Source organism: Pseudoalteromonas sp. SG45-1 (assembly GCF_014164135.1).
Lineage (GTDB): Bacteria > Pseudomonadota > Gammaproteobacteria > Enterobacterales > Alteromonadaceae > Pseudoalteromonas > Pseudoalteromonas distincta.
This window is the reverse complement of the sequence record NZ_JACJEP010000001.1, coordinates 142,758-200,428: the sequence shown is the minus strand read 5'-3', so window position 1 is coordinate 200,428 and position 57,671 is coordinate 142,758. Positions and strand designations below refer to the sequence as shown.

General features: G+C 39.5%; 48 protein-coding genes (1 of these 48 only partly in view). 19 read left to right on the top strand and 29 right to left on the bottom strand.

Annotation, left to right across the window (positions count from 1 at the left end; genetic code table 11):
• From H5117_RS00880 to H5117_RS00860, 5 genes are all read left to right on the top strand, one after another.
• Nucleotides 1-567, top strand: the 3' portion of a protein-coding gene (locus H5117_RS00880) for a TonB-dependent receptor (protein ID WP_182735970.1). 2,022 nt of this gene lie to the left of the window's left edge; only the last 567 of its 2,589 coding nucleotides appear in the window; the start codon falls outside the window, past its left edge; it ends in the stop codon at nucleotides 565-567.
• Between the two features lie 63 nt (nucleotides 568-630).
• A complete protein-coding gene (locus H5117_RS00875; protein ID WP_024598256.1) occupies nucleotides 631-1,623 on the top strand; it encodes a carbohydrate kinase in 993 nt (330 codons plus the stop codon).
• A gap of 445 nt (nucleotides 1,624-2,068) precedes the next feature.
• Nucleotides 2,069-3,598, top strand: a complete 1,530-nt coding sequence (locus tag H5117_RS00870; protein ID WP_182724970.1) for a cryptochrome/deoxyribodipyrimidine photo-lyase family protein — start codon at nucleotides 2,069-2,071, stop codon at nucleotides 3,596-3,598.
• A gap of 2 nt (nucleotides 3,599-3,600) precedes the next feature.
• A complete protein-coding gene (locus tag H5117_RS00865) occupies nucleotides 3,601-3,741 on the top strand; it encodes a DUF2256 domain-containing protein (protein WP_002958154.1) in 141 nt (46 codons plus the stop codon).
• Between the two features lie 124 nt (nucleotides 3,742-3,865).
• The gene (locus tag H5117_RS00860) at nucleotides 3,866-4,303 is read left to right on the top strand and encodes an OsmC family protein (RefSeq protein WP_024593544.1); all 438 of its coding nucleotides are present in this window, start codon (nucleotides 3,866-3,868) and stop codon (nucleotides 4,301-4,303) included.
• Nucleotides 4,304-4,379: 76 nt separating this feature from the next.
• On the opposite strand, the gene H5117_RS00855 is transcribed toward H5117_RS00860, so the two are convergent.
• Nucleotides 4,380-4,562, bottom strand: a complete 183-nt coding sequence (locus tag H5117_RS00855) for a 2TM domain-containing protein (RefSeq protein WP_002958152.1) — start codon at nucleotides 4,560-4,562, stop codon at nucleotides 4,380-4,382.
• A 217-nt stretch (nucleotides 4,563-4,779) separates the two neighbouring features.
• Between H5117_RS00855 and H5117_RS00850 the strand changes: the two genes are divergently transcribed.
• Complete coding sequence (locus H5117_RS00850) at nucleotides 4,780-5,547, top strand: EAL domain-containing protein (protein ID WP_182712562.1); 768 nt, start codon at nucleotides 4,780-4,782, stop codon at nucleotides 5,545-5,547.
• 114 nt (nucleotides 5,548-5,661) lie between these two features.
• Nucleotides 5,662-6,447: a putative porin gene (locus tag H5117_RS00845; protein ID WP_182735969.1), complete on the top strand. Its 786-nt coding sequence runs from the start codon at nucleotides 5,662-5,664 to the stop codon at nucleotides 6,445-6,447.
• A gap of 69 nt (nucleotides 6,448-6,516) precedes the next feature.
• On the opposite strand, the gene H5117_RS00840 is transcribed toward H5117_RS00845, so the two are convergent.
• Complete coding sequence (locus H5117_RS00840; RefSeq protein WP_182735968.1) at nucleotides 6,517-8,004, bottom strand: dipeptidase; 1,488 nt, start codon at nucleotides 8,002-8,004, stop codon at nucleotides 6,517-6,519.
• Nucleotides 8,005-8,340: 336 nt separating this feature from the next.
• Between H5117_RS00840 and H5117_RS00835 the strand changes: the two genes are divergently transcribed.
• On the top strand, nucleotides 8,341-8,532 hold the full coding sequence (locus tag H5117_RS00835) for a DUF2986 domain-containing protein (RefSeq protein WP_182695033.1): 192 nt from the start codon (nucleotides 8,341-8,343) through the stop codon (nucleotides 8,530-8,532).
• 2 nt (nucleotides 8,533-8,534) lie between these two features.
• Here H5117_RS00835 and H5117_RS00830 read toward each other — a convergent pair whose 3' ends face one another.
• The 3 genes from H5117_RS00830 to H5117_RS00820 all read right to left on the bottom strand — a co-directional run bounded on the left by H5117_RS00830 (nucleotide 8,535) and on the right by H5117_RS00820 (nucleotide 13,306).
• The gene (locus H5117_RS00830; protein WP_182735967.1) at nucleotides 8,535-9,497 is read right to left on the bottom strand and encodes a TDT family transporter; all 963 of its coding nucleotides are present in this window, start codon (nucleotides 9,495-9,497) and stop codon (nucleotides 8,535-8,537) included.
• A 211-nt stretch (nucleotides 9,498-9,708) separates the two neighbouring features.
• Nucleotides 9,709-11,874 carry a TonB-dependent receptor gene (locus H5117_RS00825; protein ID WP_182735966.1) on the bottom strand — a complete coding sequence of 722 codons (2,166 nt, stop codon included), beginning with the start codon at nucleotides 11,872-11,874 and terminating at the stop codon, nucleotides 9,709-9,711.
• Nucleotides 11,875-12,007: 133 nt separating this feature from the next.
• On the bottom strand, nucleotides 12,008-13,306 hold the full coding sequence (locus tag H5117_RS00820) for a PAS domain-containing methyl-accepting chemotaxis protein (protein WP_182196878.1): 1,299 nt from the start codon (nucleotides 13,304-13,306) through the stop codon (nucleotides 12,008-12,010).
• A 360-nt stretch (nucleotides 13,307-13,666) separates the two neighbouring features.
• Here H5117_RS00820 and H5117_RS00815 point away from each other — a divergent pair, with 360 nt between their 5' ends.
• Nucleotides 13,667-14,872, top strand: a complete 1,206-nt coding sequence (locus H5117_RS00815) for an MFS transporter (RefSeq protein WP_024598262.1) — start codon at nucleotides 13,667-13,669, stop codon at nucleotides 14,870-14,872.
• A 75-nt stretch (nucleotides 14,873-14,947) separates the two neighbouring features.
• Here the strand turns inward: H5117_RS00815 and H5117_RS00810 are convergent, their stop codons facing one another.
• From H5117_RS00810 to H5117_RS00795, 4 genes are all read right to left on the bottom strand, one after another.
• Entirely contained in the window at nucleotides 14,948-15,994 is a 1,047-nt protein-coding gene (locus tag H5117_RS00810) for an NAD(P)-dependent alcohol dehydrogenase (RefSeq protein WP_002958143.1), read from the bottom strand.
• Nucleotides 15,995-16,136: 142 nt separating this feature from the next.
• Nucleotides 16,137-16,850 (bottom strand): DUF1499 domain-containing protein, encoded by a 714-nt coding sequence (locus tag H5117_RS00805; protein WP_076925126.1) that lies wholly within the window; start codon nucleotides 16,848-16,850, stop codon nucleotides 16,137-16,139.
• A 107-nt stretch (nucleotides 16,851-16,957) separates the two neighbouring features.
• A complete protein-coding gene (locus H5117_RS00800; protein WP_182720681.1) occupies nucleotides 16,958-18,298 on the bottom strand; it encodes a DUF1501 domain-containing protein in 1,341 nt (446 codons plus the stop codon).
• 9 nt (nucleotides 18,299-18,307) lie between these two features.
• Nucleotides 18,308-20,215, bottom strand: coding sequence for a DUF1800 family protein (locus H5117_RS00795; RefSeq protein WP_182735965.1), 1,908 nt, complete (start codon nucleotides 20,213-20,215; stop codon nucleotides 18,308-18,310).
• 170 nt (nucleotides 20,216-20,385) lie between these two features.
• On the opposite strand from H5117_RS00795, the gene H5117_RS00790 reads away from it, so the two are divergent.
• The gene (locus H5117_RS00790) at nucleotides 20,386-20,601 is read left to right on the top strand and encodes a hypothetical protein (RefSeq protein WP_002958138.1); all 216 of its coding nucleotides are present in this window, start codon (nucleotides 20,386-20,388) and stop codon (nucleotides 20,599-20,601) included.
• A gap of 207 nt (nucleotides 20,602-20,808) precedes the next feature.
• On the opposite strand, the gene H5117_RS00785 is transcribed toward H5117_RS00790, so the two are convergent.
• The 3 genes from H5117_RS00785 to hrpB all read right to left on the bottom strand — a co-directional run bounded on the left by H5117_RS00785 (nucleotide 20,809) and on the right by hrpB (nucleotide 24,151).
• Nucleotides 20,809-21,153 carry a hypothetical protein gene (locus H5117_RS00785; protein WP_182735964.1) on the bottom strand — a complete coding sequence of 115 codons (345 nt, stop codon included), beginning with the start codon at nucleotides 21,151-21,153 and terminating at the stop codon, nucleotides 20,809-20,811.
• A 15-nt stretch (nucleotides 21,154-21,168) separates the two neighbouring features.
• Nucleotides 21,169-21,633, bottom strand: coding sequence for a nuclear transport factor 2 family protein (locus tag H5117_RS00780; protein ID WP_076925132.1), 465 nt, complete (start codon nucleotides 21,631-21,633; stop codon nucleotides 21,169-21,171).
• Nucleotides 21,634-21,724: 91 nt separating this feature from the next.
• A complete protein-coding gene (gene hrpB / locus H5117_RS00775) occupies nucleotides 21,725-24,151 on the bottom strand; it encodes an ATP-dependent helicase HrpB (protein WP_182735963.1) in 2,427 nt (808 codons plus the stop codon).
• A gap of 285 nt (nucleotides 24,152-24,436) precedes the next feature.
• Between hrpB and H5117_RS00770 the strand changes: the two genes are divergently transcribed.
• Nucleotides 24,437-24,634, top strand: coding sequence for a CsbD family protein (locus H5117_RS00770; RefSeq protein WP_002958133.1), 198 nt, complete (start codon nucleotides 24,437-24,439; stop codon nucleotides 24,632-24,634).
• A 63-nt stretch (nucleotides 24,635-24,697) separates the two neighbouring features.
• On the opposite strand, the gene H5117_RS00765 is transcribed toward H5117_RS00770, so the two are convergent.
• The 9 genes from H5117_RS00765 to H5117_RS00725 form a co-directional block, all read right to left on the bottom strand.
• Nucleotides 24,698-26,959 carry a xanthine dehydrogenase family protein molybdopterin-binding subunit gene (locus tag H5117_RS00765; RefSeq protein ID WP_182735962.1) on the bottom strand — a complete coding sequence of 754 codons (2,262 nt, stop codon included), beginning with the start codon at nucleotides 26,957-26,959 and terminating at the stop codon, nucleotides 24,698-24,700.
• Nucleotides 26,956-27,453, bottom strand: a complete 498-nt coding sequence (locus tag H5117_RS00760) for a (2Fe-2S)-binding protein (RefSeq protein ID WP_182735961.1) — start codon at nucleotides 27,451-27,453, stop codon at nucleotides 26,956-26,958. The genes H5117_RS00765 and H5117_RS00760 overlap by 4 nt, the downstream gene beginning before the upstream one ends.
• 413 nt (nucleotides 27,454-27,866) lie before the next feature.
• Entirely contained in the window at nucleotides 27,867-30,965 is a 3,099-nt protein-coding gene (locus H5117_RS00755) for an Ig-like domain-containing protein (RefSeq protein ID WP_182735960.1), read from the bottom strand.
• Nucleotides 30,966-31,174: 209 nt separating this feature from the next.
• A complete protein-coding gene (locus tag H5117_RS00750; protein ID WP_182735959.1) occupies nucleotides 31,175-31,930 on the bottom strand; it encodes a hypothetical protein in 756 nt (251 codons plus the stop codon).
• A 76-nt stretch (nucleotides 31,931-32,006) separates the two neighbouring features.
• Nucleotides 32,007-33,365 carry a Fic family protein gene (locus tag H5117_RS00745; protein WP_182735958.1) on the bottom strand — a complete coding sequence of 453 codons (1,359 nt, stop codon included), beginning with the start codon at nucleotides 33,363-33,365 and terminating at the stop codon, nucleotides 32,007-32,009.
• 150 nt (nucleotides 33,366-33,515) lie between these two features.
• Complete coding sequence (gene metH / locus H5117_RS00740) at nucleotides 33,516-36,146, bottom strand: methionine synthase (protein ID WP_182735957.1); 2,631 nt, start codon at nucleotides 36,144-36,146, stop codon at nucleotides 33,516-33,518.
• A gap of 9 nt (nucleotides 36,147-36,155) precedes the next feature.
• Nucleotides 36,156-37,229: a homocysteine S-methyltransferase family protein gene (locus H5117_RS00735; RefSeq protein ID WP_024605362.1), complete on the bottom strand. Its 1,074-nt coding sequence runs from the start codon at nucleotides 37,227-37,229 to the stop codon at nucleotides 36,156-36,158.
• Nucleotides 37,219-38,166, bottom strand: a complete 948-nt coding sequence (metA, locus tag H5117_RS00730; RefSeq protein WP_002958117.1) for a homoserine O-succinyltransferase — start codon at nucleotides 38,164-38,166, stop codon at nucleotides 37,219-37,221. Before metA ends, H5117_RS00735 begins: the two co-directional genes overlap by 11 nt.
• Nucleotides 38,167-38,376: 210 nt before the next feature.
• A complete protein-coding gene (locus H5117_RS00725) occupies nucleotides 38,377-39,024 on the bottom strand; it encodes an outer membrane beta-barrel protein (protein WP_182735956.1) in 648 nt (215 codons plus the stop codon).
• A gap of 333 nt (nucleotides 39,025-39,357) precedes the next feature.
• On the opposite strand from H5117_RS00725, the gene ettA reads away from it, so the two are divergent.
• The 4 genes from ettA to H5117_RS00705 all read left to right on the top strand — a co-directional run bounded on the left by ettA (nucleotide 39,358) and on the right by H5117_RS00705 (nucleotide 43,079).
• Nucleotides 39,358-41,031 (top strand): energy-dependent translational throttle protein EttA, encoded by a 1,674-nt coding sequence (ettA, locus tag H5117_RS00720; RefSeq protein WP_024605363.1) that lies wholly within the window; start codon nucleotides 39,358-39,360, stop codon nucleotides 41,029-41,031.
• A gap of 154 nt (nucleotides 41,032-41,185) precedes the next feature.
• The gene (locus H5117_RS00715) at nucleotides 41,186-41,551 is read left to right on the top strand and encodes a PilZ domain-containing protein (protein WP_002958114.1); all 366 of its coding nucleotides are present in this window, start codon (nucleotides 41,186-41,188) and stop codon (nucleotides 41,549-41,551) included.
• Between the two features lie 53 nt (nucleotides 41,552-41,604).
• The gene (locus H5117_RS00710) at nucleotides 41,605-42,513 is read left to right on the top strand and encodes a histone deacetylase (RefSeq protein ID WP_182673769.1); all 909 of its coding nucleotides are present in this window, start codon (nucleotides 41,605-41,607) and stop codon (nucleotides 42,511-42,513) included.
• Nucleotides 42,514-42,575: 62 nt separating this feature from the next.
• A complete protein-coding gene (locus H5117_RS00705; RefSeq protein ID WP_182735955.1) occupies nucleotides 42,576-43,079 on the top strand; it encodes a TlpA disulfide reductase family protein in 504 nt (167 codons plus the stop codon).
• A gap of 1 nt (nucleotide 43,080) precedes the next feature.
• Here H5117_RS00705 and H5117_RS00700 read toward each other — a convergent pair whose 3' ends face one another.
• Nucleotides 43,081-44,082, bottom strand: a complete 1,002-nt coding sequence (locus H5117_RS00700; RefSeq protein ID WP_024596553.1) for an AraC family transcriptional regulator — start codon at nucleotides 44,080-44,082, stop codon at nucleotides 43,081-43,083.
• Nucleotides 44,066-44,986, bottom strand: a complete 921-nt coding sequence (locus H5117_RS00695; protein WP_182735954.1) for a GGDEF domain-containing protein — start codon at nucleotides 44,984-44,986, stop codon at nucleotides 44,066-44,068. Before H5117_RS00695 ends, H5117_RS00700 begins: the two co-directional genes overlap by 17 nt.
• Nucleotides 44,987-45,283: 297 nt before the next feature.
• Between H5117_RS00695 and H5117_RS00690 the strand changes: the two genes are divergently transcribed.
• The 4 genes from H5117_RS00690 to H5117_RS00675 all read left to right on the top strand — a co-directional run bounded on the left by H5117_RS00690 (nucleotide 45,284) and on the right by H5117_RS00675 (nucleotide 51,456).
• Complete coding sequence (locus H5117_RS00690; RefSeq protein WP_182735953.1) at nucleotides 45,284-47,587, top strand: TonB-dependent siderophore receptor; 2,304 nt, start codon at nucleotides 45,284-45,286, stop codon at nucleotides 47,585-47,587.
• A 61-nt stretch (nucleotides 47,588-47,648) separates the two neighbouring features.
• The gene (locus tag H5117_RS00685) at nucleotides 47,649-48,623 is read left to right on the top strand and encodes a metallophosphoesterase (protein WP_182735952.1); all 975 of its coding nucleotides are present in this window, start codon (nucleotides 47,649-47,651) and stop codon (nucleotides 48,621-48,623) included.
• 11 nt (nucleotides 48,624-48,634) lie between these two features.
• On the top strand, nucleotides 48,635-50,617 hold the full coding sequence (locus H5117_RS00680) for a phytase (protein WP_182735951.1): 1,983 nt from the start codon (nucleotides 48,635-48,637) through the stop codon (nucleotides 50,615-50,617).
• A gap of 173 nt (nucleotides 50,618-50,790) precedes the next feature.
• Nucleotides 50,791-51,456, top strand: a complete 666-nt coding sequence (locus H5117_RS00675; protein ID WP_182693183.1) for a hypothetical protein — start codon at nucleotides 50,791-50,793, stop codon at nucleotides 51,454-51,456.
• 101 nt (nucleotides 51,457-51,557) lie between these two features.
• Here H5117_RS00675 and cyoE read toward each other — a convergent pair whose 3' ends face one another.
• The 6 genes from cyoE to H5117_RS00645 form a co-directional block, all read right to left on the bottom strand.
• Nucleotides 51,558-52,442: a heme o synthase gene (gene cyoE, locus H5117_RS00670; RefSeq protein ID WP_002958102.1), complete on the bottom strand. Its 885-nt coding sequence runs from the start codon at nucleotides 52,440-52,442 to the stop codon at nucleotides 51,558-51,560.
• Between the two features lie 9 nt (nucleotides 52,443-52,451).
• Nucleotides 52,452-52,808: a cytochrome o ubiquinol oxidase subunit IV gene (gene cyoD / locus H5117_RS00665; protein WP_182735950.1), complete on the bottom strand. Its 357-nt coding sequence runs from the start codon at nucleotides 52,806-52,808 to the stop codon at nucleotides 52,452-52,454.
• Entirely contained in the window at nucleotides 52,808-53,434 is a 627-nt protein-coding gene (gene cyoC / locus H5117_RS00660; RefSeq protein WP_002958100.1) for a cytochrome o ubiquinol oxidase subunit III, read from the bottom strand. Before cyoC ends, cyoD begins: the two co-directional genes overlap by 1 nt.
• The gene (cyoB, locus tag H5117_RS00655; RefSeq protein WP_024596558.1) at nucleotides 53,431-55,419 is read right to left on the bottom strand and encodes a cytochrome o ubiquinol oxidase subunit I; all 1,989 of its coding nucleotides are present in this window, start codon (nucleotides 55,417-55,419) and stop codon (nucleotides 53,431-53,433) included. Before cyoB ends, cyoC begins: the two co-directional genes overlap by 4 nt.
• A gap of 2 nt (nucleotides 55,420-55,421) precedes the next feature.
• A complete protein-coding gene (cyoA, locus tag H5117_RS00650; RefSeq protein ID WP_165723814.1) occupies nucleotides 55,422-56,381 on the bottom strand; it encodes a ubiquinol oxidase subunit II in 960 nt (319 codons plus the stop codon).
• Between the two features lie 322 nt (nucleotides 56,382-56,703).
• Nucleotides 56,704-57,123 (bottom strand): hypothetical protein, encoded by a 420-nt coding sequence (locus H5117_RS00645; RefSeq protein WP_002958097.1) that lies wholly within the window; start codon nucleotides 57,121-57,123, stop codon nucleotides 56,704-56,706.
• Between the last annotated feature and the right edge of the window lie 548 nt (nucleotides 57,124-57,671).

Here is a 57,671-nt window from a genome sequence, read left to right as displayed (position 1 = left end):
GTACCTACTGTTGAAAATGGTCAAGTAGTGCAACGTCAAGCCTTTAGAAACACAGAAACCTTAGGTGTAGAAGCCGAATTTAACCTGCAAATCACCCAAGACTGGCGCATTGGTGTATCTGCAACGTACCAATCACCCGAATTTGTAAACACACCAGCGGCGCAATACTTGGATGCTAATGGAAGCTCTGCCTCTATTGATATAAACGGCAACTTACCTGTACGTGTGCCTAAGCACTTTGGCCAATTAACTAGTAGCTATCAGTTTGAAGATTTTTCGTGGGGTATGGCAGCTATTCATGGTAGCTACTCTTGGAGCGGTAAACGTTATGCCGACGACGCCAACACAGCAGAACTGCCTATGTATGGCATGTTAAACCTTGGTTTATCCCTTGAAAACGAAGACGGTTATTACCTTCGTGCCGATGTTAAAAACCTAAATAACTCAGAAGGCTTATCAGAGGGGGATCCTCGCGCAGGTGAAACGGTAGCAGGTCAAGCAACTACATTTAATGCGCGCGTTGTCTTACCTCGTACCTTTAGCCTTACTATTGGTAAGCGTTTTTAATTTTACTCTAATCTAGGGTATCGTCATGCAAAGCGATACCCTCGCAATTTTTAGGAAAATATAATGGAAGTAGTTGCAATTGGTGAAGCTTTAATAGATATACTCTCACATGACTGCATGCACAATAAGGCATCAAATAGCGAACTAGACTTCACACAGTTTGCCGGAGGCGCACCCGCTAATGTTGCTGTAGCCGTAGCAAAGCTTGGTGGTTCAAGTTATTTGCTTGGTAAAGTAGGCAATGATAAATTTGGTCGCTTTTTAATAAATGCACTCAAAATGTATAATGTAAACACATCTTATGTTGGCTTTTCAAAAAAAGGGAAGACGGCACTCGCGTTCGTATCGTTGGATGAAAACGGTGAACGTACATTTGAATTTTACGATAAAGATGCTGCACATTACGATTTACAAATAACCGATTTAGAGCCCTCTTTATTTTCAACACCTAAAATTGTGAGTTTTTGTTCAGGCTCTTTTGCAAAACCTTTAGTATTAAATACAACCTTACATGCGCTAAAACACTTTAAAGAATCAGGCTCGGTTACATGCTTTGACATTAACTTTCGTTCAGCCTTCTGGGATGAACCACTCACAGCTAAATCTGTTATTGAGGATGTTGCTAAAACAGTTGATGTTATTAAAGCGAGTAAAGATGAGCTGATCTCGCTTTATGGAATAGAGCATATTGATACCACTATTAGAAGTTGGGTAGATAGTGGCGTAGCTTTAGTTTTAATGACCGATGGTGGCGAGCCTATTACTTTTTCATCTAGCTCATTTAGTGGTACTTATCCTTGCCCTAAGGCATATGTTGTGGATACCACAGCTGCAGGCGATGCGTTTGTAGGTGGTTTTTTATATCAAATATCTTCGCTAGTGAGTAATAAAACAGAATTTACTGACTGGGCAAATAACTTTACTAACGTTTCAAAGGCTATCGACTTTGCTACTAAATGCGGAGCCAAAACAGTAGCAACGTTTGGAGCCTTTGATGCCCTACCTACATACCATGATATCTCGGCGAGTACCCTTAAATCTTCGTGTCGATGTTAAAAACCTAAATAACTCAGGAAACTTATCAGAGGGAAGTTTCACTCAGGTGAAACGGTAGCAGATCAATCAATTATATTTAATGCGCGCGTTGTCATATCTCGTGTCTTTAGCTTTACTATTGGTAAGCGTTTTTAATTTTACCCTAACTGAGGGTATCGTCATACAAAGCGATACCCCCGCAAGTTTTAGGAAAAGATAATGGAAGTAGTTGCAATTGGTGAAGCTTTAATAGGTGTACTCTCACATGACTGCAAGTGCCAAAATTGCTTAAGTATCACGGTAATTCTCCCTATTTATAATACTTCTTTTATTGGCGACTCATTTTAGTATCACCTTAACATGAGTTGCCTATATCAAAATCGTTTTTACACTAGTCTTCTTTTACATTTAATACGTATTGGTTTTGTCCTGTTATTTATAATGCCACGGTTTTAATATTGCCAGTATGAAAGAAAAAATAAACATCGTGTGGTTTAAACGTGATTTACGTCTTAGCGATCATCAACCATTAAAAAATGCATTTAGCAATGGCTTACCGACCCTGTTACTTTATAACTTTGAGCCATTACTGCTCGAAGATGCACACTACAATGAGCGGCACTGGCGCTTTGTGTATCAATCGATAGTTGAGTTAAATAATCAGCTAGCGCGTTTTAACGCCTGTGTTTATATATTTAATTTAAATATGAACGATTTACTTGAGTCGATAAAGACGCAGTTTGAAATAGTTAATATTTTTAGCCATCAAGAAATAGGCTTAAACAACACCTTTGAGCGCGATAAGGCAATAAAAGCATGGTGCCAGCATAACCACATTAATTGGCAAGAGTCGCAAACAGGCGCGGTAATTCGCGGCAAAAAAAATCGTAATAATTGGAACGAACGCTGGCAGCAAACAATGCAAGCACCTATTGCTGTTCCTAATTGGAAGAGTATAAAAACAATTACCCTTAATAACTATCAAGCGCCTGAGCTGCCAAGCGCTTACACTCAAGATCACGACAGCTTTCAACAAGGTGGCCCACTGCATGCGCGAACTGTAATGCAGAGTTTTTTTGCCGAGCGCGGTAAAGGTTATCAAAAGGGAATATCGAGCCCAAGTTTAAGCCAAACCCACTGCTCTCGGCTTTCGCCCTATCTAGCATGGGGGAACATTAGCCTTAGGCAAGTGTATCAAATGACCATTGATGAATATCATTCAAAACACCCTGACAAAAGAGGTTGGAAACGCCCACTAGCAGCGTTTGTATCGCGCTTGCATTGGCACTGCCACTTTATGCAAAAGTTTGAAAGCGAGTGCTCTATGGAGTTTTTAGCTCTTAATCCGGGTTATCACGTATTTCCGTATCGTGATGATGAACGTGTGAAAAACGATATTGAACGCTGGGCGCAAGGTCAAACAGGTATTCCAATTATTGACGCTTGCATGCGCTGCTTAAAAGCCACCGGTTATATAAACTTTAGAATGCGCGCCATGCTTGTAAGCTTTGTAACGCATCATTTAAATATAAGTTGGCAGCAAGCAAGCTTTCCGCTCGCTAATTACTTTTTAGATTTTGAGCCAGGGATTCATTATCCGCAAATTCAAATGCAAGCCTCGGTCACAGGTATTAATACCATTAGGCACTACAACCCAATTAAGCAATCAGAAGATCAAGACCCAACAGGTTCGTTTATTAAAAAGTGGTGCCCCGAGCTTGAAAAACTCCCTATTGAATATTTACATCAGCCTTGGGAGCAAACTCCAATGGAAGCACTCTTTAACGACTTTAAGTTAGGGGAGGATTACCCTGAACCCATGCTTGATTTAACAGCGGCCTCAAAAGAAGCACGCGAACGCTTATGGCAATACCGTGAGCGAGCCGATGTTAAACGTGCCATAGGGAAAATTCTTAAAAAGCACGTTGGGGGGACTCAAAAAGTTACTCGAACAAAAAGTAAAACGGATACTAAAAATAACAGTAAGGCTAAGTAAGCATGGCGCACAAAAAACTAAACTTACCTCAAAAAATATGCCCTATTTGTAATAAACCTTTTACGTGGCGTAAAAAATGGCAGCGCGACTGGGATAACGTTATTTACTGTTCAGAGCGCTGTAAGCGAAATAAACAGGGGTAACAATTAACTGGCGCCTATTTTGCAACATCATCAGTAATTAGTGCTTTTAAGGCTTTATATAAGTTTATTTTGTAAATAACGCTTAGATAACCTGAAAAGCTTACACTCTAGCAAGGAGAAGATGATGACGATTAAAAAAACGGCAAGTTCAACATGGTCTGGCGACATTAAAACAGGCAAAGGTAGCATATCAACTCAAAGTGGCGCGCTTAATAAACAACCTTATGGTTTTAATACCCGCTTTGAAGATGAGGCGGGCTCAAACCCTGAAGAATTAGTAGGTGCAGCGCACAGTGCATGTTTTAGTATGGCGCTTTCACTTGCATTAGGTGATGCAGGCTTTACCGCAGATAAAATTGATACTAAAGCCACTGTAAGCCTTGATGAAGTAGATGATGGTTTTTCGGTGACGCATATTGCCCTTGAGGTAAAAGCGCGTATTGATGATATTCAAAACGAGCAGTTTCAAGCTTTATGTGAGCAAACCAAAAAGAGCTGCCCTATTTCAAAACTCTTAAATACCGAAATATCACTAGATGCGACACTTCAATCAGCATTTTAAATATTTAGGTTTAGATTACTGTAAATAAAGCACATTAAATTAAAGCCAAGTAAATTATTACTTGGCTTACTAATCATCAAGATACCTTTTTAGAGCTGCTTATACCTAAGACTTCAGATAATAAAGCGATCCCCATGCCAAGCGCGGGCCAAATCACCCATAAGGTGTTTGGTGATGTAATTAAATTAATTAATCCTAAAAACACTAAAGCAACTGCATACTGTTTAAAACTTTGAAATATTGTTGTTGATGTATTCATGTTTATCCTCCTGTTAATGTATAAATCTATTTTTATATAAAAACGAAATGCAAACTCCTGCCAAATGTCATTAAATAGCATGACATTAGTCATCATATTACTCACATATAAACAATCACTTATTACGTTAAAAAAAATATAAACTAATACTTTAATCTATTTGTGTTAGGATCTACCCTCAACTAACTTTAAAAATAAACATCAGAGGATGAACTAAGTGATCGAAAAATCAAAAGATTGTGAAAAAGTGACATGTAGTAATTGTGCTGACGCCAACGATCTTGAATTTGATTTTTCTATGGCTTTTCAACCGATTATAAACTGTAAAACTCGCCTAATTTATGGCTATGAAGCATTGGTTAGAGGTTTAAATGGCGAGTCTGCTTATTCAATTATTTCAAAAGTGAATGAAGACAACCGCTATGCATTTGATCAGCTTTGTCGTATTAAAGCTATTCAACTAGCCGCAAAGCTGGGCATAACATCAATGCTAAGTATTAATTTTTTACCTAATGCTATTTATAAACCAGAACGATGTATACGCACCACACTAGAAGCTGCAAAAAAGTATAACTTTCCTATTCAAAATATTATGTTTGAATTTACTGAAGTAGAAAAAATAGAAGACACCGCACACATTAAACGCGTTGTTGATTACTACCAGTCTCTCGGATTTAAAACGGCTACCGATGACTTTGGTGCAGGTTATTCTGGTTTAAATCTACTGGCTGACTTTCAAACAGATATTATCAAGCTTGATATGGCGCTAATACGCGATATAAGCAACGATAAAAAACGCCAATTAATAGTAACTCATTGCTTAAATATGTTTCGCGACTTAAACATTACCGCACTGGCTGAAGGAATTGAAACAGTAGAAGAATATACGTGGCTAAAAAACGCAGGTGTTGAGCTTATGCAAGGGTATTTATTTGCCAAACCAAGCTTCGAAAACTTGCCTGAGGTAACCTACGTTTTTAATTAGGAAAACCTACAATATGCAAACACTTTATTACAATCATTTAATTGCCTCATAAAACCGCATTAACATAATACCCATTATAGCAACAAGCTTACTCAATTATAAGAAGGGATACTTATGCGCTTTTTAATGCCACTCACTTTACTCACACTTAGCTGCACAGCGTCTGTAAACGCTGAGCAGTCACAATCAAAACAATGGTTTAACTCTATAAACTACGCAGAAATTGATTCTGATTATTACAGCGATGATGTGTATGGGCTATCAACTCACTATTACTTTGAGAAGCAGCAAAACTCTGGTGTTTGGGATGATTATGGCTACTTGGATACAGATAGTAATATAGGCTTAAATTATTTTAATTCAGATGGTTACAGTGGAAAAGGTATTTTTGGAGAAGGTTTTTACGGCAATGCTTTTGCAACTTTTGAACTACCTAATATTGGTGATGCCGACAACTATTCACTAGGTTTAGGTTACTTATTTGCTGATTCACTAAAAGTATCTGTACGTATGTTAGATTATGAATATAGCGATACAGTTTATTTGTTTAAAGCTCAGTATAATCATGAAATTAACGACACCGACTACATTGGTTTTACTGTTGAAACAGATGATGAAACAGAGTCGTGGGACCTATCATCACGTTACTTTGCCCATCTTTATGATGACAGCTATTTTGCTGTAAATGTTGACTATCTAGATGTTGGCGACGACTCAGTTTTTAATGTGCTCGCAAACTATTACTTCAATAAAAATGTTGCAGTCGGTATTGGCTCAAACGACTCTGATTTAGTTATTGAAGGTAAGTACTTTATTAATGATAGCTACTACTTCACAGCTAATTACACTGATAATGATAACTATGATATATACAATCTTAGCTTTGTAGCCCAGTTTTAATAAACACAAAAAAGCCGCCTTGCTGGGTCTGCTCAGTTAACCAAGGCGGCTTTTACTAAACAACTATAACTACATATTACCAAGCTCTATCATCATTGCTGTGTACATACGTAAATTCAGTTCAAGTTGCTCAAGTGTCATAAATTCATGCTCTGAATGACCTGTGTAGCGCTTACCCGGCATTGAAGGGCCAAACGATACAGCATTATCAAACAGCTTTGCGTTAGTGCCACCACCTATTGATACAAAGTCAGCTTTTTCGTCGCCCGTAAAATGCTTGAAAATATCAAGCAGCTTTTGCGCATGTGGCGCGCCATCAAGTAGCATAGGTGTGCCAATAATTGTTTCTATGTTAGCAAGTGTTACATTGTTAGTAGCTTGCCAATTAGCGAGTGCATCATCAATTTGCTTTTGTAATACAGCTTCGTCTTTACCCATTGGGCGACGTGCATTTACAGCAAGTGTTAGCGCATTACCATCGCGCTCAATAACGGTTGGTGCCACTGTCATTGGGCCCATAAAGTCGTGCTTGTAAGCTATTTCGCCAAATTGTTTACCGTGAATATCTAAACCAATTAACTGATTCACAAAGTCGATTAGCTCGCCGTCACTGTTATTTTCAAGCTTCACACCTTTAAATAACTCAGCTAAATAAGCAATAGCATTTATACCCGACTCCGGCTCAGATGAATGCGCCGACATACCTTTAACGCTTATTGCTAAACCATTACTTTTTTCACTAAAGTTAAATTCAACTTTATTTAATGTTTTAGCTTTTGCTTTTAATGTATTAATAAGTGCCGCGTCTGCATTGTGAAGCACTAAGCTGGCGTCTTCTGGAATTTGGCTTCTAAACGCACCGCCAGTTACATCCTTTACATATAAACCCGTTTGTGGTGATGTTGCATTAAAAGTAGGTGCAATTAAGCTCCAGCCTTTCTCGGCAACCACTACAGGGTATGATGCATCAATCGTTACTGCATATTTTGGTTGTTCATACGTTTTCATAAATTGAGTAAGCGGACCCCAATCAGACTCCTCAGCAAGGTAAATCATAAGCTCAATACGGTTATTAAGGGTTATGCCTTTATCTTTAATTGCTTTCATGGCGTAAAGCGCTGTTGCTATTGCACCTTTGTCGTCCTCAGTACCACGACCAACTAATTTACCCGATTCAGATGTATCAATAATAAAAGGGCTTTGTTTCCATTTACTTGCATTAGCAGGTTGCACGTCGCCGTGGGTTACTACCGTTACTTTTTCGCTTTGCTCGCCCATACCAATTAATACGGTGTAGCCTAAATCTTGGTAGTCAAAACCAAGCTCTGCGGCTTTCATTTTTAAAAGTGCTTTAAAGCCAATAAAATCGGGATTTTGAGGAGTGCTAATGTCGCTTTTATTAACCGTCGGAAAAGCCACTAAGTTAGTTAGTGTGTGTACTTGAGCATTTTGGTAGGTATTTACTGCGTAATCGGCAACGCTATCAATATTTTTATTTAACTGCGCATGTGCGCCAAATGCAAATAAAGCAATACTGGCTAAAGCTAACTTTTTCAAAACAATTCCCATTTAATTAATAGCTAAGAGCGGTAATTATAACGCTATGAGTTACTTACTTATAGCTCTTTACGCCAAACGCGCAGATTACTTAAGGTAAATAACCTGAACTCTGGATAATAAATCTATCTCAAGCAGCTATTTCCAGCGCTAACTGCGTTGAACTTACTTGCAATAGGCCAGCTATTGACGCGTAAGTTCGCCTTGTTTTCACTGAAAATCTCTGGCTAGAGAAAATAAATTTAAATATCACTATAGTTCAATACGCTGGTAAACCTCTTACCCAGAGTTCATGTTAAATATTTATATAGCAGCTTTTATGAGGATGACTGTATAATGCGCGACTTAAAATTAAGAGAGTATTTAATTGTGAACCGTCGTAAAAAAATCGTCACTAAATTTCAAAAAAAAGATAAACGCACTAACGCTAAACTACACAAAAGCAACAAACCTGGTTATGTGTCAAAAGCTGAGCGCGAAAAACTAGCTGAGCAAGAAAATAATGAGCCACAGGTAATCCAAGAGTAACTTTACGTTACCTGTTGCTTTGATAATTTAAAGTGGCAAAAGTACCGACCACTTACATAACCAACCACTGCCGTGGCAACTATAAGTTCAAACGTAGCTAAGTAATTAACTGTATCTACATATGGCATTGCGAGGTTTATACTTTGCATCCAGTCTTTCATTTTAAATAATGCAGTTGCCCCAATAACCATTGGAAATGTAAAAGCAGCGTAGCTCGGCGTAAAAGGTCTGCGTAATAACTTTATAAATAACACATAAACAATCAGTGTTTTTATTATCGCTAATATAAATAATGCCCCCACTATAACAAGTGACGGATTAGCTAAAACATGAAAATACCCCACTAATGTTAAACTGGCTGGTGCTGCTAAAATGGCAAGTGTTGGCTGCATTTCGTAGTCACTTTTTAAGGCTAATAAAAAACGATAAAACATAATTGGCAGCATTATGGCGTACGTTGATATACCAATAACTAACGCACTATAAGCTAACCACGCTAATGTCGGATTACCCAAAAAAGTAACATCTGCAATAATGATCCCCACTGGTGGCACAAACCAGCTAGGCGCCATATCTTCAAAATTAAACTTTTTTGCTCGCTGGTATAAAAAACTCACCAAAAAGGTTAGATGCAACACAAAAGCTAAAACCCACATAATGTCGCCAGCTAATTGGTTAAATTGCCCAACTGAGTTTGAAATAACAAGATTAGCCATTGCAAATGTAGGGATCACACTTCCTGCAACTGGGTGTGCTAAATCGGCTTTTAATAAATGAGGGTGTAGTAAAAACTTAGCAGCCAAAAGTAAAACTAATACGCCAGCTAATACCGCTCCCAAAAATTGCCCTTGGGAGTTTAAATTAAAAACGTTTTCCCATGTCCATCCCATACTAGTAATACCCAAAGCTAAACCGGCCATAGCTGTTGGCGCACCCATCACTTTATTTTTAAATTGCTTAAACACTGTACTTCCTAATCATTGGGTGATGAACAAGTTACTGCTTTTTACTGCATTGCCTTAAAATAACGCTGTAAAATTAGTACAAGCGTGCTTAATAGAACGCTTTTTGCGTACAAATATTTCATAAAAATAAGTTTACGGCTTACATATTAAAGCGTATGAAAAAAGCCATAACACAGTTATGGCTTTTACTTTATTTTAAAATTTAATTTAGTTAAAACGCGTAACTAATGCTTACATTAAATGAACGACCCTGCCCAGCAAGTTGTTCAAAACCGTTGCTGCTATCTTGTTTAAGTGCTGCAATACTTACGCCGCCTAGTGGGAGTTGGTAGTACTCATCAAACACGTTACTCACTTCTGCGCTTAGCGTTAATGAATCCCATGTGGCTTTAGAGCTTAAATTAACCAAGCTGTAGCTGTCTGTTTGGTTTTCAAAACGATTATTATCTACACGGCTTTTATTATCGACCCACTGCCAAGATAATGCGTTTTCAAACCGACCCATTTGCTGGCTAATACCTAGCTGGGTCTGCAGTGGTTTAATTTGATAAAGCGGCTGGTTAGTATCGTCGCGCTTGCCTCTCGTATTAGTAACATTAGCGTGTAACTGCCAGTTACCTAAATCCTTAGATTCATAAATGTTGGCTGTTAAATCTATTTTTGCACCATATAAAATGGCATCTACATTAGTAAACTGCAAAATATTACGCGCTGTGTTGTCCAAGTCATAACTATTGAAGCTTCTTACAATATCAGCATCAATATAGTCGCTCACATCTGTATACCAAACATTGGTGCTTAAACGCCAACGGTCATCTTTAGCCGATTTAATATAAGTAGCACTTAAAGTATGCGCTGTTTCAACGTCTAAATCAGGGTTACCAATATAGCCATTACCATCGCCATACCAACCAATCATGGTGGTTGCCATATTACTTACGCCCCAGCTGTATCGCTCGTATAAATTAGGCGCGCGGTTTTTACGGGCTAGACCAAATTGCAGCTCATCATAATTTGTTATTTGGTAGTTAATTAATAAGTTAGCATCAACTATAGTGTCGGTTTTATCTCTGCCGCCAGCATTAAAATTCTGTGCAGCAATGCTATTATCTGTAGACGTATCGCTCATGGTCATACTTTCCATACTGCCCATATCGCTCATATAGTCCATATCCATCATGCTCATACCGTCGTTGTAAGGCTGAACCTCACCTACTTGGGTATTAACACTTTCAATACGTACACCTGCGTTTAGCCACAGTTTTGTATTTATTTGGTTCTCATATTCAGCAAATGCTGCTATGCGCTCTCGTTTGCCATTATTTATATTTACGTAATCGTCTGGTCCCATCATGGTTGAGCCTTCAATACCTGGCCACCAATCATCAATGCTGTAATTGTAATATTCTTGAGCGAGTAAAATACTGCTATTTTTATCAAGCGCAATACGCCATTTAAGCTGCGTACTTATATCTTGTGCATCGGTTTTCATTGGCATCATGCCTGTTTTTTCTTGGCTAAAAAAACCCATTTCGTGCTTTACGCTATGCCAGTTGACTTGCCCTTCAAGCTCGCTGTTTTCAAAGGAGCGTTTGTATTGAGCTATTGCACCGTAGCTGGTGTTATCGGTCATATCCATATACTGATTTGCAAATCCCTGATATGGGATTTTTTGATGCGTTAGCTTTATAACTAATTGCTGTTTATCATCGCGCATAGCTGCGGTTAAACTATGATTTTGTGCTCGGTACAATGTATCTAATACTACATCGCCGTTACCGTCTTCATAACTATCTGCGTCACTAAACGCCCCCTGGTAATTAAGGCTAAACGTGTCACTTGCTAAACGTGCACCTACGCCAAGCTTACGTCCGTTATCAACACTACTGTACTTTGCTGACACATAGCCTGAGTGCCAATCTAATTCATTGCTATCGCTATACTGTGGTGAAATAGAATTAACGCTTATTACGCCAGCAATATTATCGCCGCCCGCGCTCACTGGCGACACGCCTGCAGCCACATTGTAAGACGAAATTTGATTAGCCGAGATATACGAAAGTGGCGGGTTCATATGATTAGCGCATGCAGCGGTAACATCTGCGCCATCAATTAACACTTTAACTCTGTCGCCCATTAAACCATTTAAAATAGGGAGGTTAGATACGCCGCCCGCAGCTGAAAAGTCGACACCTAAATCACTTAATAACGATTCTGACGAACCAAGTGCTAAGTGCTTATTTTGGGCATGTCCGTGTACTTCAATTACTTCTAAAGACGTATCGTCGGCAAATGCAAAAGGAGATAGCACACCGCTAATAAAAAGTGCGACAGGGGAAAGTAAGTAAGTTTTTTGAGTTTTGCTTTTATAAACCATTGTTAATTTATGCCACTGTAATAATTGGCGTAATTATAGTGTGAACTGCAAAAGCAAAAGCGCGACATATTGTCGCACTTTATCAATTTTGAATGTTGTTAGGCGTGTTTAATCTAAAAGGTCATATAATAAATTAAGTATTTAACTCAGCGACTGTTTGAGAAACAATATCAGCCCCTCGCTCAATCTCTTTAATAACCTCAGATACATTCGCAATAAGCTCTCGCCCTTGCTCTGAAGAGTCTGAAACCGACGTAATTTGCCTTGATATATCATTAGTGAGCTCTTGGTTATTTTTAACAACGGTCGCTATTTCATTAGTTGAACTACTCGTACTGGCTGCAAGTTGCCTTACTTCGTCAGCTACTACAGCAAAACCTCGACCGTATTCACCAGCACGTGCAGCTTCAATAGCAGCATTGAGTGCAAGTAAATTAGTTTGATCAGCAATGCTGCTGATTGTAGAAACAATGGAGCCTATTACAGCTGATTGTTCATTAAGATTTTTAATTAAATCAACTGACTTAAGAACTTGGCTTACAATGGCATCTGAGTTTGCAACAGAGCTTTGTAGTATCTCAGAACCTTTTTTAGCGGTTTGCGCTGTAGCTACCGCCGATTCATACGCGATTGCAGCGGCTTCAGTTACTGCATTATTATTGTGTATACGATCAGTAATATTTGATGCAAACTTAATTATTTTAATTACATTACCTTTGCTATCTAATATTGGGTTATAAGTAGCTTCTAGCCAAATTTCTGAACCGTCGGCAGCAATACGTTTAAATTTTCCTGACTTAAACTGCCCCTGCGCTAATTCATTCCAAAAGTGTGGGTTTTTCTCATAAAACACTTCAGTACAAAACATTTTATGATGTTTACCTACAATATCTTTTAAGCTGTAGCCTACTGTTGCTAAAAAGTTTTGATTTGCGCTTAAAATATTACCTTGTGGGGTAAACTCTATTGTAGCCAATGCTTTATCGAGTGCACTAGCTATCGCTTCTTGTGCCTTTCGTTGTATATAACTAGTCGTAATATCAGAGGCTATTTTAATCACTTTAGTGACTACGCCATGCTCTTCTACAGGAAAGTAAGTTGCCTCAAGCCAAAGCTTATCGCCATTAGCTTTGTATCTTAAAAACGATCCTGATTTTGAATCTCCGGTTTTTAATGCTTGCCAAAATTGGCTATATTCATCTGACTTTGCATATTCAGGTTCGCAAAACATGCGATGATGTTTGCCAATTATTTGCTCTTTGCTGTAGCCTACAGTAGCTAGAAATAACTGATTTGCGTCTAATATTATTCCTTCAGGTGTAAACTCTATATAAGCCACATGCTTGTTAATTGCCGACAAGATAGACTGTTTTTGAATTAATTGAAGCTCCATTTCTTCAATTTTTGCGTTTCTTTTAGAAATACCAAACATATAAAAACCTTAAGGAGTAAATTAGTAAAAACATTAGCAGAATAACGTTAAACAAATATGTAACTATACTGTAAATATAAGCTCTAAATAACCTTTCGGCGAATATTTAACACCTTATAGATGCATGCTTTATAAATAGTTTTTTTATTTTATAAATTTTAAGTAGCATTTACTTCTAATTAACATTTATAAAACCTAACAAAAACACTAATTTATGCATGACTCTGTACTTTTTTTAACTTAAAATAGCACTCTCACAGACTACCCTCTCACACCAAAGTTTAAGCATACATATAATATTTTCTATTCAGAATTTATTGTGCTGTTTCACTTTTAAAATTAAATCTTAAGGGATCACCTATGACATCAGATGTAACGTCGGCATCTAGTCAACTTAACAGAACCGCTATTTTACTCGTATTAGCACTTGGCACATTTATTTTAGGATTATCTGAGTTTTCGATGATGCCTATGCTGCCACTAATTAGCGAAACATTTGGCTCAACGCCCTCACAAAGTGGTTACGCAATTAGTGCTTACGCCATTGGTGTTGTAGTGGGTGCGCCTATTTTAATGCTTACCACTGCTAATATGAGAAAGCGCAAAGCATTGCTCATTTTTATAAGCTTAATGTTTATCTCAAACGGGTTAAGCGCGATGGCAACGTCGCTTGAGCAGCTTGTAATATTTAGATTTTTAAGTGGCTTACCTCATGGTGCATATTTTGGTGCTGCTATTTTATTAGCATCAGATATTGCCCCAAAAGGTAAGCGTGCAAGCTTTATGTCTAAGGTGTTTATGGGTTTAACTGTGGCTACTATTGTTGGCGTGCCTATAGTTACACTTGTAGGTCAAAATTTAAGTTGGCGTTATTGTTTAGCTGGCGCTGCAGTACTGGCCTTTATTGCTTTTGTTTTTGTTTATAAAGTAGTGCCTAGTATCGATAACGCTAAGCCTTCTAACTTACTAAACGAGTTTGGCGTACTTAAAAATAAACTGGTTTGGTCCATTTTGGGTATTGTAATTATTGGCTTTGGCGGAGTGTTTTGTATTTATACTTACATTGCCGACACCATATTAGTGGTAACAAAAACAGCTCCGTATACTATTTCTATCGCAATGGTAATGTTTGGTATCGGTTGTACACTCGGTAACTATGTACTGGGTAAAGCTGCCGATAAATCAGCAATTAAAACGACTGGCCTTGCGCTTGTATGTACTATTGTATTTGCCTTTGCATATGTAACGGCAAGCCATAATATTTGGGCTCTTTACGCGGTGATCTTCTTTATTGGTTGCAGTGTGGGCTTGGCTACGCTGATTCAAACGCTTTTAATGGACGTTGCGCCCGAAGGCCACGCTATGATTGGTGCCTTAGTACAGTGCGCATTTAATACTGCCAATGCTATAGGTCCTTGGGTTGGCGGAATAGCAATAGCGCAAGGTGCTGCACCTAATCAAACAGGTTACGTAGCAGCTGCATTGTTTTTAGGTGGTTTGGGTATGTGGCTATTAAGTTACTTACAACTAAACAAACAGCAACCAACAGCGCAAGCTACTAATTAACTGAGTTCGAGTTAATTTAAAATACAAAAAGAGCCGCTAATTAGCGGCTCTTTTATTTTTAATTTACCTAGTAAATTAAGCGTTTAACGATGCCATATCAATAACAAAGCGGTATCGTACGTCAGATTTTTCCATACGCTCGTATGCCGTGTTAATTTCGTCAATGTTGATCATTTCGCACTCAGGTAGCACGTTATTTTCACCACAAAAGTCGAGCATTTGTTGCGTCTGTGCAATACCACCAATAAGTGAGCCTGCAATACGACGGCGACCCATTAATAATGGCACCGTGCTTAGCTCATCTACAGGACCAACTTGGCCAACAATAACTAATGTACCATCTACATCAAGTAGCGGTGTGTAAATAGATAAATCATGTTTTACAGGGACTGTATCTATAATGACGTCAAAGGCAGATTGCGAGTCTTTCATTTCGTCATCATTAGATGACACTAAATAGTGCTGAGCGCCTAATTTAACCGCATCATCTTTTTTAGACTCACTACGGCCAATTACCGTAACGCTTGCACCCATTGCAACTGCATTTTTAACGGCCATGTGACCAAGACCACCTAGACCAACAACACCAACACGGCTACCTTTTTTTACGCCCCACTTATGAAGTGGCGAATACGTAGTAATACCTGCACAAAGTAGCGGTGCAACGCGTGAAAGGTCTAAATTTTCTGGTACAGAAAGTACAAATTCTTCGCGTACAACAACATGCTTAGAATATCCACCTTGGGTCATTTCACCACTAACGCGGTCTTTTCCTGCGTACGTACCAACCATGCCTTCGCGGCAAAATTGCTCTTCGTCGTTATCACATTGATCGCAACTTTGGCACGAATCAACCATACAACCCACAGCAACTGTGTCGCCTTGCTTATATTTTTTAACGTCGCTACCTACCGACATAACTTTACCAACAATTTCGTGCCCAGGTACTAGCGGGTAGTCACTGCCACCCCAATCATTTCGTACGGCGTGTAAATCTGAATGGCACACACCACAGTATAAAATTTCAATTTCTACATCGTTATTTCGCAAATCGCGGCGCTCAAAAGAAAACTCTGTCAATTCAGAACCTTGGCTTTTTGCTGCATATCCTACTGTTTTCATAATAACTCCATAGTGGTTAAAAATTTAAATCATCAACAGCATAGTCCATAGCCCGTGAATAGAACCTGACAATATAAAATAGGCACAAAAAAGCCCAAACAGTGTTTGGGCTCAATCGTTAGTACTAGGGCGCTAAATTTAATTATTTTGCAAGTAAGCTGTTTAGTTCATTAATAATTGAATGAATGCGCTCTGCATTTTTTCCTAAATCACTACGCCCTACTCGCGATTTACTACGAATATCAACAAAACGCTGGCTGCCTTCATCTTTAATACGAATTACCACATCGTCTTTAAAACCAAACCATGTGGTTGTATCAGTAGCTTCTACAATACCTGTAGCCGTATTTGCACTTACCACTGCAAAGCCAAGATTTTTAACTGCTTGTTCGCTTGCTGCCATCAAATCGGCTTTAGATTGTGCAAAGCTTAACGTTGCCAGTTCAGGGTATGCTTTGCGTTGCTGTACTGCCGTTTCTTCACCTGCGTACTCTACTGGATTTGGTGCTTCAACACGCAGTGGCGCAATTGCTACAAATTTTGGTGGGTTAACTAAATCTGTTGAAATATCATGAATTGCCGGTACGCTTTTAGCTTTGTTCATCATGTTAAGTGGCATAGCAATAGCCACAACCGAAAACACAAGCGCAATAACACCACTGCTTAGCGTTAACGTTTTACGCATAAATAACGCTTGTACTATAAGTAGCACCAATGCAGCGCCACCAGCGTAAACACCAAATTTAAAACCAGCAAACGCAGTTCCTAGCTCTACAATACCAAATTTATACAAAGGCCCCGGTAGTATGACGAGTAAAAAGGCGATTAGACTAACTAAGCTCACTAAAACTTTCATTTTATGATTCCTATATTGTGTGATTTTTTATTATTAAAACAATTAAGCACTATTAAACAGTAGCTTATACTACTAACAAGCGCTTTTAGATTACTATTAGCGACTAATTACACAAAAAAGTCCAATGTTGTGTGATCAAAGTTACTCAAGTTTGGAAAAATATCAACAAGCTCAGAGCTTGGCACACCAAACCACTGAGCCAATGTGGCAAAGTACTGCTCATTAGCAACACTTGGAATTAAACGCCCGCCACCGGTATCTTGTGCGCCATCCAAATGTTGAGTTAATAGCTCGCCATATATATTGCCGCCTTTTACTGCGCCGCCCATTACTATTTGGTTCCCTGCCCAACCATGGTCAGTGCCATCGCCATTTGATGTCAACGTGCGACCAAAATCAGACATAGTAAACGTAGTCACTTTATCAGCCATATCAAGCTCTTTCATCGCACTATCAAATTCACTTAACCCTTGAGCTAACGTATTTAATAAAGCAGGGTGCGTTGTTAATTGGTTGTCGTGGGTATCATACCCCCCCATAGAAACAAAAAACACTTGGCGTTGAGTACTCAACTTTGCCTGTACGCTAATTGTTTTAGCGACTGCGGCAAATTGCTCACTAAGGCTATTATCGCTAAATGGGGTAATAAGTGCAGGCGCGCTTTCTAACGCGCTGTTCATTGCTTGAGTGTTATTTATCGCACTTGTTAAGCCATTGGCATAAGCTGTACTTAACGGATGCCCTGTATTACCTAGTAAGCGATTCATAATAGCGGTTACGTGCTCGCTTCGAGGTTGATACCCTCCAAACGCGTTGATATTACTAATGCCGCTTTTGTTAAGCGCAAATGCACTCGTTGTACTTCCCGTTTGCCATAGATTAGTACCGTCGAGTGATACATTAGCTGCAAACTCATCTTGTAACTCTAAACGTTCTAAAAGTCGTGCGCCCCAACCACTGTTAAGTGATTGTTTTTCTCTACCATACATCCACGCAGCCTGCTGATCGTTATGCGAAAACAAATGCTTAGGCAAACCTATTGTTTTATTTTTATAGTCATTCAATGTTGTGGGAGCGAGTAAAGTACCTACCCCGCCTATAAATGCTAAATTTTGAGATTCAAACACATTTTGTATCGGTTCAAGTGAAGGGTGAATACCGACTCCACCTGCAAACTGGCTTTTAATGCTTAGCTCAAGTGGGCTCTCTACCGCTAGGTTTTGCCTGCTTTGCTTGTACAAACTACGTTGCTCGCCTTCAAGCGGAACGAGCATATTTAGCGAATCATTCCCTCCGTATAAATAAACACACACTAATGCTTTGTAATCACCTAGCTCAACAGCATTAGTCGCTCCAGTTAACGCTTGTAATTGCAGGCTTGTTAACGCGGCGGCCGATACGCTGCCTTTTACACATAACGACAAAAACTCTCTTCTATTAATGCTCATTATGCGCTCCTAATACTGCACGTTAAATTCAGGTGAAATAGCAATCATATATAATAAATACGAAACCCGTTCACGGTATTGCTCTTCATTAAAATAGGCATCTAAATCAAATAATGCTTGGCGAGTGTCACTGCTCATTGCGCCTGCAAAATATAGCGTGTTGTACTGAGTTAATAGCGCGCTAACACCGTTTTTCTCTAAAACATTCATGTCGTCTTGAACATAAACATAAATACCATTTGAATTTAAATCACTGTGCGCTTCTGCGGTACTCCACACTAAACTTGCGTAAAGCGCGTTCATGGTGCCAATCAGTGTCGCATCGTTTGCTATTTGTAACTCTGGCGCAACAATACCTTCATTTCGCAAAGCTGCGGTTTGATAATCAGGCCTAAAAAAGTTAAATACCGAAGCCGACTGCATGGGTCCTTGCCCGTAGCTATTTATTAAATTCCATGTTTTATAGTAACCAGCCAAAGATTTAGCATCGAGATTTCGCCAAAACTGTACGGTTTTTAAAATAGGCTCTTTAATTTTACCTTGATAGTTAAGCACTGAGCCAAAATGCCGTGCTTCATCATCTAAATATATAGCCTTTACTACAGCCGCTAAATCGCCGCGTACACCGGCGCCATTATCAATAAATATATTAGCTACTCGTTCAACGTATTGGGGGGTTGGATTTGACGTAATTAATCGCTGAATAAGCTGCTTAGTAATAAATGGTGCAACATTTTGATGGTTAAATAAATTATCGAGCGCTATTTGCAATGACTCTTCTGCTGTATAACCTTGTGGTATAACCTCGCCATTTAGTAAGGTTTTTTGTTTACTAGAATGGTACTCGTCAAATGCTTCCATTGGTTTAATATAGTCACGACTTTTACGCTTAAATGTTTCACTATCGGCAAACGTCCAACCAGTAAATACGCGTGCAAAACCCTCTATTTCGACCTGTCCGTAAGTAGCAATAGTATTACCTTGTGCATCAAGCTTGGCGCTGCCATCTAGGTTTAGCTCTTCAAGGCCAATAGTAAATAACTGCATTACCTCACGTGCGTAATTTTCATCTGGGCGAATATTAAGTGCATCGTCTGCTTTTTCGTTACTCAAATGGCTTAAGTAAGTTCCCATAATAGGCGAAAGCGTGACCTCTTCGAGTAAGTCACGATAATTACCAAAGGCATGCTTTAGTAGCAAATCGTAATAAGTGATCATGCCCTCAGGTTGGCCTCTTAAGGCACTGTTTTCATCCGACACTACTAATATTTCACTTAACGCAAATGCAACACGTTGACGAAGTTGATCGTCACTTTGCATTACTGCCTTCCACCATGCGTCTATGCGGCTTATGTATTTAAAGTCATCATCGTCATTTAACTTTACTAAATAATCACGGTGATAATTAATAGGTAGCGCTATTTGTTTATCAAGCCATTGCTGCTCGCTTAAACCTTGTGCGTTTTGTATTTCACTAAGCTTAGGTCCCATTGTTGCTTGGTGTAGTAACCGTGCGGCGCTAATGTCATCCATATTATTACGTGCAGTAAAGCTTAGCGTTTTTACACTGCTTGCCCCTTCGTTATCGGTTGCTGTTACCGAAAAAGCATAATCAACAGGCTTATAACTTTGCGCATTTAGCAGTGTTACTGAAGTAGTTGTTGCCTCTAAAGGCCCACTAATTAGTTCAGGCCCTTGCGTTTGTTGCCACACAACAGATGTAATAGTGCCGTCTTTATCACTGGCTGTTGCTGTTAGCTCAATTGTTTGGCCTTTACTTAATTCACTAGGAATATCAGCGACTGACAAAATGGGGATTTTATTTCCGTTAACGGTTGGCGTATCATCGGAGCCTGAACCACCGCAAGCGCTTAGTATAAAAACCGAGCTTGCGATAAGGGCAAATTTATAATGCATGTAAAGTCGTCATCATTTGTTAATTAAAGTACGTTAGTGTGTACCGAGTTTAATGCATTTATTGAAACACAAAATTTACAATTTAACTCTTTATTTTTTGTAACCGAATCATGAACGCCCCATTAATAATGCGCTAGCAGCTGGGGTAAACAGCCAGAGCTTTATTATTTATGAAAACAGAAATTCGCTATTGTTTTGAATCATCACAAGTTGCTAACCGATTTTTACACGAGCTCAAAGACTGGCCGGTTAACGATGTAAAAACACGACTTTTTAATGGCGGCGATAGTGTAAAAGTGACATACGAATACGACGAAAGTGGTTTTGATTACACTTGCGCCGAACTTGATGACCTTGCACAGAGCCATGGCGGGAAAGAGGTTTAGCAGGCAGTAACATAAAAGTAGCGCCTATTCTTATAATAAAAGCCAAGATCATGCCGATACTCTGCATTTAGCTGTATAGGGTGCTTTACAAAAATTAACTACCATAAAAAATAGCTATGTATAAATAGCCTTACTGTATAAAAAGCGCCATTGATACAGTGCTTCAATGGCGTAAAATTATATTTTTAGATAGAAAAAAAGCTGAAACTATTTCGCTACCGAAACTTCCACTTTCGATGAAGATGAACTCGCAAGATCCAGTACTTCATAATAATTTAAGCCATCAATTTTTTTACCAATAATAAAATAATTCATTTCATTCATCATGGTTGGGTCGCCTAAAACATCTTCTGCGCTTTGCACATCAGAAAATTGAATTGCAATTAAGGCGCCTATAAAGCGCATTAAATCTTGAGATTTTAATGTCTTTAAAACTTTGTTAACTCCCGCCTGAGTTGACTCAGGTGTAGAACCATCAAATCTAAAATCACTTTTTGTACTAGCGCATGCACTAAGCATTAATATTGATAGTGCGATGAGTAAATGTTTCATATATATCCTTATTTGTTATTCGTGATACTTGCGGATCATCGCCACTTTACCGTTTTCAACTTCTATTACTTCCATCATTGTGGAGGTGTATTCTATTGGCTGCTTACTTTGCGGATGAATACCTTTTACATAGTTTTTATAACGAATAGCAAAGCCTGTATTGTTAAACACAAATGTATTAAGCAGTGTGCTCTCAAACAACGTGTGCGCACCTAAGTAAAAACTCATACCTTTGCGCATCTGCTCTTTGCCATCAGGAGTACGTGAGTCATCCGGTTGATACGGAATATGCTGATTGCCAATATCATCGGTTAACAATGCAAGATAAGCCTCAAGCTCTTTAGCACCTGCGTTAGGTGCTTGTGTGGCGGTCATTGTTTTATAGTATTGCTGCGCAAATGCATTTAAGTCGAGTGGCTTTTCAGCATAAGCCGAAAAAGCAGTTACTAGAGCCAAACCTAACGTTAAAAGTAACCTCATTGACTATTCCCTGTAGTTAAAAATATTTTATAGGTACATTACCTTAGTAAGTTCAATAATCAAACAAAATCAGTTTTAAGTAAATTAACACCTACATTTTGCTCTTTACTCTATTTGTTGCAACGCTGTTGGCTGGGTCGTCTGGCCAAAAATGTTTAGGGTAGCGGCCTTTCATTTCCTTTTGCACATCGCGGTAACTGCTAGCCCAAAAGTGGGCTAAATCTTGAGTAAGTTGCAATGAACGTTTACCTGGCGATAGCAGCTCCATAAGCAATGGCAATTTACCGTTGGCAAGCATAGGCGTACTGGTCAAGCCGTAAACTTCTTGCATACGCACGCTTAGCTTTGCGGGGCCATCAAGTTGGTATTCTATTTTTATATTTGAGCCACTGGGCACCGTTAAGCGCAAAGGTAACAAAGCTTTTAACGTGGTTTGTTGTTGCCAATCAAAGTAGTTTTGTAATGCTTCAAAGTAGTTAAACTTTTTAAGCTGCGTGAGCGTTTTAATATCTTCTAAAAACACGCCTAGCCACTGCGCTGCATTTTGAATAAGTTGTTGCTCGTTTATTTGCGGGAATTTATCGGGCATTAAATTACTTGCTAGGCTCATACGTATCAGCAATTGTTGCGCATCAGGTTGCTCGTTAAATAATGCAAAACCGTGTTTAGCAAATAAGTTAAGCCACGCTTTAGCACGCTCGCTCTTATCTAGTTTTTGTTTACTAGGCTGGCTGCTGAGCGTTATAGCCCCGAGCTTTACTTCATCTTGGTGAATAAAGCGCGCTGATTTTTCATCAAACTCACAACGAGTAAGTTCACTAAATAAATGCGGTAAAAATTCTTGTAACTCAAATGGGTTAAGCGCGGTGGCTGCAAATATACGCCCACCTTTGTGCCCGCCCATGGTTGCTATAGCTAAGTAATCGTCGTTGTGCCAGTAATCGGCATTTAACTCAGCACCAGCACCATTGGCAAGTAAATAACCATTACCACGTTTTTTAGCGATGCGATCGGGGTATGCCAATGCCACCAGCAAACTTATATAATGCGTATTTAATTCGCTGTTTTCGTCTTTTACTTTTAAGCGGCTTTGCCAATATTTTAACTGTTGTTTAAATACCGGATGCGGACGTTGCTGCTGGCTATGCAGCGCTAAGCTCAACTCGTTTGCACTATTTACTCGGCTCTCAAGTAATGCCACTAAATAAATAGCGAGCCTAAAAATACCAGGGAGTTGGTCATCAAGTATTTGTGCTTTTAATAGCATATGCGCCAAACGAATATCAGCACCAAAACCTAACATTTTACTGCCAAGCGGTGTGAGCTTACCTTTGCTATCAATAGCTTCTAGCATGTTAAGCAGGTTACTTGCTTGCTCACATTGTTGCTCAGTGGGCTTATCGAGCAAGGTTAGCTCATCAATACTGGCTCCCCACTGCTTTGCCTCAAGCATAAGCTGGCTTATGTCTGATGTGAGTATTTCGGGATTGTCGTGGCTATTACGTCGCTCAAAGGTTTGCTTTGAGCCAATTCGATAAACAATACCCGGCTCTATTCGCCCTGCACGCCCAGCGCGCTGCACAGCAGACGAGCGCGATATACTTTGTGTTGTGAGCTCAGTAACCCCTGTTTTTAAATTAAAGGTGGCTGCACGGCGCTTGCCGCTGTCAATTACAATGCGTATGCCCTTAATAGTTAAACTAGTTTCGGCTACATTGGTGGTAAGCACTACTTTGCGCATGCCGTTAGGTGCAGGGGCAATAGCAGTTTGCTGATTAGCTTTATCTTGCTCGCCAAATAGCGTTGCAACTTGGCAGTTACTGGGTAAATCGCTCAGTGCTTGTTGCACGCGTAATATCTCAAACTGCCCAGGTAAAAATACCAATGCGCTACCTGTTTGCTCATTAAGTGCTTGTTTTACTATGTTAGGAATTGCATCAAGCCAGCGACTTTCATCTTTTATGGGTATGTATACTTCATCTATTGGATAGCTGCGACCGCTTGATTGAATTACAGGGCAGTCAAAAAAAGCTGTATAGCGCTCAGTATCAAGAGTTGCCGACATAAGCATGATGGTTAAATCTTCACGTAGCGCACTTTGGGTCTCGAGCGCAAAGGCAAGTGAGGTATCGGCTGCAATTGAACGCTCATGAAACTCATCAAATATCAGTAAATCAATATCGCTTAATTCGGGATCGTTTTGCAGCATGCGCGTTAGCATGCCTTCGGTGACTATTTCGAGGCGCGTATTAGCGCTTACTTTACTCTCACCTCTAATCCGCAAACCCACACTTTGCCCAACACTCTCGTTTTGGCACTTTGCTAAGTAACTTGCAATATTACGTGCAGCTAAACGGCGAGGCTCTAGCATTACAATACGTTTAAAATGCCCGTCACGCATTAGTTGTAGCGGCAACCACGTAGATTTACCCGCACCAGGCGGTGCTTGTAATAACGTAATAGGATTACTTTGTAATGTAGTAACGAGTTGTTGATATATGTCTTGAACCGGCAGCACAGCTATTTACCCAAAATTGCTTTGTGTGCATTGTAACAAAAACCAAAAATAAACGCGCCGCTAAAGCTATGTGGTTATAAAGGATTTAATTAAGGGTTACATAATCAGAAATAATTACAGACCGCTCTGTACATTTTTTAAGGATGTGCTCAAAACATTAATCATTACTGCCCCAATAAAAACATAACACACTGATTATTAATATAAAATAAAGATTTAACTTGTTGGTACACGCTTTGCTCCTTTTATACTGAACGTTAATTAAATCTAAGTAAGGAGAAACTTATGAACAGCGATCGTATGAAAGGTAATTGGAACGAACTTAAAGGTAAGGCTCAACAGAAATGGGGCGATCTTACTGACGACGATTTAGACAAAATTGAAGGTAGCCGTACAGAGCTAGTGGGTAAAATCCAGCAGCAGTATGGTAAATCTAAAGAAGAAGCAGAGCGTGAAGTTGATGAATTTGAAAAAACTCACTAATCGCTAACTTCTAAAAAAACCGCCATTTTGGCGGTTTTTTTGTTTAAGCTGTAGGTTATTTAGTTACGCTTTTAGCTGGTCACCTATTGGTAACTGCCTAATACGCTTTCCGCACGCGGCAAAAATAGCATTACATAATGCTGGCGCATAAACTGGTGTAGATGGCTCGCCTACCCCTGCTGGAGGTGCGTCACTTTGTACAATTTCAACGTCAACTTCAAGTGGTGAGTCGCTCATACGCGGTACGCGATAATCATGAAAGTTACTTTGCTGCACGCGGCCTTTATCAAAGGTAATACCATCGCTGATTGCAGTTGTAATCCCGTAAATAGAACCACCTTGAGTTTGGTTTTTAACGGTGTCAGTGTTTACAACCGTACCCGCATCAATGGCAACCCACGATTTAATTACTTTTAAATCGCCAGCATCCGACACTTCTACTTCAACTACCGTAGCTACGTAAGTTAAAAAGCTTCTGTGTGCTGCTATGCCTAAACCTCGCCCTTTAGGAAGTTCTCGACCCCATTTACTCATGTCAGCTACTTTTTCAATAACATGGCGCAGTCTGCCAATATCTAACGGATAAACCGCTTTATCGCCACCGTAATTATCGTATGTAGCATTTTGCTCTGTTACATCAACAATACGACTCGGACCTATGGTGTCTAGTAAATAGTCTTTTTGGTCGCGACCGGCTTTGTGCGCTGCTTCGCCAATAAATGACTGAATAGCAAAGGCATGAAAAATATTTGATACAGAGCGCATCCAACCAATTCGTGCTTTGGCTTGCGCATCACCGTTTTCTAACTTCATGTTAGGTGTGTTAATTGGGTTATCGGTAAACCCTAAGCGCAGTTCAAAGCTTCCTGGCGTAGTCGCCCCTTCTGAAAAGGTAGACGTAATTGGTGAAAACGCAGTGCGGTGTAAATAAGATTCTATTGCGCCATTTTTATCTAACGATGCTTCAATGTGCTGAGCCGAAACTGCATGGTAAAAACCATGTTGTATGTCGTCTTCACGCGTCCATTGCACACGAATAGGCTTGCCTACTTTCATTGAAAGGTAAGCTGCTTCTGCTGAAAAGTCAGGTTTTGACTTACGCCCAAAGCCGCCGCCGAGCATAGTAACGTGAACATTAATTTTGCTCTCATCCATGCCAAGCATTGCCGCCACTGTTTTCATATCGGCTTGTGGATTTTGCGTAGCAGCCCATATATCAACACTATCTTTGTTGTACATAGCTGTTGCACACGGCGGCTCCATTGGTGCTTGAGCAAGATGCGGCGCGTAATAATCAGCTACGAGTTTATTGCTCGATTTAGCCAACACGCCCATGGCATCGCCTTTATCACGTATGTTTGCCTGTGGAGTTTGTACTGTTTTTAGTAATGACTTTTTAAATTCTTCTGAATTGTAATCGCCATTTTTGCCATCATCCCATACGACTTTTAATGCTTTACGCCCTTGCCATGCAGCCCATGTGTTTTTAGCTATAATCGCAATACCGCCTTTTGGCTGAAACTGCGGTGCGCCTTTTGGTGCAGGAATTTCAATAACATCTACAACGCCGTTTATCGCTTTTGTAGCACTGGCATCAAATGACTTAACAACACCGCCTACTACCGGCGGGCGTTCAATTATAGCCACTAGCGCTTGTGGTTCGCGTACATCGGCTGCAAATATTGCTTTACCTGTTACTAAATCGGCTAAATCTATGTGCGCCATGCCAGTATTAATGTAGCGCCATTCTTTGCGTGTTTTAAGTGTTAGTTTGTCAGCTTCTGGTGGCGTTATTGTAAGCGCTAAGTCGATTAAATCTTTATAAGTAAGCGATTTACCTGAGCTGTGTGTAACAACGTGTTGATTGGCTGTACAGGTCTGCGGGTCAACTTTCCAATACTTAGCGGCAGCGTGCTGCATCATGTAACGCACACTTGCGCCCATTTCACGCAGGCGCTTCATGTTGTAGCGAATACTGCGCGAGCCATCGGTATTTTGATCGCCGTATTTAGGGTCGCCCTTACCCTGAATAACAATAACCTTATCCCACGCGGCTTCCATTTCATCGGCAACTATTTGTGCAATCGCGGTGCGAATTTGCTGACCCATTTCAGAGCGATGGCAGGTTATTTCAACCATGCCGTCTGGGCGCAGTGCAATAAATAAGTTTGCGCGTTTTGCTTGCTCAGATGGCTGCTCTAATACACCCGCAAATGCTCTTGGCGCACTGCCTACAAAATAAGTACCAAGTACCAATGCACCTATTGCGCTAGTTTTTAAAAACTTACGGCGGTTTAAATCAAAGTATTTGTTATCTTGGTTCATACTTCTTCCCCTTGTTCATTTGGGTCAAAATATTGAACACTCGCCATTGTTTTGGCGGCTGATTTAATTGCTTTATGAATACGCGGGTATGTACCACAACGGCAAATATTTCCCGACATATTACTTACTATTTCATCGTCAGTTGGGGTTGGGTTTGTAGCTAATAAGCTTGCAGCTTGCATCATTTGGCCGCACTGGCAAAAACCACACTGCGGTACTTTATGCTCAACCCATGCTTGTTGCACTGGATGGTCGCCCTGCTCGCTTAGCCCTTCAATTGTCGTAATTGAACGCCCTGCTGCTGCCGCTACAGGCAATACACACGAGCGCTGAGCTACCCCATCAATATGCACGGTACACGCACCGCACTGTGCCATACCACAGCCAAATTTAGGCCCAGTTAAATTCAATTCATCTCGGAGGTACCATAATACTGGCGTTGACGGATCGCCAGAAAACTCATGTTTATTACCATTAATGGTAAGCGTGATCATACTAAACTCCTTGGCAAAGCGCTTTACAGGAGGGTTCCTTGTTGCGCGAGAACTATTTTTAATTACTTACTATTTTATACTTACTACTTTTAGCCTACCACTTAGATCTGTTTTATAAAAATACTAATTATTAGAACGTTTAAACCACATTGAAAATATTAACGTCTGATTATTAGTATTATGACTAGGCCCTGCTGACCTTTTAGATTGAAACTCACTCAATCTAGGGGAGATTTAATCGCGGCGGGAGGTTTGTAAACAACAAAGCGTAAATTGCCCCTATGCAGAACCCTTGGGCATTGCATGTTAAACCTCGAAAGATAAACAGCCCTAAATAAAAGTTTAAAAAGACTATTAATAAATAAAAAACCGCCATTTGGCGGTTTTAGATAGTGTAAATAAGCTTTTAACTATTAATTAAAACGGCGTCTACCAAATAAAACCACTGATAGCAGCGTAAGTAAGTAATAAATACTGCCACCTGAGCTAGAGCCTGAATCAGATGAAGGAGTCGCTACCGTAGCCGCTTGCTTACCTTCAACGTTTATAGTCACAGTTTGAACTGCAGAACTATCAAATTTATCTTTAGCTACATAGCTAAACGTTACTACATGATCGGATTCGCTCGTAGGAGTTAGTTTAAACAATCCAGTATCAGGCTCAAATGTTAAAGTTCCTGAGTTTGGCTCGGTTACCACTTCAAATTCAAGTGTATCGTTGTCGCTATCTAATGCTGAAAAGCGACCATTCACTTCACTCTTATAAGAGGTGTTATATGTTACATTTTGAGCTTGTGGGGCTGTATTTTTCAGTTCAATAACAACATTATGAAGCTCTGATTCAACTAAAGAATCTTTCACTGTAAAGCTAACTGATACTGGCTCAACCGAGTCACCACTTGGTGAAAAGGTCACGCTACCTAAAGCAGAGTCCATTAACTGAATTTGCCCATGAGCAGGCGAATTTTTAATTTGAAATACTAATGGCTCTGCGTCTTCATCCATACCTTCTAGATTAAAGTTAAGCGGTGTATTCCAATGAGTTTGCAGTGTCATATTATTTGCTGTTGGTGCTGTATTTTTTAGCTCTAACGTTAAGCTTGATAACGCTGAACGTGAACGCTCTTTTACTGTGTAGTAACTAAGCTCGTCAATGCCTACAGCGCCCGATGGTATATAAGTTAATAGACCCGCCTGTCTGTCGGTAAACTCGACCCTACCCAGAGTTGGTCTCTTATTTAAAACTACATAATCAATATCATCTGATACAGGTAAATCTATTTGTATGCTTTTTAAAACATGATCAGAGTAGCTTACAGCTTCAGGCTTAGCTAAAGGCTCAGCAACTTGATTAGAAAACACCTCCAATGACTGACCTGCCAACAAGGTATAATCAACATTATTATACGTAGAAGTTGCTAACCAACTGTCATTATTCTTACGCCTAGCAGTGTATGAAACCACATTGCTATCTAGGTTATATTCACCAAACTGATCAGAACACGAATACTGCACAAACCCAGCTCTTACAGACACAATGTTATTTAAAGTGTTTTGGCACACTTCACTAATTAATGTTGTCTGCCCATTTAAAGCCACTTTATAAAGTGAGCCATTATAGGTAGAGGCAACTAAAGTTTCTTCTCCATTAATAACAGTGTTAACCAAACCGTTAAAGCTTTGCTCTAAAGCAACTTTAGAAATAGTGTTTTCAGAGTAGTCATAACTAATGAGGTAATCACTAACGAGACTAACCACATCTATATTTTCGTTATTAAGAAAGCTTCCAGTTACTATTGAACTCATGCCGCCCCAATAAAATCCTAAGCGAGGCGATGTTTTTAATAACTCTCCAGTTTGCCCATTTAATACTTTAAAAAAGGTACCTTCACTTCCGGTATGCTCAGCGCCATTACCTACTATTATTTCTAACTTGCCATCATTATTAATATCTAACGTTGTTAAGGTACTAATGTAGTCTCCGCCGCCAAGATATGTTTGAAATAGCTCTTCACCCGTTTCAGGTGAAAACACTTGTACATTCGCATTGTATATAGCAGAGCTGCCAGTAATAATATAATTCTTACCATCATCAAACAGCTGAGCAGTAGTAACTAAATTGTTATTATCCCAATCGTTATTAACGCTTATATTTGTAAGTATTTTTTCATTAGTTTGTGTATCTACTATGTGCAAAGCGTTACTGTCACGCTCGGAATAAAGTATATCTAAGCTTCCGTTATTATTAATATCAGCAAGTGCTAACGCTTTATTTGAGTAGTACTTAATGCCTTTAGCCCACTGTTGGGCTTTATCATCCGTGTTGTGAATATAAAAACCATCTTCACCTGACGAAGAATAACCTGAGCCCCAAGCAATATTTTGTTTGCCATCGCCGTTAAGGTCATCTACAACAATGCCCGACACACCATGCTCTGGATTATTAATACTCCAAAACTCAACGCCTGTTGTGAGTGAAAGCGCATACAAGCTCCCCCACTGACCATCGCCGTAAACTAAATCATCGATACCATCATTATCGATGTCTGCAACTATTACTTTATCAATGTCTAAGTCGCTTTGGGCTGTCCATAAAATGCTTTCAGTGCTCGGGCTTAGCATTTCTATGCTGTACCAACTTTGCCCATTAATCACTTCATCTAAGCCGTCGTTATTAATATCAACAGTAATTAAATGCTCGCCATTAATACTTACACTAAGTTGTTTGTGCAGTACAAATTCTGAATTTTCAAACCTATAAACCGCACCATCACTAAATAAAACTTCTTTTGCATTAGCTTCAGTAAACGAGCCTGTCACAAAATTTTGTGGTACGTTTTCAAGCACCGCAATTTCAGATAAATCGAGCGAGTTAAGAACAAAAAGCTTACTACTTTGATAAACAAAAAGCTCATCTTGGCCATCGCTGTTTATATCAAACTTATCTGCTGCTCTTGGGTAATAAAACTCTTTGCTTAGCTCTATTTCTTGAGTGACTAAATTAACTTTATGTACTGCGTTATTGTCTAAAACATATAAGTAGTATGTATCTGCCACTGTATCTTTAATTAGTGTGGTATCTTCAATATAGTCATCAAAGTCGTAGCGAGCTGTTACTTTATACGCACCTTTTACATATTCTATAATATTAAAATTGCTCTCTTGGGCGGATATAATGTGCTTACTACCCACACCCGACAAAGGTGCAATGTACATGCCTTTGCGACCTGTTGAGTTACCTAATGAAAATTCACGAAATACGCTACTAAGCTCTATGTTTTGCTCGTCTGAGGCCGCTTGAGTAAGGCTATTATTTTTTATAATTGGCGTGAGTTGAGGCTTTTTAGATAAACTTTCAAAATGAGCTTTATCAAAATTTATTTTTTGATCGTTAATTAAAACAGCATCACCGTAAGTATTTTCTTGAGTGTTTTTTATAGGCTGAGCGTGAGTATTGGCATTCACTGAATACGCGCTCATCATGAGCAACGTAAGGCAAGATAGTTTAATCAATTCCATAATCCTTTGTATTTCTTTATTTAATCACGCCACTACAACTGCAACGTTCCATTAACACGGCATTATATAGAGTAAAAACCGGAAATAAAGAAGCGATTAACAAAGTTTTACAAAGACATAGAAGAAATAACGTAATAATATTTAGCTTGCAGCTAAGCTAATTTTCTAAAAAACTTAGCCGCATATTTACTAATTAAAATCGATTAATGAGTGCTTATAACATCTTCAAATAGTAATCGCTCATCGTCTTTATAAACTTCAAGCCAACCTGGTGGTGATGTATCACAGCCAATAATGGTTACATGTAGTATGTAACTATAACGCCCATTTTTAAACGTATGATGGTGATTACCGCCAGTGCCACTAACCGTTACATCGCCGTTAAATAAAACCATATCAGGCTTATCCTTTGCTCTTTTATCAATATTCCACACTGCATAACGGTAATTTCCATCACCTAAATCATCAACACGAATATGGTAGTTAGCCGTTTTCCAATCGAGTACTGGTTTTTCAAAAGTATTAATACTTGCGTGCAAGGATTGCTTACCTTGTTCGATTAAGCTTTTAGCAAGTGCCTCCTCTTTGGCATTTTGTGTATTTATTGCAATAATTCTACCGTCGGTATCTACCCACATAACGCCGTTATTTAGCATAATGCCGCGCCAACCAACTTTCTCCCAATCAGTATTGATGTTTGAGCCGGCAATAACTGCCACTAGCTCATCATTAAATACTTCATCAAAGCGGTTAATAAGCTCAGCCTCATCTTTAATGTCAGGTATCGGATATCGTCGTTTTAGCGGGTAACGAATAAGTGCAGCAATTACAGGTTTATCGTGATCTGCAAAGGCTGCAATAACAGGTAAAACGAACTCGTGATATTTTTGCTCAAGAGCAAATGTGCTAGATGTAAAAAGTAGGTATAACCACGACATGATGTGAATAAAAAACTTCATTTATAGTCCTTTTTTGAAGCCCCCTAAAAAACCAGAGCTACATCCACGAAAAATAAAAGTATTAACTTATATTGTATTATCTTTTCCATGACTCAATTATTTTTTTCTGGCTCAACATACTGTAAACCCACTCCCTACCCTGTTTTTCTTTTTTAAATAAATTTAGCTCAACTAAACCATTTAAAACATTTGATGCAGTATTATAAGCGCATCCTAAATTTTCTTTTACATTCATTGCAGTAAATTGGTGTGCGACTCCACTTCTTGCGACTTGGAAAACAGTTTGTTGCTTATCGTTTAACTTTCTATATAAACCAGATTCCCAAAGCCATTTATTAAAAGTTTCTGCATCCTTAAGAGTATTTTTATAGGATTCTTTAAACTGACTTATTGCACGTATAACGACACTGCACTGATAGTCTATAAAGTATGTTAGATCCATATTATCTGTTTCACTATAAAGGTAGCTTTTACCATATTTGATTGGAGCTGACTTTAAAAGTACGCTGATAGCTATATATCTAAATGCTGCAAAGTCATTTTTAAACATATACCAATAGAATAAAGCTCTGGCAACCCTCCCATTACCATCTCTGAATGGATGCTCATAACCAATAACAAAATGTAATGTGATAGCTTTTATTAATGGATGAAAATACTCTTTATTATCAACATCATGATGACATTCATTTACCCACTTTGATAATTCTTTAATACGTTTTGTTAAACCTTCTGCTGGTGGAGGGATATGGACTGTCACTCCTTCAGAATCAACAACTTCAACGTCATTTGTAACTCTAAATACACCGGGAGTGTAATTATCATTATCAATATTTTCGACGCCTTCTTGGTGGATAGAAAGTATTAAATCAATCGACAAGTCTCTGTGTCTATTATCCCAAGCAAACTTCATCATCTTAAAGTTTCCAACAATCATTTTTTCGTCTGGAGATCTTGGCTTTCTTTTTCTTTTCAGCAAGTCCTTTGCTACTTTAGTTGTTGTTGCAGCTCCCTCAAGCTGGCTGCTACTTATAGCCTCATCCTCAACTAAATCATTTAGTAAATATTCTAAATGCTTTTCTTCACCAATCTTACTGCACATCCACTCTAAGGAAGCACTAGTTGTGTTTCTGTCTGTTTCTGAAAGTGCTTTTTGGATTGTAGGTGTTAAGTAAAACTTACAATTTTTTGATGGAAAACCTACTGATATGATGTGTCTCAATTGCCTATCTCTGGCAAGCTTGACGATAGACCATGATATTTTTTGATCTAAGTTTTTTGGTAGACGATACTTAAAGTCATCAAAATGTAAATAACGACCTTTTGTATCTACGGGTGAAAATAGCTCTAAGTAATCTTCTAATTTATTAGGCTCTTTTTCTGCTATGAGTTGAAAAGGGTTTTTTATTAATTCTTGCGGTGGTTTATTTACCATTTTAATCTCAAAAAGTAGCAATATTGAAATAAGAATAAACTAATTCATTAACCTTGTCTCACTTTATGTATAAATTGAAATATAAAACACAAAAAAACGAGCCAAATTAGGCTCGTTTTTTGTTTTAACGGATAGTTGACCGCTTCGCTATTACTCCGGATCATACCCCAAGTTAGGTGACAGCCATCTTTCAGCTTCTTCAAGCGTCATATTGGTTCGCTTAGCGTAGTCTTCTACCTGATCCTTTTGCACAGCGGCTACTGCGTAGTATTTAGCCTCAGGGTGTGAGAAGTACCAACCCGAAACAGCAGCACCTGGCCACATGGCGTACGAGCTAGTTAGCTGCATGCCAATGCGTTTTTCGGTGTCGAGCAACTGCCAAATTTTCTTTTTCTCAGTGTGCTCTGGGCACGCAGGGTAACCTGGCGCAGGGCGAATACCTTGGTAGTTTTCGCGTATTAGCTCATCGTTTGCTAGGTTTTCGTCTGGTGCAAAACCCCAATACTCTTTACGTACTTTTTCATGTAAGTATTCTGCAAACGCTTCGGCGAGCCTGTCGGCAACGGCTTTAACCATTATTTTGTTGTAGTCGTCTTGCTGTGCGTCAAACACATTTGCTAAGTCGTCTTCTTCTAGGCCGCCCGTTACTGCAAACGCGCCAAAGTAATCAGGCGTGCCTTTGGGTGCTATGTAGTCGGCTAGGCAATAATTAGCAAAGTCGGTTTTTTCGGTTTGCTGACGTAAATGGCACGAAGTAGTTAATACTTCTTTGCGTGTTTCGTCGGTGTATATTTCTATGTCATCACCCACGCGGTTAGCCGGGAATAAACCAATTACACCAAGTGGTTGCAAACTGCCTGCTTTTTCAAGGTCGTCTAACATATCGTTAGCGTCTTTAAATAAGCTTTGTGCTTGCTCGCCTACTACTTCATCGTCCATTATGCGCGGGTATTTACCGGCAATTGACCACGTCATAAAGTATGGCGTCCAATCTATGTATTTACGCAAAGTAGCAATTGATACGTTTTTAAATTCAGTCACGCCCAGCTTTTTAGGCACTGGTGGCGTGTAGTTATCCCAATCAAGCTTTGCTGCGTTATCGCGTGCGCGCTGGATTGTAACAGGCTTAGAGCGTGGTTTTTTACGCGCTTGTTGCTCGCGTACTTTTACATATTCAGCTTTAGTTTTAGCTAAAAAGTCAGGTTTAATGTCTTTTGATAATAAGTTTGAAACCACACCAACTGCACGGCTTGCGTTATTTACATACACAACGCCTTTATCATATTGCGGCTCAATTTTTACTGCGGTGTGCGCTTTAGAGGTAGTTGCACCACCAATGAGTAGCGGCAGTTCAAAACCACGGCGTTTCATTTCTTTTGCTACGTGTACCATTTCGTCAAGCGATGGGGTAATTAAGCCCGATAAACCAATAATATCGGCTTTTTCGTCGATGGCGGTTTGCAATATTTTATCGGCAGGTACCATTACGCCTAAATCAATAACTTCATAGTTATTACATTGCAGTACCACGCCTACAATGTTTTTACCTATGTCGTGTACGTCGCCTTTTACGGTCGCCATCACTATTTTACCATTGGTTGAACCTTCTTCTTTTTCGGCTTCAATAAATGGGTCTAAGTAGGCTACGGCTCGTTTCATTACGCGCGCCGATTTAACCACTTGTGGTAAAAACATTTTACCTGCGCCAAATAAATCCCCTACTACGTTCATGCCATCCATTAACGGCCCTTCAATTACGTGAATAGGTTTATCGGCAGCAGCGCGGCACTCTTCGGTATCTTCATCTATAAAGGTAGTAATGCCTTTTACAAGCGCGTGCTCAAGGCGTTTTTCAACAGGCCATGTGCGCCATTCTAAATCTTCTACTCGCTCGGCTTGTGCCATACCAGAGTATTTTGGTGCAAGCTCTACTAAACGCTCGCCTGCACCTGGGTCTGTGTTAAGTATTACGTCTTCAACGGCTTTACGAAGCTCTTCTGGGATGTCGTCGTAAACGGCGAGTTGCCCTGCATTTACAATGCCCATATCCATACCCGCTTTTATGGCGTGGTATAAAAATACCGAGTGAATAGCTTCACGTACTGGGTTATTACCCCTAAATGAAAACGATACATTTGACACCCCGCCCGACACTTTACAGTGCGGTAAGTTTTGTTTAATGCGGCGTGTGCCTTCAATAAATTCTACTGCGTAGTTGTCGTGCTCTTCTATACCGGTGGCTACGGCAAATATATTAGGGTCGAATATAATATCTTCTGGTGGAAAACCAATGTCTTCTACTAATATTTTGTAGCTGCGGGCACATATTTCATATTTGCGGTCTGCTGTATCAGCTTGCCCGTCAGTATCAAACGCCATTACAACGGCAGCTGCACCAAAACGTTTTATTATTTTAGCTTGGCGAATAAACGGCTCTTCGCCCTCTTTTAGCGATATAGAGTTAACAATGGCCTTACCTTGAATACACTTTAGGCCTGCTTCTATTACTTCCCATTTAGAGGAGTCGACCATAATGGGTACGCGTGAAATATCAGGCTCTGAGGCTATTAAGTTTAAAAACTTAACCATCGCGGCTTTTGAGTCCAACATGGCTTCGTCCATGTTTATATCAATAACCTGTGCGCCATTTTCTACTTGTTCGCGGGCCACTGTTAGCGCGGCTTCAAAGTCTTCTTCCATGATTAAACGTTTAAACATGGCAGAACCGGTTACATTGGTACGTTCGCCGACATTAGTAAATACTGCTATTTGTTGGGTCATGTTGGCTCCTTAATTTAAGTTACAGGCTTCAAGGCCTGATAAACGCATGCGTACTTCAAGCTCTGGCAATTGGCGTGGTTTAACGCCCGCTAGACCTTTTGCAAAAGCACGAATATGCGCAGGCGTGGTGCCACAACATCCACCTACTATATTAATAAAGCCCGATTTACCCCAATCGATAATTTCGGCTGCCATTTCAGGCGCTTCTAAGTCGTATTCACCAAACTCATTAGGCAAGCCCGCATTAGGGTGTACCGATGTAAAGGTTTCGCACACGCGCGAAAGCTCTTCTACATATTGGCGCAGTAAATCAGGGCCAAGCGCGCAGTTTAAACCAATCGAAATAGGCTTAATATGGCGAATAGAGTTATAAAATGCTTCGGTTGTTTGCCCAGAAAGCGTACGGCCAGAAGCGTCGGTAATAGTGCCCGAGATCATAACTGGTAATGTGCGCCCTGCTTGCTCAAAGGCTTCTTCTACACCAAACGAGGCGGCTTTTGCATTAAGCGTGTCGAATATAGTTTCGATTAGTATTAAATCGGCGCCGCCTTCCATTAATGCAAGGGTAGACTCTACATACGCAGTAACTAGCTTATCAAAAGTAACGTTTCGGTAACCCGGATCGTTTACGTCTGGCGAAATTGAACACGTTTTAGATGTCGGCCCTAAAACACCGGCTACATAGCGCGGTTTTTCTGGCGTTTTAGCCGTAAATTCATCGCAAATTGCGCGTGCTAATTTAGCCGACTCTAGGTTTATTTCACGGCTTAGGTTTGCCATGTCGTAATCTTCCATCGAAATAGTGGTCGAGTTAAACGTATTGGTTTCGATAATATCGGCGCCCGCTGATAAAAAACCACGATGAATATCAGTGATTAAGTCGGGCTTGGTTAGGCTTAATAAATCGTTATTACCTTTAATTAATACATGCCAGTCTTTAAAACGCTCTCCGCGATAGTCTTCTTCTTCTAGCTTATGATCTTGGATCATGGTGCCCATTGCGCCATCTAAAATTAAAATGCGTTCTTTTAATGCGGCACTTATTTCGGCTTGCTTATTATTTGTAGGCGCGTTATTCGGCATAGTTGTTAGTCCTCACGTCTTGGCTAACTAAATTAATATCATACGGTGTGGTTTGGTACACGTAGTAATTTAACCAGTTCGAAAAAAGTAAAAAAGCATGGCTTTGCCACGTTTTTGAAGGTTGTTTGGTTGCATCGTCATCCGGAAAGTAATTTTCGGGCTTTGGTGCATTAGGGCTTTTTTTACAATCGCGCTCGTATTCTGCTTTTAGCGAGTCGGCGTCGTACTCTGGGTGGCCGGTTATAAACACTTGGCTACCCGATTTATTTTTAAGTAAGTAAGCCCCTACTCGCTCAGAACCTGCCAGTACAACGAGTTCTTCACAGGCGTTTATTTTATTTATATCAATATGGCCGTAGCGTGAGTGCGGTACCAAAAAGGTATCGTCGAATCCGCGAGTCAGTGCACCGTGATCAAAATAACACTGGTGAGTAAATACGCCACACAGTTTATCGTCTTTTAAATCGCGTTTTAAATTGTAACGGTGATATAACGCTGCATGCGCTGCCCAACACGAAAATAACGTAGAGGTAACGTGTTGCTCAGCCCAATCAATAATGACCTTTAGCTCATCCCAATACGCTACATCGTCGTATTCTAAATGGGCAAGTGGCGCACCGGTTACTATTAATGCATCGTAATTGTTGTCTTTAACCTCAGAAAAGTAACGGTAAAAGGTATCAAGGTGCTCTTCTGAGTTGCTGCTACTGCGGTGAGTGTCGAGGCGCAGTAGTTCTACGTTTACTTGCAAAGGCGAATTGGCAAGTAAGCGAATAAACTGAACTTCGGTTTCTACTTTATTAGGCATCAAGTTTAAAATAGCCAAACGCATTGGGCGTATTTCTTGCGTTTTTGCACGACTTTTTGGCATTACAAATACGTTTTCTTGACGTAAACGTGCAATTGCCGGCAACTCGTCTTTTACTGTAATTGGCATACTTTACTCCTGCTCATAAAAACCGAGGCTTAATTATGAACTGAAAGTAAAAAATATCAACCTCTAGATGTATAGATGTCCAAATGAAATTTATTCATGATTTTTTTAAGATTTACTAAAAGTTATAGATGAGAGGGAATGCATTTATATTGAAGTACTTTGTTTTAGTGAATTGAAATAGCGCTACTAAAATCAGTAGCGCTATTATAATTAAAAACGATAATTTACAGATAAATTAAGAGCGTAAATATCGCCTTCATTTGTATCAAAATATTGGTATTCAGCACTTACTTGCCAGCGTTGAGTTAGCCTAAAGTCAATGCCGGTTCCGTACGTTACGCCGCCTTCATCGTAGTTTTGCTCAGTTATTAGCGTAGAATTTGTATCTGTACCAGTTATTGATTCTGCAAGGTTTTTTAAGTCGCCTTCATTGTAACTTAATTTATTTCTACCATAGCCACCAAATAAAAACACATCAGCTCGAGATGAAATTGGATAATTAGCTTTTACAAATATACTTGTTTGCAAATCAAGGCTTGAATCGATTTCGCTCTTAATGAATTCTGAACTCAGCGAACCGCCCTGTGGGTTCTGAGTGTAAACAATTCCGTTTAGAGGCGTTGACTCATCATTTAACCCAAAACCTATACGCCCTTCTAATGCAAAGTAACGCGAAAACTGATATCCAAACCGGCCGTAAAGCGTTGTAAACTGTATGCTATCACTCTCGTATACATCTATTTGCGTAGACCCTATCCCTATTCCTTGGTAATAACCATTTACGTGGAGTATGTCTGCTTGGCTCGAAAATGAGTATAAACCTAAAAGTAATGCCCCTAACCTTGTAACTATTTTCATGTTCATTCCTTTAAACCTTTGTAATATTTAATAATGTGATGTTTAACAACAAACTAAGTGTGGCCTGCCTATATAACTTGCTTATACTTTACAGCTTGTAAATATACTGTACCACTTTTGTTAAAAATGAAATGTATTTGAACAATATAAAACAATAGATTACAGAATTTTACACAATAGAAATCCTGTAATAGTAGTGTTTTTAACGAGCAATCAAAACAAAGTACTGCTTAGGTAAGTGTATTGTTCTATACAGCATTCGTTGACTGTTTCACCCGTCAGCCACTACAATACAACATTGAAATTTTTATTATTATTTGAAGGCTTTCCTCCATGGTTTTACCTGATAAATTTATATTCTCGATGAGTCGAGTATCTAAGGTTGTGCCACCTAAGCGCACTATCTTAAAAGATATTTCGTTGCACTTTTTTCCTGGCGCTAAAATTGGTGTGCTTGGTTTAAACGGTTCTGGTAAATCTACGTTACTGCGTATTATGGCCGGTGTTGACCAAGATTTTGAAGGTGATGCACATCCTCAGCCTGGTACTAAAATTGGTTATTTACCGCAAGAACCTGTTTTAGACGAAAGTAAAACAGTACGTGAAACTGTTGAAGAAGCTGTTGGCGAAGTTAAACATGCACTTAAACGTCTTGACGAAGTGTATAACGAATACGCCATGGAAGACGCTGACTTTGACGCACTTGCAAAAGAGCAAGGCGAGCTTGAAGCTGTTATTCAGGCGCACGATGGTCATAACATCGACAACGTTTTAGAACGCGCAGCTGATGCACTTCGCCTGCCAGAGTGGGATGCTAAAATTGAGCACCTTTCAGGTGGTGAGCGTCGCCGTGTTGCTATATGTCGATTATTACTTGAAAAACCAGACATGCTTATCCTTGATGAACCTACTAACCACTTGGATGCTGAGTCGGTTGCATGGTTAGAGCGCTTCTTACACGATTACGAAGGCACTGTTGTGGCTGTAACGCATGACCGTTACTTCCTTGATAATGTAGCTGGTTGGATATTAGAGCTTGACCGTGGTGAAGGTATTCCATGGGAAGGTAACTACTCTTCTTGGCTTGAACAAAAAGATGCGCGCTTACAGCAAGAACAAAAATCTGAAAAAGCACGTCAAAAATCAATTGCGCAAGAACTTGAATGGGTTCGTTCAAACCCTAAAGGTCGTCAAGCTAAGTCAAAAGCACGTATGGCTCAGTTTACTGAAATGCAGCAGTCTGATTACCAAAAACGTAACGAAACTAACGAGATGTTTATCCCACCTGGTCCGCGTTTAGGTGACCAAGTACTTGAAGTAACTAATCTTCGTAAGAGTTTTGGCGATCGAGTTTTAATTGATGACTTAAGCTTTAGCATGCCAAAAGGTGCCATTGTGGGCATTATTGGTGCGAATGGCGCGGGTAAATCAACACTGTTTAAAATGATAAGCGGTGAGCAAACGCAAGACAGCGGTAGCATCAGCGTTGGCGAAACAGTACACCTAGCTACTGTTGATCAGTTCCGCGACGGTATGGACGAAAGCAAAACTGTTTTCCAAGAAATATCAGACGGACAAGACGTACTGAAAATTGGTAACTTTGAGTTCCCAAGCCGAGCATATGTAAGTCGCTTTAACTTTAAAGGTAACGATCAGCAAAAGTTTGTTAAAGACCTATCAGGTGGTGAGCGTAACCGTTTACACCTTGCTAAGTTATTAAAAGCTGGCGGCAATGTGTTACTACTCGATGAGCCAACCAATGACTTGGACGTTGAAACACTACGTGCACTGGAGAACGCTATTTTAGAGTTCCCAGGTTGTGTAATGTGTATCTCGCATGACCGTTGGTTCCTTGACCGTATCGCTACACATATTTTAGATTACCGTGATGAAGGTCAAATTAACTTCTTTGATGGTAACTACACTGAATATGAAGAGTGGCTTAAAAAGACCCTAGGCGCTGAGGCAACTCAACCTAAACGTATTAAGTACAAAAAAATTGGCTAAAAATATTGGTTAATTTTATGTTTGTATAACTTAAGCCCTGCACTTTGCAGGGCTTTTTTATGTCACCAGCATTACAGGAGCACATCTTGCTAGCATGTAGAGAATTACCCGCTATGCTTAATTTATTATAAAAACAGTAAGGCTAAATTAGGTTATGCAAAATCGTCGACAGTTTTCTCGTGTGCTATTTTCAACTAACGCTCTGTTATGTTTTGATAGCCAACAGTATCCGTGTAAATTACTCGATCTATCGTTACATGGCGCGTTGGTTACTAATTGTGATGCATTTATTGGCAGCCACAATACGCAAGCAATACTGCGTTTTACATTACCTCAAAGCGATATAGAAATAAAAATGGAAGTAGTGATTTGCCATATTGAAGCCGATCATATTGGTTTAAAATGCCATCACATTGATATAGACAGTATTACTTATTTAAAGCGTTTAATAGAGCTAAACTTAGCCGATGATGAGCTACTGCATCGCGAATTAGCGTCACTTATTAATGACTCACAATAGACTCATTCTCTTAAGTTGATTACCATAGGGCAAACTTTATAAAGCTTATAAATATGCGCTTAAATCCTCATTTGCCTTTGGTATACCATCCTAACTACTCGTTTAGCTTTGATCCTAAGCATCGCTTTGTAATGAGTAAATTTGCACATTTATATCAACATGTTGCAGAGCTTGGTTTAATCGGCAGTAACCTAGTTGAGCCAATATTAGGCACGCCAGAGCCCCTTGAGCTTGTGCATTGCGATAATTATATCCAAGATTTATGGCACAACCGCTTAGATGAAAAAGCAATGCGTCGCATTGGTCTACCTTGGTCAAAAGAGCTTATGGCACGTACATTTACAGCCCCTCAAGGAACGCTTCAAACAGCCCGCTTAGCACTTAAACACGGTATAGCGTGTCATCTTGCTGGTGGTACACATCACGCACATAATGACTTTGGTTCAGGTTTTTGTATGGTTAACGATTTGGCCTTTACCACGCAAACTTTAATTGAATCGGGTGAGGTAACTAACGTACTTATTTTTGATTTAGACGTGCACCAAGGTGATGGCACAGCTGCAATGTTACAGCATCAGCCCTATGCGTATACTTGCTCTATCCATTGCGAAAAAAACTTCCCCTTTAGAAAGTCCGCTAGCGATTTAGACATTGGCCTGGCAAATAATATGAAGGACGACGAATACCTTGCCATAGTTGACGAAACACTAAGTTATTTACTTAAAGAGCTAAACCCAAGCTTAGTACTTTACGATGCTGGCGTTGATATTTGGCAAGGTGATGGCTTGGGTAAGTTAGATATTAGCTGGGATGGCATAGCTAAACGTGATCATTTAGTATTAAAACGCTGCCTTGAACACAATACACCTGTAGCTACTGTGATAGGTGGAGGTTACGATAGAGATCACCTACGCCTCGCTAAACGCCACGCTATTGTTGTTGAACAAGCTGCTGGCTTTTAGTTTGAAAGAAAAATGTTAAATTATCGTTCTTGTTTAATATGTAAAATAAAAAAGAGCATATTATGAAACAGCTATTTATTACCATCACGCTAATTTTATTAAGCTTTACAGCTTACGCACAAGATACAAGCCCAGAAGCAACATATCCTAAATTGCCAACATTAAATTTACAAATGGCTGATGGGTCGCCACTCAATACTCAAGATTTATTAGGTCAACCTTACGTTTTACACTTTTGGGCAACATGGTGTCCGTACTGTAAAAAGCTGCAGCCAGCACTTCAAAAAATTGATGATATGGGATTAAAAGTTATTGCCGTGAGCTTTGAAGAAGATGACGATGCTACTCCCGCTAAAGCACTTAGCGAAAGAGGTTATACTTTTAAAACAGCTGTAAAAGCCGATGCAATAGCACAGCAATTAGGTATACGAGGCACACCTACTACATTATTTGTAAATAAAGAAGGCAATGTAATTTGGCTGACTAATACGTCAAACCCAGAAGATCCAAATCTTCATTTAAATGCACGAACATTGTTACACTCCATAGACATGGCAACTGAGTAACTTATTGCGCTTTTAACTGATTAGGTGTTAAGCCTGTCCAGCGTTTAAAGGCGCGCCGAAAGTTAGGTATATCGTAAAAAGCTAAATGTTCAGCGACTTGTTCGTTATGTTTGGCGCACAGAGTAAGTAGGTAAATAGCTTTGTGCTTATTTTGCTCATCTATTAACGCTGAAAAGCGTACCCCATTGAGTTTGAGTCTGCGCTTAAATGTAGCTGAGCTCATAGCAAAGTGCTTTGCGGTGCACTCTAAATTAGCACTTGGGTGAGAGTATAAGTATCTGCAGACGGCTTCAATAAAAGTCATGCTAACTACGCTTTTATTATGTAGCTGCGACTGCGCTTGCATAAATCGTAATTGACTCGCATGCGGGTTTTTAGCCCTTAACATGGTTTTATTTAATACCCAGCGAGTACATGGCTTATCAAAACTTACCTTTAGCCCTAAATTTTGCTCATATTCTTGAATATGCCGAGGGCGTTTAAAAGCAAAGTCGAACTGACAATGCGGGTAACTTTCGCTCACTCGTTTAAGTAAACTATAAAATGCAGTGCTGTATATCTCTAGCACATAGTGGTAAAGGCTTTCATCAAACCCATGTGCTGGCTGAATATAAATATAAACATTATCGTTTTTAATATACGTTTGGCTAAACAGCAAAGGCGCTAATTGCATTCTTAAAAGTGATAATTGCTTTAATACTTGAGCTAAATTATCGCTATATTTTAATGCCTGAGCTTCGGCTCGAGTGTCGTTAATAAGTTGGCTACCGAGTAAAAAACCACTGTCAGTACTTTTCATCAACAACTTAAATTGAGCTAATAAACGCACCTGCTGAGACACACTAAATGTATGCTGAAAATTAAGTAAGTCTTGTTCAAAAATACCGGTACCGCGTAGCAGCTTATGTAAATTTATGTTTCGGCTTTGAGCAAGCTCTACAGCTGACGTAATAAGCCCTTGAGCGCTTAAATATTTGTCGTCTTGGCTAACAAACATGTGCACGGTGCGTTACTTTTAGTTGATGCTTTTTTTGTTGTAATTGACTATGCAGTTGGCTTGTTAGTTTACCTGTACTGCTATGCGTATTACCTTGTATTAAGGCGGTAGTGACATATTGAAACTTTGCTTTTTTAGATGCTTCAACTTTAAATGCACAATGCTTTAGAGCTCCTTTAATTTGTGCCATCAACTCTTTAGCTTGCTGCTCTGTGGTGGCTGGCATCAATATCATAAAGCAATCTCCTGCGTAGCGGCACACTACATCACTTAGTCGGCAATTCATTAACAATAGCTCGCTAATTTCACGCAGTAACCGGTCGCCCTCACTAAAGCCAAACTCACTATTAAAATGCGAAAAATCACGAATATCAATAGCCCCAAGCCAGAGTGGTTGTTTGCTCGTAAGTTGCTCTTTAATTGCAGAATCTAGGTACTGCGCCTTATAAAGACCTGTAACTGAACACACCTTATCGTGCTCACGTAAATGCGCTTCACGGCGGCGTAGCTGACGATTTAATACGTACTGCTCTTGATGCCAATAATACAAACCCACACTCGTTAACAACATACCTAAAGGTGCTGGCAGAGATTCAATCCAGCTGAGCCATTGATGGGCGGGATGCATTAGCCATTCATCAAGTAAATCGAGGGTTGCCGAGAACATAAATAACCCAACACCTATCACTAAGTAAGTGGTTACTTTACCCGGTGGTCTTGAAATTAATAACGCGGCAATCCATACGAGAGTCATTAATACAATACCGCCCTCCCCCATAATATCGAGCCACTGAATACTGGCGTAAGTTTTTAATACACCTAAATAACTACTTAAAAACACAGCGCTAAAAAACATCGCAATAATAGCGTTTATTAATAATCGGTGGCTGATAAAGGGGTTAAATCGCATGTGCGGTATCTCGTTTATAAATGAGTTTTAAAGTTAGTTCATACAAGTTTTTGTTAGCAGGGTCATATTAGCTCAGCTATATGACAACTAAATGATACCTACTTTAAAAACAGCCCTGCACGGTACATAACACCTGACTTTACGAGGAGTGATAAAAGCTCAATACGCTCTAGATATTGCTCAAACACCTCTAAATACATGTATTTAAACTAAACACTGTCACATTTACGTAATCAAATATCTTTAGCTTGCTCGCCATATCAAGAAACAACCCAGCAATAACCAAGAGCAAATACAATGAAAGACTTTAAAATAAAAGCACTGGTAGCCGCATTAGCCTTATGTAATTTAACGGCTTATGCAGAAGATGATGCAAAAGAAACCACAAAAAAAGATATCGAAGTTTCTGACAAAATTGTTGTATACGGTGAAATTGGCTACAGAAACCGCTCAGACGAACTCGCACCAACCTTAGAATATTCACAAGAGTACTTTCAACGTTTTGAACCATTGACCGCAGGCGATGCATTAAAACGAGTACCCAGTGTTACATTTTTATCGGATGTGCTTGAATCGGATGGTGCACGTATGCGGGGGTTAAGCCCTGCTTATACAAAGGTGCTTATAAACGGTGAAGAAGTACCTGGCGCTGGTGCCGACCGTTCATTTTTTGTTGACCGAATTCCGGCTGAGTTAATTGAACGCGTTGAAATTATTCGCTCATCAAGTGCTAACCGCTCAGCCGATGCTATTGCGGGCACATTAAATATTGTATTGCGCGATGGTTACAGTTTAGATGGCGGTTACTTGCGTGCTGGTGGCTTGCTTTATGACGATGGTGAATTTAAAGAAAGCTTGGCTGCTGTGTACGGTACTGAATTTGCTGGTGGGCGCTTATTACTTGGTGCAAATTTACAAGGCAGATATAACCCAAAACAAAAAACTAGTTTGCGCTACGGCGATAGCCCTGAAAACAATATAAATTTTCAAACAGAAGAGTTTGATAACCGCGAAGACCAATCAGACACTCGCGATGGCGACGACACATCACTTAACTCCAGCTACGAAATTGTTTTTGACGACGATAGTCAGTTTAATATTAGCGCTATGTGGGTTGATACAGAGCGTACTGAGGATGAACGTTCATTTGAATACAACGACCCAACTGCAACCAATAACGATATTGTAAATGGCGGTAACTTAGAAACAGATAATGCCAATGTTAAATATATTGACCAAACTAATTACAACATCAATACCGCTTATGAATTTCTACTACTAAGCGGCACAAGTAAGTTTAAATTTGGCTTTGCTCGGTTTGAAGAGTCTGTTTATGAGGAAGAAGTCGAATTAGATACCTCAGAGCTACCTATGGTATTTGAAGAAGAGCAAACTAAAAGTGAAATAGATGATAAAGAATGGACTCTACAGTGGCAACACAGCCAACCTTGGGGTGACAGCAAAGAAATTCAGCTTGGTGCATTTTTACAAAATAAAAAACGCGACAGTGAAATTTTAGAATCGCAAAACGAATTAGAACTTGCACTTACCAGTTGGGATCAATACGCAGCATCACCTTTAACGCTTGCTGCATTTAATAGCGAGTACGAAGCGGTTACTGGTGGTGTAAATACTTTAGAAGAAGATCGCTTTGACTTATTTGCCCTTGTTAAGCACAAAGATGATTTATTTGCTTGGGAGCTGGGCGTTCGCTGGGAGTCTACCGATTCTAAAATTAATGATAAAACAATTGGCGTGACCGAAAATAATAGTTACGACTTTATCCTCCCCTCGGCACACTTTCGTTATAACGTTAGCGAAAATGGGCGTATAAGTGCATCGATTGCGCGTAGTTTACGCCGCCCTGAGTTTGATTTTTTAACGCCGGCACTTATCGAAAAAGAGCTTGGCGATAACGACCAACTAGGGAACCCTGAATTAAAACCAGAATCAGCTTGGGGTATGGACTTAGGCTACGAGTATCGCTTAGGAAAAAGTGGCGTTGTAGGTATTAATTTATTTTATCGCAAAGTAAATGACCTAATAGAAATAGCAAATACAGGACAAGAAGGCTCTGAGGGCGAAGGTACATTTGTACTGCAACCACGCAACACCGGCGATGGTAATGTTAAAGGAGTTGAGCTTGATTTATCTACTCCACTTGGCGCATTTAGCATGCCTAATACGGGTGTATTTTTAAACTACTCATGGCTTGATAGTGAAGTAACCGATTTTTTTGGAACTCGCAAATTTAACGACCAATCAGACTACGTTTATAACGTAGGGTTTATTCAAGACTTACCCGAACTCAAAGCTGCATTTGGCGTAACTTACCGTAAGCAAGGTGATGCCTATGGACGTATTGTAGGTGAAGAAATAACTACATCTTACAGTGCCGACTTTGAAGTGTTTTTAGAAAAACGTTGGGAAGATGTAACGCTACGCTTGGTGGGTTCAAACCTACTTGATGCAAGTAAAGACGAAACCTTTAATAAATTTGATACCGTTGAAGATCAGTTTAGTAGAAGCTTTGATGAGTACGAAATTGAATCTGAAGAAGCGGGACCGGTTTATCAACTTATGCTGCGTTACGCGTTTTAAATAAGTTTATGAGGTAGTGCTAATCACTTTATTTAGCGCTACCAAACATGAGAGAACTATAATGATAAAAAAAACATTACTGCTAATAACACTTGGCTTATGCAGTATACAAAGCGTATTGGCAAACGTAACGTACACCGATGTATTATACGAGCAACAAAAAATTGCCAACTTGACGGTGCTGCCTAAGAGCTTAAATTTTACGGTTATTGGTGATTGGGGACATAACGGGCACTTTTATCAAAAAGACGTAGCACACCAGTTAGAAATAGCGATGTTTCAAACGAATGGTGATTTTACTATTTCAACTGGCGATAACTTTTATCCCAATGGCGTGGCAAGTGTTAACGACCCGCTTTGGCAAAGTGCCTATGAAGATATTTACCATGGTCCACATACATTCGAGCCTTGGTATGTAGTACTGGGTAATCATGATTATTTAGGTAATGCGCAAGCACAACTTGATTACAGTAAAAAAAGTCAGCGCTGGAATTTACCTGCACGCTATTACAGCAAAACCTTTACTTTAAAAGGTGGCGAGCAGATATTAATGGTGTTTTTAGACACTAATACTTTAAATCCTGAATACAAAACACGCGAAAAATACAAAGCAACTCAAGGGCAAAACAGCCAAGCGCAATTAACATGGTTAGATAGCCAACTATCAAATAGCCAGGCACGATGGAAAATAGTGGTTGGTCATCACCCACTTTATAGCAGTGGAAAACGTTACGGACTTACTGAAGGTTTACGTAATTTACTCGAGCCCATATTTGAGCAAAATGGTGTGCAAGCATACGTAGCAGGACACGAACATGACCTACAACATAACCAAATAGATGGCAGTAAACTCGACCACTTTGTATCTGGTGGTGGTAGCGAAGCGCGTTACGTAAAACAACGTGAATTTACGCGTTTTGCAGAAGCTACTCCAGGATTTTTGAGCTTTTCGATTAACAATGAAGCACTAAAAGCAACGGCTATTAACTATAAAGGCGAAGTGCGTTACAGCACTCAAAAGCGCTTTGACCAATAAAGGGTTACAACATGAAATTTAAATTAAAAACATCTATTAGCTTAATTGTAAGTAGCTTGGTGCTTAGTACATTAAGTGCGTGTAGCAATAGTAACATGGCTACAAATACGGCAGTAAAAAAAACATCCGATAAAGTAGTCATTAATAGTACTGAATTTGGTCCAACAGATAACATGCAAGGCTCACAAGCGGCATGGTTAAATAATAACAATTGGTTGCTAGCAAGCGAAAGCAAAGGCTTAGTGTTAGTTGAAAGTGAAACGCAACAAAGCCGCATTATAAAAAAAGGTAACTTTGAAGCGCTTGCTGTCACTAAGCTAACAGCACACTCATTTTTGGTTGCAACTATTGATAACAATCAAGATAACGTTGTTATATTTAAGCTTGAGCACACTCAAAGTGGCTGGGATACAATTGAACTAACCCGCATTAACCCACCACAAGCACAACCCGATACGGTGTGTTTATTTGCTAATAAAGCGAGTGAATCAATATCGGCATTTGTACCTGATGTACGCGGGCTAATTACCGAAACTATTATTTTTGATACAGCGAATAATAAAGCGGTTAACGTAAATGTACGTGAATTTTCTGGCGTTAGTGAGGCGTCGGGTTGTGCTGTAAGTACAACAACAAATACCTTATATGTAAGTGAAAGCGAAGTAGGCATTTGGGCAATAAACGCGAACGCGGAATCGCAAGCAGATAAAAAACCGATTGCTTTAGTCGCCCCCTTTGGAAAGTTAGACAGTGAACTAGGAGCTATTTCAGCTTCGCAAGATGGTATTATCTGGTTTACTAGTACCAAAAACAATACTGTGTATGCTTATGATCCAATTAGTAAAATTCTTAATAACTGGATGTTAAATGGTGACTTGAGCTTGGAATCGGTAGCGGTAAATTACACAAGTAACAACGCGGCAACGGCAGTACTGTATAACGACGAAACAGGCGCTTATATTAAAAGTACACTACCTGTAACACCTATCATAAAATCATTAAAAACCAGCCCCCAATCAATTACTCAAATAAAGGCAAGTGCACAAACGGCCCCCGTTCAAGCATTTGGTGATGCAGCAGACGATCCGGCAATTTGGGTTAACCCTAAAGATGCAGCAAACAGCTTAATTTTAGGCACCGATAAACGCCGTGGACTAATGGTATACAGCCTAAATGGCAAGCTTGAACAGTCACTTGAAGTTGGTCGTTTAAATAACGTAGACCTGCGACAAAATAGCACGATTAAAAACAGTACCAATACATTAATAACTGCCAGTAACCGAACGCTTAACGGTATTAGTGTATTTACAGTACAAGCTAATAATAGTGTGAAGTACATTGCTGATATTAATACCAATCTTGATGAAATTTATGGCTTATGTATGTACTCGTCAAATACGGGGAACTATGTATTTGTAAATGATAAATCGGGGCTGTATCAGCAATATAAAATCAGTGAGGATAACGAAAAAATAACAGGCAAACTTGTTCGCGAGTTTAACCTACCAAGCCAACCAGAAGGCTGTAGTGCAGATGATGAACTAGGACAATTATTTGTAGGCGAAGAAGATGCCGGTATTTGGTTTATAGGTGCAGAGCCAACTGCAGGCAGTACACCGGTTATGCTGCAAGGTATAAATGAGCAACTTGTTGATGATGTTGAAGGTATGGAAATTTACCACAGCGACAAAACACGTTATTTAGTTGTTTCGAGCCAAGGTGATAACAGCTACGTACTGTATAAAATAAAGAATGGTACTGCGGGCATTAAAACACCTAGCTTAGAGTTTACGGGTAAGTTTAATGTAATAAGTGATTTGGTTAATGGTATTGATGGCTCATCAGAAACCGACGGGTTAACAGTAACATCTAAGTCTCTTCCGGGTTATCCTGAAGGTATTTTAGTTGTACAAGATGGTTATAATCGTATGCCACAGCAGCCTCAAAACTTTAAAATAATAGATTGGCGAGAAGTAAAAAAAGCAATTAAGTAGTGCTTATTTAGTCGCCATTATTTTAATGTCGCTTTGAGATTACCTTGAAATTGTATAAAAGGCTCATTTGAGCCTTTTATACAATGCTTGGCGTTTAAGTATTAAGTGCAATTAACTCAATGTAATGTATATTTTATACTAAAATTTAAGCTCATAAATTAATTGAGATTATAATGCGCCTACTACTTACTTTATTACTAGTTACTTTAAGTGGCTTTGCTGTAGCAGAAGAAGAAAAAACAGAACTACCACCGGTAGACCCCGCTTACAATGCTGAGCATCCTATGGCTTTGGTTAATCAAGGCTCATCTATAATTGCGATTAACTTACCTAGTTATAATTCTCCAGATGATGTGCAAGTTGTTTATAAAATAGGAAACCCCGATGTCGCACTCTTAAACTTTGTTAGAAATGCTGAGCTAATCACGGTTAAGCCACAAGCGTTTAATATTCAACATTTAATGCGTGGTGAAGAAATTACGATTATTGCCGATATTTACGAGGGTGATTATCAACAAGGTGGTAGTTTAATTTACTCAAAAAAAGAGCTTGAACTGAGTAAGCAACTGTATGCCAGAGAGCTAAAAGATTTAAGTGAATCATCGCAATGGCAAGATTACGACATGATTAATCTAGGCGGTACTGAGCATATTTATATTCATAAAATTCAACAAGCGCCGAGCTATAACCATCTTATTTTTGTTGATTTAGTTAATGCATGTATGCAAAAGCTTCGTACCTCAAAACGTGTCCCAGCTGAAAATGAGCTTACCTATAAATTTATTAACTGCGGCACCCTTAAACCACTTTATTACAATGCTGATGATTTTAGAAAGTAAAAGGGTGAGAATACTGATGTTCAATTATTTTAATATTTAGGCATAAAAAAAGGCCCTTTCGAGCCTTTGGATTAACTTTGGAATAGTTAAAAATTTTTAAATTAGGTAAGCGTTAATAGCTGTGGAGCAACACTATGATAATCAACAGCCATAGCAATACTTAACGCTGTAATATTAATAATTGAAAATGCGAACACTTTACGTGCCCAGCTACTCATATCAATATTACGACGATAACCACGTAGCGCCATTAGCAACCACCAAAAGCTGGTAATACAAGCAACAGCCATAAAAGCAGCACCTGTGTAGCCAGTAATTGGCAGTAACATCACAACTAGGGCATATACAGCAATGTAAAGTACGATATGGCGTTTTGCTTTGTCGATACCTTGCGCTACTGGTAATACAGGAATACCTGCAGCTTGATAATCTTTAAAGCGAAAAATAGCAATAGCGTAAGAGTGCGGCATTTGCCACAAGCTAAACATGACTAGCAGTATTAATGCGCCCATATCGAACTGCCCTGTTACGGCGCAGTAACCTACTACTGGCGGTACAGCGCCAGAAAGGCTGCCTACAAAAGTGCCATATACTGAGTTGCGTTTCATGTAGAGGCTATAAACCCCTACATAAATTACGTAGCCAAAGGCTGCAAAAAATACCGCGGCTTGAGTGGTGTAGGCGATAAGTAAACCAAAGCCCACAACACCCAATAAAATACCGTGACTAAGTGCAGCAAAGGCCGACATTTCGCCCGTTACTGTAACCCGCGTACGAGTACGCGCCATGGCCACATCTATGTCTCTATCTATAACATTATTGATAGCGCAACCTGATGCAACCACTAGCGACAAACCAATTAATGTGGCAATCATTAACCATGGGTCTATATCACCGCGCGAGGCAAGTAAAAACCCGCCCGCTACGCTGATCAAATTGCCCATAATAATACCCGGCTTTGTCACTGATAAATAACGACGAAACATCTTCAACTCCTAGTACATCATCATTGCGTTAGATTCATAAATGATCCAAACAGATAACCCAACAACCATTACGATGATCAGAGCACTGAATAGGAATGAAAAAGTACTTGAACGGCCATCTTCGGTGGTAAAATTAAGGTGTAAAAAGTATTTTAAATGCACCCAAATTTGTACGATTGCTAAAGTAACAATGCTCCAAAGCGTTGTTGCTTTTGAGAAGTCACCTTCCATTACCATGTAAAACGGTATAGCAGTTAAAATTACCGATAGCACAAAGCCAATTAAGTAAGTTTTAACACTGCCATGAGATTCATCATGATGATCACTTTGCGTTTGCTTTAACGCATGCGTTTCGCTGTGGCTCATTACATTGCTCCCATTAAATAAACAACGGTAAATACACAAATCCAGACAATGTCTAAGAAGTGCCAAAATAGGCTTAAGCAGCTTAAACGCGTTACGGTTGCTTTACCTAAGCCGCGTTTAGCAACTTCAATCATCATTATGGTCATCCAAATTAGACCCGCTGTTACATGTAAACCATGTAAGCCAACTAATGAGAAAAACGATGTTAAAAAGGCACTTTGTTGTGGACCATTGCCATGCACAATTAGGTGATGAAATTCGTATACTTCCATACCAATAAACACAGCACCTAAACAAAACGTAACAAATAACCAAGTCAGTGTTAGTGCCTTTTTTTGCCCTTGAGCGGCAATCATGGCAAAACCAAAAGTAATACTACTAATCAGTAGTGCTGCAGTTTCTACTGCTACAAAGTCGAGTTCAAAAATATCTTTACCCGATACGCCACCGGCTGTGTTCATAAATAACACAGCGTAAGTGGCAAAAAACGAGGCAAACAGTAGGCAATCGGTCATTAGGTATAACCAAAAACCAAATACGGTATCACCCGAAGTATCGTGGTGATCATGCGCGTGGGCATGATCATCGTGTGATACAGAGTCTAAATTTGCAGAAAGTGTACTCACGCTTTTAACTCCTTAACGCCACTTGAATTATATGCAGCTTCAATGCGTGCAATTTCATCAGGTTGTATATAGTAATCTACATCGCTGGTGTAACAACGTTTGATAAATATGGCAATTCCGCCTACTAGTCCAACCACAGCTAACCACCAAATATGCCAAATCATTGCAAAACAAAATACTGTTAAACTTGCTGCCATTAACACGCCAGCTGATGTGTTTTTAGGCATATGAATAGGACTGTAGTTTGCTTTATCTTGATATGCTTGACCTTTTTCTTTCATATCGGTCCATGCATCAATATCATCGATATGTGGAATTGTTGCAAAGTTATAAATTTGCGGAGGTGAACTTGTAGCCCACTCAAGTGTGTGGCCGTTCCACGGATCGCCTGTTGTATCGTCAAGCGCTTCACGGTCTCTAAAGCTCACATATAATTGAATTACTTGGCTGATAATACCAAACATAATAATTACAGCACCGCCTGCGGCAATGTATAACCACATGTTCCAATCTGGGTTGTTAGTGTGGTTTAAGCGACGTGTCATACCTAAGAAACCAAGTACGTACAGCGGCATAAATGCTACGAAGAAACCAATAATCCAACACCAAAATGATGCTTTGCCCCATTTTTCATTAAGTTTAAAGCCCATTGCTTTAGGGAACCAAAATACAAAACCGGCCAGGTAACCAAACACAGCACCACCAATAATTGTGTTATGGAAATGTGCAATTAAGAATAAGCTGTTATGCAGTACATAATCGGCGCCAGGAATGGCAAGTAATACACCGGTCATACCGCCTACGGTAAAGGTAACCATAAAGCCAAGAGTCCAAAGTACCGGTACACTTATACGTAATCGACCTCGGTAAATAGTAAATAACCAGTTAAACAACTTAACCCCAGTTGGTACGGCAATAACCATAGTCATTACCCCAAAGAACGCGTTAACGTTAGCACTTGAGCCCATAGTAAAGAAGTGATGTAACCAAACAATAAAGCCTAAAATTGAGATTGCACCGCTGGCATAAACCATCGATTTGTAACCAAACAAACGTTTACCGGCAAAGGTCGAAATAATTTCAGAAAAAATACCAAACGCTGGTAATACTAATATGTATACCTCAGGGTGACCCCATGCCCAAAACAGGTTGATGTACATCATGGCGTTACCGCCCAATTCATTGGTAAAGAAGTGGAAGTCTAGATAACGGTCAAGCGTTAGCATTGCAAGTACAGCAGTTAAAATTGGGAATGATGCTGCAATTAAGATGTTTGCCCATGTACATGCCCATGTAAAAATTGGCATTTTCATTAGGGTCATACCTGGTGCACGCATTTTAAACACGGTTGCTAAAAAGTTTACGGCTGTTAGAAGTGTACCGAGCCCGGATATTTGCAAGGCCCAAATATAATAATCGACCCCCACCCCAGGGCTAAAGGTCAGCTCCGAAAGCGGCGGATATGCCACCCAACCTGTTTTTGCAAATTCACCAAATACAAGTGATAAGTTAATTAAAATTGCACCACTGGCTGTAAACCAAAAACTTAAATTATTTAAAAATGGAAAAGCAACATCGCGAGCACCAATTTGAAGTGGTAATACAATGTTCATTAGACCAATCATAAATGGCATTGCCATAAATATGATCATGATTACGCCGTGGGCAGTAAATATTTGGTCGTAGTGTTCTGGTGGTAAATAACCTGGCGCACCACTGGTAGCAAGTGCCAACTGCGCACGCATCATTATTGCATCAGAAAAACCACGAAACAGCATTATTAGTGCTAAAAGAATATACATTACGCCTAAGCGTTTGTGATCAACAGACGTGATCCAGTCGCGCCAAAGCACGCCCCATTTTTTATACTTTGTAATAAGCCCGGCAATAATAAGCCCAGCTATCGCAATAACCGACATCGTGAACACAAGAATTGGCTCATGAAACGGAATTGCGTCGAGTGAAAGATTACCTAATAACGACATTATTATTCCTCGCCTTGGCTGTGAGATGAAGGCATTGAGTGCTCACTCATTTCATGATGCTTTTTACTCATTTGCCCATGTTCGCCCAATGCATGGTGTTTTTTGTTCATATCGCCATGCGCCTGCATATACTTCATAACAATGGTATGAAATAAGCCGTCATCAACTTTTCCGTAATATGCTACTGGGTTATTTTCACTTGCTTTTGCAAGCTCAACATAATTTGCATGAGTCAGGTTATTAGCGCTTGAATTCGCTTTCACATCACTCACCCACTTATCAAAGTCTGCTTGAGTAGGTGTAGCAATGGCATTAAATTTCATGCCAGTGAAACCTGCGCCGCTGTAATTTGCTGAAAAGCCTTTAAACGTACCTGGCTCATTTGCAATTAAGTGAAGCTTGGTTTCCATCCCAGCCATTGAGTATATTTGACTACCCAATTGCGGAATAAAAAATGAATTCATTGTGCTCTCTGAGGTGATTTTATATTCAACAGGTACATTTGCTGGGAACACTAATTCATTAACCGTAGCAATACCTTGCTCAGGATATATAAATAGCCACTTCCAGTTTAGTGAAACCACTTCAACAGTAAGATGTTCACCTTTACCTTCAATGGGTTTATAGGGGTCTAAGTCTTGGGTAGACTGCCAGGTAATAACACCTAAAATGATTACAATAACAATAGGAACAGCCCAAACAACGGCTTCAATTTTATTTGAATGAGCCCATTTTGGAGCATAAATTTCTTGGTTTTGAGTGTCTCTATATTTCCAAGCGAAATACAAAGTCATCACAATAACGGGAACGACTACAAGCAACATAAGCACGGTTGCGATGATGATTAAATTTTTCTCATCAATGCCTATTTGCCCTTTTGGATCGAGTATCCCGCCTTTACAGCCTGACAACGCCAGCACTGTACTAGCTAAAGCAATATTACAAAGGTTACGAATTAACAAGGGAGTATCCTACAAACCTAGAGTTTCAATTTGCTGCTTAAAATAAAAACCAAAGCAACGATTTTTCAATAAAAACCCAAGTTAACTAGAATTAAATTATAAAAATAAGGGGGCTATTCAAAAAAACCTAAAGCTCATGCCATTAATGACCTAGCAACAAACCCAGCTTTCTAAACGCATTTATATAACGTAATAAAAGTTAACTTGGGTGAGTGGTGGTTGGCTGAAATGTGTTTAAAAAAACACGGAGCTACTTTGTTTTAGCTAACCTTAATTATTTACAGCAAGAACAAATAATTAAAACCAGCAACAAGATGCAGCGTTACAGGCAACCTGTAAAGCTAGGTGGAGCACGACAACCATGTGAAGAGATCACAGGCTGAAGAACTTTAGCCTCGCTAAAAGCAAAGGCTGCTTTACGGAGGATTATGCCAGCACGACGCGCTGGACAAATATGGAACAATAACCAACAAAGGCCAATAAGTAACTGACTTGATATGATCGGATGAGCTAAAAATTGCGCAAGATTAAGTAACAGTGGCTCTACAATAAACCCATCACTTAATAGCGCTTCAAGCTTGAAGGCATCCTCTAGTGCACCGCTTAGCAACATTACAGTATTAAACACTAATAAAGTTATAGCTACACACACGCCCTTGCCTGCTTTATTCAAGCGTTCACACGTCTGCGGCTCGCCAGAGGCAAGTTCCGTAGCTGTATGATGCAAAGAAAGTGTGTTCAAAGACATTAACCTACTAAAATGACTATAACAAAATTAGAGTAATACAGTTTGCAATGGAAAAATTTAAAAAACATTGCTGTTGTAAACCCTAAAACCAGGTGCTAAATACAATCAAATCCAGCTAGCACATATTTACCTAGCGAAAATTGATCCGTATCAACCAAACTTTCAAAACTTACTGAAAGTTCGAACGTGAGTATAACAAAGAGAATTTTCTGTTCAACTAAAAATCAATTAATTTGAGTTAAGCTTTCGAAGCTATTTTGTTAATAAAAAATAACACGATAAAAAACATTCGGTTAGCTAAAATAAAAAACGATTTAAAGAGAAATATTTAATAGGATTATAGGTTTTTAGGAGGGAGTAATAATTGTGTGGCACAAATAAAAACAGCCCAAATTCAGTCACCACCGAACTTGAGCCGCCTTTCACACTGACAACATCTTCACACACAATATAAAGATTCTTGGTTTACACTACGTGGCAATTGTAGGGAATAAAAACAACTCAAGCTAAGTCACCACCGAACTTGAGCTGCCTTTCACACT

Coding starts and splice junctions, on each gene's coding strand:
- cyoD (WP_182735950.1), bottom strand. CDS start 52,808: ATGAGCCACAGCGAAACGCATGCGTTAAAGCAAACGCAAAGTGATCAT.
- H5117_RS00870 (WP_182724970.1), top strand. CDS start 2,069: ATGAAAGAAAAAATAAACATCGTGTGGTTTAAACGTGATTTACGTCTT.
- H5117_RS00790 (WP_002958138.1), top strand. CDS start 20,386: ATGAAAACAGAAATTCGCTATTGTTTTGAATCATCACAAGTTGCTAAC.
- H5117_RS00705 (WP_182735955.1), top strand. CDS start 42,576: ATGAAACAGCTATTTATTACCATCACGCTAATTTTATTAAGCTTTACA.
- H5117_RS00765 (WP_182735962.1), bottom strand. CDS start 26,959: ATGAACCAAGATAACAAATACTTTGATTTAAACCGCCGTAAGTTTTTA.
- H5117_RS00855 (WP_002958152.1), bottom strand. CDS start 4,562: ATGAATACATCAACAACAATATTTCAAAGTTTTAAACAGTATGCAGTT.
- H5117_RS00805 (WP_076925126.1), bottom strand. CDS start 16,850: ATGAAAGTTTTAGTGAGCTTAGTTAGTCTAATCGCCTTTTTACTCGTC.
- H5117_RS00785 (WP_182735964.1), bottom strand. CDS start 21,153: ATGAAACATTTACTCATCGCACTATCAATATTAATGCTTAGTGCATGC.
- H5117_RS00695 (WP_182735954.1), bottom strand. CDS start 44,986: ATGCGATTTAACCCCTTTATCAGCCACCGATTATTAATAAACGCTATT.
- metA (WP_002958117.1), bottom strand. CDS start 38,166: ATGCCAATTACAGTAAAAGACGAGTTGCCGGCAATTGCACGTTTACGT.
- cyoB (WP_024596558.1), bottom strand. CDS start 55,419: ATGTCGTTATTAGGTAATCTTTCACTCGACGCAATTCCGTTTCATGAG.
- metH (WP_182735957.1), bottom strand. CDS start 36,146: ATGACCCAACAAATAGCAGTATTTACTAATGTCGGCGAACGTACCAAT.
- H5117_RS00800 (WP_182720681.1), bottom strand. CDS start 18,298: ATGAGCATTAATAGAAGAGAGTTTTTGTCGTTATGTGTAAAAGGCAGC.
- H5117_RS00715 (WP_002958114.1), top strand. CDS start 41,186: ATGCAAAATCGTCGACAGTTTTCTCGTGTGCTATTTTCAACTAACGCT.
- H5117_RS00690 (WP_182735953.1), top strand. CDS start 45,284: ATGAAAGACTTTAAAATAAAAGCACTGGTAGCCGCATTAGCCTTATGT.
- H5117_RS00875 (WP_024598256.1), top strand. CDS start 631: ATGGAAGTAGTTGCAATTGGTGAAGCTTTAATAGATATACTCTCACAT.
- H5117_RS00810 (WP_002958143.1), bottom strand. CDS start 15,994: ATGAAAACAGTAGGATATGCAGCAAAAAGCCAAGGTTCTGAATTGACA.
- H5117_RS00745 (WP_182735958.1), bottom strand. CDS start 33,365: ATGGTAAATAAACCACCGCAAGAATTAATAAAAAACCCTTTTCAACTC.
- H5117_RS00685 (WP_182735952.1), top strand. CDS start 47,649: ATGATAAAAAAAACATTACTGCTAATAACACTTGGCTTATGCAGTATA.
- H5117_RS00760 (WP_182735961.1), bottom strand. CDS start 27,453: ATGATCACGCTTACCATTAATGGTAATAAACATGAGTTTTCTGGCGAT.
- H5117_RS00770 (WP_002958133.1), top strand. CDS start 24,437: ATGAACAGCGATCGTATGAAAGGTAATTGGAACGAACTTAAAGGTAAG.
- H5117_RS00675 (WP_182693183.1), top strand. CDS start 50,791: ATGCGCCTACTACTTACTTTATTACTAGTTACTTTAAGTGGCTTTGCT.
- H5117_RS00820 (WP_182196878.1), bottom strand. CDS start 13,306: ATGTTTGGTATTTCTAAAAGAAACGCAAAAATTGAAGAAATGGAGCTT.
- H5117_RS00735 (WP_024605362.1), bottom strand. CDS start 37,229: ATGCCGAATAACGCGCCTACAAATAATAAGCAAGCCGAAATAAGTGCC.
- H5117_RS00725 (WP_182735956.1), bottom strand. CDS start 39,024: ATGAAAATAGTTACAAGGTTAGGGGCATTACTTTTAGGTTTATACTCA.
- H5117_RS00795 (WP_182735965.1), bottom strand. CDS start 20,215: ATGCATTATAAATTTGCCCTTATCGCAAGCTCGGTTTTTATACTAAGC.
- H5117_RS00845 (WP_182735969.1), top strand. CDS start 5,662: ATGCGCTTTTTAATGCCACTCACTTTACTCACACTTAGCTGCACAGCG.
- cyoE (WP_002958102.1), bottom strand. CDS start 52,442: ATGTTTCGTCGTTATTTATCAGTGACAAAGCCGGGTATTATTATGGGC.
- H5117_RS00780 (WP_076925132.1), bottom strand. CDS start 21,633: ATGAGGTTACTTTTAACGTTAGGTTTGGCTCTAGTAACTGCTTTTTCG.
- H5117_RS00860 (WP_024593544.1), top strand. CDS start 3,866: ATGACGATTAAAAAAACGGCAAGTTCAACATGGTCTGGCGACATTAAA.
- ettA (WP_024605363.1), top strand. CDS start 39,358: ATGGTTTTACCTGATAAATTTATATTCTCGATGAGTCGAGTATCTAAG.
- H5117_RS00815 (WP_024598262.1), top strand. CDS start 13,667: ATGACATCAGATGTAACGTCGGCATCTAGTCAACTTAACAGAACCGCT.
- H5117_RS00835 (WP_182695033.1), top strand. CDS start 8,341: ATGCGCGACTTAAAATTAAGAGAGTATTTAATTGTGAACCGTCGTAAA.
- H5117_RS00680 (WP_182735951.1), top strand. CDS start 48,635: ATGAAATTTAAATTAAAAACATCTATTAGCTTAATTGTAAGTAGCTTG.
- H5117_RS00710 (WP_182673769.1), top strand. CDS start 41,605: ATGCGCTTAAATCCTCATTTGCCTTTGGTATACCATCCTAACTACTCG.
- H5117_RS00865 (WP_002958154.1), top strand. CDS start 3,601: ATGGCGCACAAAAAACTAAACTTACCTCAAAAAATATGCCCTATTTGT.
- H5117_RS00750 (WP_182735959.1), bottom strand. CDS start 31,930: ATGAAGTTTTTTATTCACATCATGTCGTGGTTATACCTACTTTTTACA.
- H5117_RS00825 (WP_182735966.1), bottom strand. CDS start 11,874: ATGGTTTATAAAAGCAAAACTCAAAAAACTTACTTACTTTCCCCTGTC.